The organism is Nitrospira sp., assembly GCA_015709715.1.
Lineage (GTDB): Bacteria > Nitrospirota > Nitrospiria > Nitrospirales > Nitrospiraceae > Nitrospira_A.
Map to the genome: position 1 here is coordinate 2233168 of CP054184.1, position 56907 is coordinate 2290074.

The window sequence follows — 56907 nt, forward strand, 5'->3', positions numbered from 1 at the left end:
TCCGCGCCCTGGGTGAGCAGAACCTCGTAGCGCTTCGGTCTGCTGACCATCAGGCCGTGGTCCGCTTTGCGCGCAGACGCGCCACCACGCCGGCCATAGGCTTGACCCGGCCTGCCTCCACGTCCTGGCTGCCAAGGGCCAAAATCTTGAGCAGCGCCAACGTCTCCTGGGTTTCCTCAAAAGACGTGACATCCTGCAGCACGGCCTTGGCTTCGCCGTTTTGGGTGATGACCAGGGGTTCGCGCTGCTCGGCCAGATGCGTCAGCACTTCTGCAGCGTTGGCCTTGAGGTAGCTGATCGGTTTGACCTGCGAAGAATAGCGCATGGCGTTGTTCCTGTGACCCAATATGGACTAAATATAGTCTTTATCCAGTCTGATCGCAACAGCGCTCGATCCATGCTCGATGCGGGCACGATCATCCTCGGTTTCGTAAAGCGGACATTCACCGGACTGCGGCTTTTGGAGTTCAGTCCTATCAAAGCCATCTCTTGATGGTTGGCAGGCAAGTTCGGGGTTCGTCTAATCTGCAGGGGATTGGGGCTTGAAACACGCACCCAGGCTGCCGCAGGACGGCAGCAACAGCCTCTTGTCGCGCAAACAAAACGGCAGTACCCACAGACGCAGTGCGGCAGATTTTGGGAACTCGAATACGGGCAACGCCTGGGCGAAGGCATCCGTTTTGGGATAGATCAGCACCACGTCACCTTGGCCATCGAGATAGTTCTGGCCGTAGGCATACAGCTGATAGAAGTCGCCCTGATCCAGCTCGTACTTGCCTGAACGGTTGGCATTGAGGCTGTCGATCAATTTCCACTTGGTGTCCAACACCAGACGGTTGTCGCCCGAATCCTGAACGAGTACATCGGGTTTGAGCAAGAACCAGTTCTGGCCTTGATGTCTGACCAGCGAGAACTGTCGTGCCTGCGCGCGCAGCGTGCAACCTGACCGTAGTTGCCGGGCCAGATGCTTGGCGACGAAGGCCTCGAACACGGTCTCCATTGGGAACAGCAGAGACGGTGCACGATGATCGCCGCTGCCGGTAAGCGGGGATTCACCCTGCAGAATCAAACGGGTCCAGGCCAGCGCCGCGTCGTAATGCGCCATGCCGCGATCGAGGCGCACCCGTCCGAAATCTGTGTCTGGCCCATCCGATGTAGGAATATCGGCGAACACGAAACACAGCTCCCGTGCCAATTGCTGGTTGGCCTGCGAGGCCGTCCACGCTAGTGCGCACCGCAGCGCCGCGTGCAGCAAGCGGTTTTCTGGTCGGTTGGGAGAAAATTCGTCGAATTCGGTAATGAAGCGGTCACGCCGACACAGGTTTTGCCGCAGGTGTGCGGCCATCTGCAGCTTGCCGCGCAGAGCAAACAGGTTGTCTTGCTGTTCACGGTAATCGCTGCGTAGGCCACGCTTGACGACGTGCTCAACGGCGCACAGAAACTCACTGATGAACACCTCCAGCAAGGGCATCCGTCGGGCCAGCAGCTTGGCGCTGTCAGTCTGGATGTGGCGGAAGCCACCCAGGCAGCTCAGCATCTCGACCAGCAGTTCTCTCGCCTCACTATAGCCACCCCCGATAGCCTTTCCGACCTTGGGCAAGACCTCGATCTGATAGCCATCCGGGGCGCGGATCACGCCGACGAAGCTGGTGACTTGCACGACGCGACAACCACGGCGCTGGGCAAGGCGCAGCCACACAGCGTCACCTTTCTCAGCTGCCCGCAAGCACCGGTCCTCAAGCCACTGATACACCCTGTTCGGGATGAGATGTGCACCGTCGGCGCCCTTGATGCCCACACTGTTCCCCGTTAGCGTGTCGAACTCGTAGACCATGATGTTGTTCATCATAGATCAACCGTTCAGGCCATCAGGGATTGATAGATACCAATGTAAGCAGCGGGACTGGAGAAGGCAGCAGGCTGCACCGAATAGCGTCGCTTGGCGGCGTAGCCGTTCAGGTCGTGGCTGCTGCCGAACAGACGAGTCAGGTCGTCCTCGTGATTGTCGCTCTCCCGTACGAACTGCGCCGCATCAGGCTTCTGGTTGTCGCCCAGCACCAGCCGAATCTTGCGCCAGTCCTCGAAGAAGTATTCCTCCAGCAGCGGCAGGATGCGCTTGCGGAAGATCTCCGCCAATTTCTCGAAACGCGCCGGGCCGTCTGCCACGTCGCCCAGTGGGGTGAAATAGGCGTGACCAATGCAATGGTCGCGGTCGTACAGCGTCTCGATGCGCTCGTTGATCCGTCCCAGCATCCGGCGAATGTCGATAAGGTCTACCTCCGTGGTCACCACCAGCCCGGCCAGCGGCGCACTGTGCGGCTCGCCGGGTAGCTTTTCGGCACAGGTGTCGGGCAGCAGCGGCACGAAGTCGAAGCGGCGGCGCAAGGCCATATCCAGCAAGGCCAGCGAGCGATCTGCCGTGTTCATCGTGCCAATGATGTCCACGTTGGCTGGCACCGAAAACTTCTCGCCCGAATACGCCAGCGTCAATTCCAACGGCGGCATGTTGCCATCGAGCGGGTCACGTTTGTCGGGCTCGATCAGGGTGATCAGCTCGCCAAAGATCTTGCTGATGTTGCCCCGGTTGATCTCGTCGATGACCATGGCAAAACGTTGTTCGGGCGACTAGCGTGCCTTGCGGCACAGCTCCTTGAAGGCGCCGGGACGGATTTGGTAGGCCACTTCGCCGGCCTCCTCATCACCCTGCAGCACTGGGCGCAGGCCCTCGACAAACTCTTCATAGCCATATGATTGATGGAAGGTGACAAAGCTGTAACGCTGCTGCTCGTAGTCCCGTTTGAGCAGCTGCATCAGTCTATAGGTTTTACCGGTTCCCGGCGGACCGTAGTAGATGCGGTTGACGCAGGTGGCAACGGGCTGATTAGCCCCAGTCTGGGCCGAAGCGGTTGCAGACAGTGGCTTGCTGGCACTATCTGCACGAGCCTCCTCGATGGGCTCGCCAGACAATGCAGCCAGCTCCGCCAGGTCGGCGTCGAAGAAGGGCTTGAGCAAGGTGGATTCAAATTCCGGCAGGTCGTGCGGGGGTACTTGTTTGAATGTGGAGCGGTAGTTGGGCGTCCATCCCTTCTGGCCGCCTTGATAACCTCCCTGCTTGATGGCCCGCTTCAGTACTCGATAGCGGCGCTGCAGCCAGCCGTCACCCTTGTCGCTGGGGTCGGATGCGGAGATGAACTGGCCAACCAGCAGTAGGCTTTCGTTACCATGGCACAGGTAAAACAGATCGCCTACAGAAGCTTCCTGAAAATCTTTTCCCTGGCCCTTTGCCGTTTCGCCGTGCATCACACCCAATTCGGCTTGCAGGTAATGCTGTCGTTCGTCCGCAGAAAAATCGTTCAGCCCGTGCGAGAGCTTCCAGATTGGCAGATTTTTCTTGCTCCACGCATCCCATACCTGCCGCCCAAATTCCAGGATGCCCAATTCGGTAGGCCGTTTTGCCAGCGTCGCCTCTTGCAGCACTGCCATGCTCTGGTTCGCGGTGCCGCCCACATAGACGGCGAGCGGCGCGCGCTTGAAGATGTCCACGATCACCGGAGCCTGCCGATTCTGGTAATGGAAGGCGATCTTCCATTTGAAGGCCTCACCCAGATGCTTGAAAGACTCGATGCCTTCCAGATCGCCTTTCTCGGCCAAGTCCGCCACCTGGGCCACGTAGTTGCGCACCTTCTCGAAGGCTTCCGTGGAGGTCGCGCCCAGGGACGAATACCAACCGTGGGTGTCGGAGTAGCTGAGCTTGGCATCCGATACCTTGCCTTCGGTGTCCTTGCGTGAGAAGACGCCGAATTTGAACGAGGACCCACCCCAAATGCTGCCCAATTTGTCGAGCCGTGATTCGATCCAGTGGGTAAAGCTGTCCTTTGAACCCACTTGGGTGTATTCGTCCAACGTCATCGTGGCCAACCGCGCGTGTGGCCAGACGGTCAGGAATTCATCCCACAGGGCGTACATTTGCTGGAAATCGCTCATGGTGTGATCTCCCTAGCAGCAGTGAACATTATCTCGGCAAACCGGAGCACTGCCTTTGACGCAAACGGGCGCCAGTCTATCAAAGGGAGACTTCAGCAGCCAGCCCGAAAGAGGCGAGGGGAGCCTCTCCACTGGACCTTGTGATCATCGGCACGTCGATACGTCTTGAACCAGCACGGATCGCATTCCCGATGCCCGGCTGCCAACCGCAATTGCCAGCGCGACAAGGATCAGCAGTCCCGCAATGGCGAACGTGGCTCGCATCCCCGTCGCGACGGCTTCGGGAGGGGCCGTGGTGATATCGGGCACCCCCGACGCGAAAGTGAACAGGGCACCCATGACGGATGCGCCGGTGATGAGCCCGAGGTTACGCGAGAGGTTGAGCAGGCCGGAGATCACGCCCCGCTGGTCGGGATGAATGTCCATCATCACCGCCGTGTTGTTGGCCGTCTGGAACAGCGCATAGCCGACCGTGATGACGACGATGGGGGCGATGTAGCCGACAATCCCCCATGCCGTCGGCAGCATGGAGAGCATGAAGCAACCGGCCGCGAGACTGATCAGCCCCACGACGGTCATGCGATGAGTGCCGAAATCGTCTGCCAGCCGCCCAGCCGGTACCCCAGCCAGCGCGGCGAAGAGGGGACCGATCGACAACACCAGCCCCAAACGAACCGCGCTCAGCCCGAGCGTTTGCGAGAGATAGAAGGGCCCGACCACGAGGGTCGCCATCATCACGGTCGAGACGAGCAGGCTCATGGAGAGACTTGCGCTCAATAACACATTGCGGAACAGCGTCAACCGGATCAACGGTGAACCGGCCCGTCCCTCGGCGACGATGAAGAGGCCGATGCCGAGCAGGGCCGTCACCAGCAGCCCCATGTTGCGTGTTCCAAAGTTGCCGCGCCCAACCGTCATCGCTAGGGCATAGGCCGCGAGCGTCACCGCCAGCAGGAGGGTACCCACATAGTCGAACCCAGGCTGTTCCGGCTTCTGCCGATGCTCATCGACCGGGAGGTAGCGATGGATGAGCACCAGAATGGTGAGGCCCAGCGGCACATTGATGAGAAAAATAGCCCGCCAGCCAAGTGCTGAAATCAGCAGGCCACCGAGGGAAGGGCCCAGTGCGGTACCGGCTGCGGACATCGTGCCAAGCAGCCCCATCGCACTGCCGACCCTGGCTTTGGGCACCGTGTCACCGACAAAGGCCATAGTCAGGGCCATCATAATGGCGGCCCCGAGCCCCTGCGCTGCTCGGGCGACGATGAGCAGCCACAACGTGGGTGCGCTTCCGCAGAGCGCGGAAGCCACGGTGAACAAGGCGACGCCCACCATCAGCAGTCGCCGACGCCCCATGATGTCGCCGAGCCGTCCGACGCTGACGATCATGGTCGTAATGGCGACGAGATAGGCGAGCACGACCCATTGCACCTGCTGAAAGGAGGCGCCGAACGCCTGCGCCAAGGTCGGCAAGCTCACGTTCGCAATGCTCGTCCCAATCGAGGACAGCAACACGGACAAGGACAGGCTGGCGAGAATCCATCGAACCGAAGCCGTTTGCGCTCTGTCCACCACTAGCGTCCTCCTTTTCTCAGCACATACATGCGTTCTGTGGCCGGGCAGCGTCCTTTGAGGCCACCGGGGACATCGAGGCTGGCCAGGACCGTGATGTCATATTGCCGACCATAGTGCTGTCGGATCTCCTCTTCGCCGACCGAGAAGGGCGGGCCCTCCATCATCCGCTGGTCATACTCAAAGGAGATGAGCAGTTGCGGCGCATGCGCGGTGAGCGTCGCGAGATGAGCCGCGTATCGACCGCGCATCGGTGGCGGGAGGGCGACTAACGCCGCTCGATCGTAGATCGCGTCCACCGGACCCAGCTGCCCAAGCGTCACCTCAAAGATGTCGCCCACGAAAATGTCGAGCTGCGGGGCACGGTAATGATCGAGTCTGCCGACTCTGGTGATCACCGGTATCAGGCCGAGTTCCGCGAACAATTGCTCGATGGCGATGGCACTCAATTCCGCCCCGGCCACCCGATAGCCGCGAGACAGCAACCACCCGATATCGAGCGTCTTGCCGCACAACGGCAGGAACATACGGCAGCCCTTCGCCAGCGACAGTGCATCGACATATTTCACGAGCAGCGGATTGGCTTCACTCTTGTGAAAACCGATTTCATTGCTTGCCCACCGATCATGCCAAAACTGTGGCTCCATGCTCCCTAACCTCCCGTAAGAGATGAACAACAACCGTGCGGCCATCTTACGCCGTTGTCTCACATGGCGGAACACGCAGCCCGTGCATTGTATGCGTGCATAGGACGCCACATCATGACGAGGCCGTGCTATCATCCCGCCATGCCTCGGCCGGATCTCAACCTCCTGGTGACGCTCGATGTGCTGCTGGCGGAAGGCAGCGTGGCTCGCGCCGCCCGACGGTTACGGCTGAGCCCGTCGGCTATGAGCCGCGCGCTCGCGCGACTGCGCACGACGACCGGCGATCCGCTATTGGTCCGGGCCGGACGCGGTCTCGTCCCGACGCCACGAGCGCTCGAACTCCGGGAGCGAGTCGGTCATCTCGTGCAGGAAGCGGAAGCGGTGTTACGCCCGGCGGAGCAGCTCCATCTCAACGTGCTCGTCAGAACGTTCACCCTGCGGACCAGCGAAGGCTTTGTGGAAAATTTCGGGCCGGCCCTCATTGCCCGTATCGGCTTGGAGGCGCCCGGCGTCCGGCTGCGTTTCCTACAGAAGCCGGATAAAGACAGTGCTCCCCTACGCACCGGAGCCGTCGATCTGGAAACCGGCGTTGTTGAGCAGACGACGGCTCAGGAGTTTCGTGTGCAGGCCCTGTTCAACGACCGGTTCATCGGCGTCGTCCGAATGGGGCACCCGCTGACCAAGGACAAGGTCACGCCTTCCCGATATGCGGCGGGCGGGCACGTTGCTGTCTCTCGGGAAGGCCTGAAACAGGGCCCCATTGATGATGCCTTGAAGCAGATAGGACTGGAGAGGGAGATTGTGGCGGTCGTCGCTGGGTTCGCCACGGCCGTGGCGCTGGCCCGCGCTTCCGACCTGATCGTCACCGTCCCCGAACGACATACCGGCATCTTACGAACCGGCATGCATAGCTTCGCCCTCCCGATCTCGACGCCGGAGTTCACGGTGTCGTTGCTTTGGCACCCACGGCTCGATGCCGATCCCGCCCATCGCTGGCTACGCGGCTGCGTTCGGGAGGTGTGTACGCAGCACCCGAACGCTTAGAGCGTTCGGGCAAGAAAAAAGGGCTCGGAGAGTCTCCGAGCCCTTGAATTTGGTGGAGGCGAGGGGAGTTGAACCCCTGTCCGAAGATCGTCGGCACATCGCGTCTACATGTGTAGCCGATTCTTTAAGCTTCGCAGCGACCCACGCCTATCGGCCGGCTTAGAATCACCGCTAGCCCAGTATTGTCTCGCCCCATGCCGCTGAGCACTGGCGTGGGACCAGCCCGCTGCATCGCGCCGTTCCACCCCCGCGGGCCTCAGATGGAACGACGTCTCAGCCTAAATTAGGCTGCGAGTGCCAGTTCTTGATTGGCAGTTGCGTTTTTCCCGGAATTTTACGAGTTCCCGAGATCTCGACATGCGACGATGGCGTCAATATCCCCGTCGAAACCGGTCGCCCCCCTTCGGTCGGATGTTGAAAAAGGCTTCTGGCTATTCGCATCTTTCTAGATGCTCATCATACAGCACGGGTCAAGGGGATGCCAGGGGAGGGATGGGGCGCCGCTCCACCGGATAGTTCCGCTCCCGCCAGGCGTCGAGGCCGCCTTCCAGCGGGCGGACGCGATGGATTCCCTTCTTCTTCAAGAGGAACGCCGTGCGGGCACTGGACACTTCGTTGGGGCAGGTGCAGTAGAGCACGATGTCGCGGTCGCGCGGGATTTCTTGATGGCGATGCTCGATTTCCTCCAAGGTAAAATTGATGGCGCCGGGAATGCTGTCCGGATCGAGTTGCACGGACAGGGGATGCCGCACATCCACCACGCTGATCGCCTCGCCCGCATCCAGCCGCTGCTTGAGTTCCTCCACGGAAATCTTCGACATGCGGAGGTGCCGCAAGAATTTCTGCCGGTGATAGACCTTGTAGCCGATGAACCCTGTGAGGCCGACGACCGAGAGCGTGAGCAGCAGACCACCGGCCTGGTCGAACAGGCCGACCAGTTGTTCGAATTGATTGCTGAAGAGGGCCCCGACTCCGGCACTCACACCGGCCCAGATGAGGGTGCCGGCCACGTCGTAGAGCGTAAACATGAGGGCGCTCATACCGACGATCCCGGCCAGCGGGGGCGCCACGGTGCTGAAGCCGGGGATGAACTTGGCGAGCAGCAGCGCGCGTGGCCCGTTCCGATGAAAGAGATTCTCCGTGTCCCGCACGCAAGAGTCCGGCTCCAGCGACAGCCGGCAGAGGAATCCCAGCACCCTCCCCCCCTTGTGACGCCCCAGATAGTACCAGGCCAAGTCCGGCGGCAACGAAGCGGCTACCGGCACGAAGAGCGCAGTCGCCACCGACATTTTGCCGGCCCCCACGAGGGCCCCGGCGGCGATCAGCAGCGGGATGGCCGGAATGGGAAAGCCGATCTGCTCGGCAAAGATCACCCAGAAGAGCACCGACACCCCATGGTCGGCGAGGAATTGAAAGGTATCCATCGCTCTCCTCTCCGGATTCAGGCACTGCGAAAGCGCGTGTAACGGGTAACCACGATGGCGGCGAAGGGCAGCAGCAAGCCGAGCACGGTCTGCACGATCAGCAACAGGCCGAGCTGACTGTAATCTTCGGAGATCTGCAGCGCGTTGGTGACGGGATCGCGCACTTCGCGGGTGACGACGAAGATCTCGTTCAGGTATTTGGTGCCCAGCTGGTTGAGCGAGAGCGCGAGGTTGGTGAAGGAGGCCATCACGGCGAAATAGGTGGCCTTCAGGTCGGCGGGCGCGGAATTGGCAATCCAGGCCAACATCGGAATCATGGAGATTTGGCCCAACGGGGATTCCAAGGCGGTATTCACCAAGGCAATGAACCGCGCATCGACCACGCCCCCGGTCACCACTGCCGTCCATTCATGCAGCCCGTAATACATGCTGACGATGGGCAGCCCGAGGAAGAACGCCGCCACGGTCAGAAATCCCACCACATAGGCGATGGATCGGTCGGCCATGAACCGGCGGAACAGAAACATGCCGACCAGGGTCAAGGCACTTCCGATGAGCGAGAGTACGGAGAGGAATTGCTGGTCGAATTTCAGCTTGTCGATCATCCACCAAGTGACCCCATCGCCTGGCCCCGGCACGGCACGGAAGGCAAAGATGACCAAGGCGGTGCCGAGCAGGATGTTTTTCCCCTCCGTCGTTAGGTTGCGGGTCAACTTCAGGATCAAAAAACAGACGATCCCCATCGAGCCGACGAAAACGATTTCCTCGCTAAAGGGAAAATCGCCCAGGCCGACGGTCAAGGTGAACAACACGAAGGCGAGGCTGCCGCCCAAAATCCACCAGTTGGGGCTGGTGGTCCCTTCAGACGGCGTCGTCAGGCGGGAGATCTCATCGGCGGTAAGGCCTTGACGAAGCAGTCGCCGCCGGTCGCGGGCCCGGACCACCGATGCGGTGATGACGCCAAGGACGGACACGGCGGGAATGGCCAAGGCCATCAGATAGACCTGTTGGTAGATCTCGGCAATCTTCTCTTTGGGCAGCTGCTCCACCCCGGTAAAGAGATACAGGTTGATCAGCGCCACCAGAATGCCGCCCCCGATGATGGCCACCCGTCCCAAGGTCTGCATGGTCGTGTGCATGAGTTTCCTGGTGCCTTCGTCGAGCGGACGCCCCTGGTCGTCCACCAACGGCACCGCTTCGACGGTCATGGCATCGGCCACGGTGTCTTGAATCACATAGCCGATCGGCGCCAACAGCACGCTGAGCACGTACCACACTTCAGCCGGCATGATCCCCGTCATCGCCTCGCGGTGGCCGATCAAGCCCACCATGATCAACAGGCTCGCGGCAATCACGCCCGCGCCCGCATAGACCAACAGACCCTTCCAGCGCCAAAGTAAGTCGACGAGATGGCCGAAGGGCATCTTCAACGCCCAAGGAATGCCGGCCCAGAACCCCAGCGCGGCGAGGAAGGCCGCCGACAGGCCCAAATAGTCTTTGACGAAAAAGGTGCCCACGATGCCGGTGAGGCCGGAGATCCCGGCCGCGAGATACACCATGAGCGGGGGCAGGTAGGACAGGCGGAACTCGCGCGCGAGTTCGAGAATGTTGCGGTCGACCCAGTCAACGAACGCACGCATGCAGAACCGGTTCCTTCCTTATAAAAAGGGGCCGGGGCACGAGCCCCGGCCCTCTCGCCGCTTACGGGGCGCATTGCACGTTGTTTACTTGGGAAACTCCGTGGGGGCCGTCACCTGCTGCCACCCCTCGCCGTTCAGGGATCGCAAGAAGGCTACCACATCCCGCTTCTCTTCTGCAGTGAGCTCCAAGGGAATCAGGGTATTGTCGAGATGCGGATTCTTGATGCCCCCCTGGTTGTAGAAGTCGACCACTTCTTCCAGTGTCGCGAATCGACCGTCGTGCATGTAGGGCGCAGTCCGCGAGACCTCCCGCAAGGTGGGCGTCTTGAATGCTCCGACGTCTTCCGGATTCTTAGCCACCAGGTACCGGCCCAGATCGACCGTGTTGGTGTCCCACCCGATGCCGAGGTTGTGGTACTTTTCGTCGGAGAAGTTGAACCCCGAATGGCAGCGAGTGCAGCGCGCCTTGCCGCGGAACAGTTCGAGCCCCCGCTGGGCGGAAGCCGACAGAGCCGTTTCATCGCCTCCTATATCGAACCGATCCGCCGGGCTATTGCCCGACAAGAGCGTCCGCTGGAAACTCGCAATGGCTCGACCCACATCGGCCGCCGTCACCTCGCGTCCGAACACTTCCTGGAACAGAGCCCGATAGCCGTCGATCTGCTTGATCCTCGCCACCAGCTCATCATGGTCCGTAAAACCATGCTCGACCGGGTTGACGAAGGGCCCGATCGACTGGTCTTCCAACGTGTCCGCCCGTCCATCCCAGAACTGCGCCTTGCTGTAGACCCGGTTGATTCCCGTGGGGGCGCTTCGCCCGCCTTGCAGGCGATTGATTCCGCTCGAGACGGCTTGACCGTCGGTGAAGGCTAGGCTTGGCATATGGCAATTGGCGCAGGCGATGGTCCCGTTCTTCGAGAGCCGTGTGTCGAAAAACAACCAGCGCCCCAGCTCGATTTTGCGAGCCGTCTGCGGATTGTCCGCAGGAATATATCCGCTGGGATCCTCCAATCCCAGCGGCACCACCTGAGCGGCGGGAACGGCCGCCCGTTGCGCGGTCGATGGTTCACCCGTGACCCTGGTGGCCACCAATCCGATCGCCCCGACCATGACCCTCGCCGCCACGCCCGTCACCCATCTCATCCTTCTCCTGCTCATGGCCTCCTCCCTTTCTCCTTCCCCCTTCGATGCCGTTTCCCGACGGATCATCGAAACCGCAGCGTCGTGCCGGGCCGATCCTGGCGTTCGATGTGTCGTTCCACGTTCTTGACGAATTCCTCATCCGACAGGGACGTCTGCCGCCCTTCCGCGAGGGCCACGGTCTCGTGACCGGCCTGCTTCGCAGGCGCAGCACAGCCCTGTACCAGCACCACGACCACTCCCATTCCCACTGCCATTGCAACCTGTCGCATAACCCACCTCCTTGTGACGTCGTTGTTCGGTTGCGACTTCATGAGCAGACGATACCCGGTTGCTGTCATATCAGTCCAATTGATACTCTATGAGCTAACGATTAGCTGGCCTTATCGATTGAGGAGTCCCATTCATGACCTTGACCGAGCTGCAGTACCTCGTGGCCTTGGCGCAGGAACGCCACTTCGGCCGCGCGGCCGAGCGGACCTTCGTGACGCAGCCGGCCTTGAGCCTGGCGATCAAGAAGCTGGAGGATGAGTTGGGGGTGGCGATCTTCGAGCGGCGGAAGAATCAGGTGGTGCTCACGCCGCTGGGGGAGCACATCGTGCATCAAGCCCAGCTGGTGTTGGAGGAGGTCGATCAGATCAAGCTACTGGCCGCGCGGGGCAAGAACCAACTTGTCGGCACCTTGCGGCTCGGCGCCATTGCGACCGTCGGCCCCTATCTGTTGCCGGACCTGATTCCGCTGTTGCACAAGCGCGCGCCCGAGATGCCGCTGGAGATCGAAGAAAATCTCACCGTCAACCTGACCGCCATGTTGAAGAGCGGGAAACTCGATGTGATCATGATCGCCTTGCCCTTCGAAGAGCCCGGCCTCTTGACCCAAGCGCTGTACGACGAGCCCTTCAAGGCCGTCGTGCCGGTCGACCACCGGTTGGCAAAGAAGTCCGCGATCGACTCGACCGCCTTGTCCACGGAACGAGTGCTGCTGCCCCACGCGGGACACTGTTTCCGGCAGCAGGTGCTGGACTCCTGCCCAGAACTCAGTCGCTCGGATACGGAAGGCCTGCAGGGCAATTCGTTGGAAACCATCCGGCAAATGGTGGCGTCGGGCCTGGGCATCACCGTCATGCCCTCCAGCGCCGTCACGGCCCGACATCTGAACAAGCGGCTGGTGGTGCTGGCATTCACCAAGCCGGTGCCGGAGCGGCGCATTGCCCTGGCCTGGCGGAAGGGATTTGCCAGACCAGCGGTCATCAAGGTGATTCAAGAGGCGGTGAGCCAGCTGAAGATTCCCGGCCTGATACCGATCCCCTCAGCAGGCTGACCAGGAAAGGAGGGGGCCCGGTCCTATTCGTGCGCCTTGGCCGCCACCAGGAGATCGGCAATGGCTTGATAGCCTTTCTGTCTGGCGTGGCGGAGGGGGGTCACGCCGTCGTGATCGGCCAGATTGGGATCCGCGCCCGCCACCAGCAGCAACTTGACGATCTCCTGGTGTGACGGCCCTCCGTCGCTCAGCAGGATGGCCTCCAGCAAGGCGGTCCATCCCAATCGGTTGACATGGTTCACGTCGATCGCCGTCTTCAAGAGTTCCCGCACAACCTCGACATGTCCGCGCTCGCAGGCTGGAATCAGGGCGGTGCCGCCGAATCGGTTGTACACCTTGAAATCAGGCTTGGCCGCCAACGTGAGCCGGAGGATTTCGAGATACCCGCTGGCACCGGCCAACAACAGCGGACTGTTCTGCATGGCATCCTGCGCGTTGACGTCGGCCCCGGCTTCTATCAGCAGCCTGGCACTCTCGACATGATTCCGATAGGTCGCCGCCATCAACGCCGTGCGACCGCGCCCGTCGCGCGCCTGGAGGTCGGCCCCTTCGCTCAGCAACTGCCGGAGCGAGACGACATCGTTTCGTCCCGCCGCGACGATCAACGCCTGGTCCCTTCCTTCTGCTCCGAAAGCCGATTCCGACCAGCCGACGCTGGCCACAAACAGGCCGAGGGCGCAAGATACCGTCAGGATGAGAGGGCTCACCGGTCACCTCCTCGCCGCCGCTGGACCAACTCCCGGAGCGCTGTGCGCATGTCCGCTGCGGGCAGGAACACTCGCCCGCCATGACCGGCCAGCACCCATTCGAAGGAATATCGCATCAGCCGTTCCAACGACCGGCAGAGGGCCTCGCGGTCCCAGACGAGCTGTCGCGGCGCTTCCAGCCGCCTGATCTCCGGTTCCCACCAGAGGTGGTCACCCGTAAAAAGAAACCGGTCGCGGTAGAGGAGACTCTGGCTCCCCGCCGTATGGCCCGGCGTGGGAATGAGCAAGAATTCCTCCCGAAGAAGCTGCGGCTCGTCCCCCGTCACGATCTCCTCCGCATCCGGCATCGCGTGGGCGTCTTCCCGATGGATGATGCGACGCGCGCCGAAATGCCGGGCATACTTCGCCGCATCGGCCACATCGTCCTCGTGGGTCAAAAAGATGTGTGCGATGCCCCCCAGGCGCTCGAACGCGTCGATCAGGCTGGGAACATAACGAGGCGAATCGACCAACCAATTGCCACCCGCTGCCTGCACGAAGAAACTGTTCGCGCCGAACGAAGCCTCCGCATTGAATCCGCAGTAGTACACCCCTTCGTCCAGCCGGAGTGGAAAGTCTGCCTTGGCGAGGCTCAACCGTTGCTTATCGCTCCGGAGCGTGCCGATCGAGCCGGTCGGGCAGGCCAGGAGCGCGCGGTAGGCGGCGCGGAGCTCCCGGTCGGTCGTCGGCTGACTGGTCACGGCTGAATAGTCCCCAACCTCGCTGAAGCTGAGCGGGGCCAGTTGGCGACAGGCGTCGCAGTTGATGCAGGTGGCATCGACGAAAAAGTCCCCCTCCACATTGCTGTCCAGACGCCGCGCCTTGTCCGCCATGTCCGCCTCGATCACCCCCATGAACCCATCACTTCAGCCGCTCCGACGCACGCCAGAGATACCAGGCCGCGGCGGTGCGGTAGGGTCGCCAGCGTTCTCCGTATTGCATCACGTCTTTCGGCGTCGGCATGTTCGACAGTCCGTAGGCGAGTCGAAATCCGTTGCGCACACCGAAGTCGTCCACGGGCAGGACGTCCGGACGGCCAAGTTGGAAGATGAGCAACATTTCGACGGTCCACCGTCCGACACCACGCACGGCAATCAGCCGTTCGATAATCGCCTCGTCATCCAGCCGTTGAATCGCAGCCGTGGTCGGCACAGTCCCATCAAGCGCCTTGGCCGCCAAATCTCGTAGCGCCGCCATCTTGGCGCGAGAAAACCCCGCTTCCCGCATCGCCTCTGTCGGCATCGCCAGCACATCGGCCGGTCGCGGAAACCTGCGACCGGGAAACAAGGCCGTGAACCGCTTGAGAATACTCTCCGCCGCCTTCTCATGCAGTTGCTGAAAGGCGATGGCGCGCACCAGCGACTCAAACGGGGAGCGCCGCGGGCGGCAGGTCAAACCATAGGGCCCGATCTGCGCGATGAGGCGCTTCATGACCGGATCGATCCGCGACAGGTGGCGGCTTTCCGCGGACGGGGTCGAGAGGGACAGCGTGACGGTTCTCACATCACGATGCCGCCGCCGGCCTGGATCGTTTGCCCCGTCAACCATCGGGCCTCTGCACTTACGAGAAAAGCGACCACTTCGGCAATGTCGGAAGGGAGCCCCAGCCGCTGCGTGGGGGAACCCTGAAGACCGATCTGCCGATACTGATCGGTCAGGACTCCGGTGTCGGTAATGCCGGGCGACACCGCGTTGACGGTAATCCCTCGCGGAGCCAGTTCCTGGGCGATGCCCTTGGTGAATTGCTCCAACGCCCGCTTGCTGCCCAAATACGCACTGGCACCATGAAAATGCAACTGCGTGCCGGCGGTGGTGATGTTCACGATGCGCCCATGCTCCGACAGCACCTTGGCCGCTTCCTGCATCGCAAAGTAGGGTCCCTTCGCATGGAGACCGATGAGGGCGTCGAAGTCGGCTTCGGTGGTTTCCAGAAAGGGCTTGGGCGTGAACTTGCCGGCATTGTTGACCAGGATGTCCAAGCGACCGAATCGGGTCACGGTCTCCGTGATCAATCGACGGGCATCCCCTGCGTGGCTCATGTCGGCCTGGATCGCGACTGCGGTTCCGCCCTTCGCTTGGATCGCGGCCACCACCTCCTCAGCCTGCTGCGCGCGAGTTCGGTAGTTCACCACCACGGCGGCAGCATCTTGCGCCAGCCTGAGGGCAATGGCGCGGCCGATGCCGCTGGACGCACCGGTCACGATCGCCACTTTTCCCGCCAACCCTCCGCTCATGTGCCCCCTCCGGGAACCGGAAAGGCGGGAAGAGGTCCGGCCCATTGTCCCTGAGAGACAAACTCCCTGATCGGCTTTCGTTCGCGCGGCGCCAGTTCCCGTTGACGGAGCCGCTCATCCAATATCGCCGGATCACCGGGATATCCGACCGCAATCATGGCCACCGGTTCGAACCCCGCGGGAATCCCGAGATCAGCGCGCGCCTTGTCCACATCAAACCCGGCCATCTGATGGGCAATCAAACCGAGCGCCGTGGCTTGCAACGACAGACTGATGGCAGCCATGCCCGTGTCGTGCCAGGCATGCCGGTTGGGTGTGCCTTCGTCCTCAAAATTCAGTCGTGCGACCGACAACATCAGAACCGGGGCGCGAAACGCCCACTTCTTGTTGCCTTCCTTGAGACAGGCAAAGAGCCGGTCGTACCCAGACGGGTCATCTCTTGTCCCGACAATGAAATGCCAGGGCTGTTCGTTATTCGAGGACGGAGCCCATCGCGCCGCCTCGAACAGGCTCCGCAACGTATCCGACTCCACCATGCGCTCCGAAAAGGCTCGCGGGCTCCATCGGCGCTGCAGCAAATCGTGAATGGGGAATTGTGTCTCGGCCGGCTTTTCCATGCATTATCCCTCTGTCCTGGTTGTCGATACCAATGTGCGCGCAAGACGGGCCGGATTGCCGACCACGACACAGTCGGGTGGCACGTCGCGAACGACCACGCTTCCTGCTCCGATGACGCTGCGGTCCCCGATCGTGACCCCCGGCAAGACCACCGTTACATCAGCGGGTCAGGCCGGACTCCGCATTCGTCCAAGTGACGCAGGAGGTCGGCCGGGTCATCGTAGGTACGGTACGCACCCGCCCGCTCTAGTTCTTCCCGACCGTAGCCGCCTGACAACAGTCCGACCCCGAGCGCGGAGGCACGACGGGCTGCCAGCAGGTCCCAGACGCTGTCGCCGACGACGATGCACCTGGCAATGGGCATCTGGAGCTGCTCTGCGGCAGCCAAAAATAAATCCGGATCGGGCTTCGCGCGCTTCACCTGATCCCGGGTCACCACGGGAGTTCCGGGAGGAAGCTTCAACAATTTCAACGTATGTTGCGCGCTGTGCAGTCGCCCGCTGGTGGCAATGGCGTAGGGCACACGACCCGCCGTCAGCGCATCCAGCAGGTCCTGCGCGCCCGGCAGTACCCGGAGCGATGGAGCCTGCTTGACAAACGCCTCTGCATGCACCCGCTGAATGCGTTCCGCTTCTTCCTTCGAAACCGGACGGCCGGTTTCGCGCAAGAGGGCGTGTAACATGAGGCCGCCGCTCATCCCGATTTGGCGATGAATCCTCCAGACCGGCAATTCGATACCGGCCGCTTGAGTGGCTTCACGCCAAGCCAGCACATGCTGGTAGACGCTATCCACCAACGTGCCGTCCAGGTCAAAAAGAAACGCGAGAGAGTCGAGATCCTGCGAGGCAGCCATCGGTTTAGCTCTCCAATTTCGCATCCATCGTAATCGTCGTGTTGAGCACACGCGAGATGGGGCAACCAGTTTTGGCAGCCATAGTGGCCTTCTCCCAGGCCGCCGCATCGGCCTTCGGCACCTTGCCCGCCACCGCGAGATGAATACCCGCCACGGTCCAGCCGGCCTCGAGTTTGTCGAATGTCACCGTCGCGGTCGTCTCCAACCGCTCGGCCACCAACCCCGCATTGCCCAATTGGGCGGAGAGAGCCATGGTAAAGCAGCCGGCATGGGCCGCCGCAATCAACTCTTCCGGATTGGTGCCGATGCCGTTCTCAAACCGCGTGGTAAAGGAATACTGGGTCTGCGAAAGGACACCGCTCTGCGTCGACACCATCCCCTTGCCGGTTTTCAGATCGCCGTTCCATTGTGCCGAGGCGTGACGTTTCATGTGATCCTCCTCTTGCGTATCGTTGATGACACAGGCCTGTCGATCGGCCTACCGCTTCGATTCCTGCCACTCGCCCCAACCGGCTCCTACCCGATGGGCGACATAACGATGAGGTGAGGTGATCTCTTCTATGGACCCGTGACTCAACTCCACGGTCATTGGTTCACCGCTGCGGAAATCGACGGTCACCTGTCCCGGTTCGCGGTCGATCGTCACGGAGATGCTCCGACCGCTCCATTGCAGGGGGAACGACAACCGATCCCAGTTCGACGGAAGGTGCGGGTCGATGACGAGCCCACCCTCTCGAAGCCTGATTCCCCCCATCCCAAACACGACGGCCTGCCAGAGCCCCCCAAGGGTGGCGATGTGAACGCCTCCCGCCGCCTTGCTCCCGTGATGGGACAAATCGATCGTCGAGGCATCCTGGAAGTACTGCGCGGCTAGGTCGGCCTCGCCGAGCCGAGCGCTCACCAGGGCATGGAGGGCGGGACTCAAGGAACTGCCATGTGCGGTACGCGGCTCATAATAACGAAAGTTCGCCTCATGGACTGCAACGGGGAATCGCTCCCAGAGAAGGGCGCTCAGCGCCACCACGTCGGCCTGTTTCACGACCTGAGCGCGCTGCGTCCTCTCGCGTCCGAGCGTCACATCGATGGGAACCGACATCGGGCGGTAGGGCTGGAGGTCGAGGTCCTCCAGATCAAAAAAGCCAGCAAATTGCTCGAACAGATTGGTCGCGGGATCGAACCCCGTGACCAGGAGCGCCGCGGTCCGGCGCCAGGATTCCGGTTCATCGGGCATGACCTGCAAGCGCTCGCTGATGACAGGCCAGACCTCCGGATGGCGAGAGCGGAGCCAGTCGACCGTGTCCGCGGCCCGCTCCAGGGTCCATTGCGCCATGACGTTGGTGTACGCATTGTCATCCACGGACTCATGGTACTCATCCGGACCGATGACCGTTCGAATGTGATACCGCCCGTCTGGCTCTACCCGGCCACGAGTGGCCCAGAATCGCGCGGTTTCGATGAGAATGTCCACGCCGGCTGCGAAGAAAAAATCCTCATCCGCCGTCGCCTGCCAATATTGCCAGACCGCATAGGCGATATCCGCGCTGATATGGTGCTCCTGGATCCCGGTGAGCACTTGAACTAGTCGGCCGTCCGGCGCGCGGACCGTCTCCGGCGTGACATCCGCTCCCGTATCGGCGGACTCCCAGGCGTACAAGGCTCCCCCATAGCCCCATCGCCGCGCCCGGTCGCGGGCAGCCGGAAGAGTATGGAAACGGTACTGCAACAGGGCCCGCGCCGCCCTCGGATCGGTAAAGGTATAAAAGGGCAGCAGATAGATTTCCGTGTCCCAGAAGACGTGCCCCTTGTAGGTGGGGCCGGTGAGCGCCCTGGCTCCGATCGACACATGTTCGTCCTGTGGATTCACGGCACTGTGAAGGTGATAGGCGGCAAAGCGGAGCACGCGCTGCGCCGTCTCATCGCCGACCACCTCGACTTCGCTGGCACGCCACCGGTCCTCCCAAGCTTGGGCATGTCGCAGCAGGTGCGCGTCCGGCTCCGTCTCGGACGCTCGGCGAGCATGGTCGCTTGCCGCCCCGGCAGGATCCCGTACCTCGCGGGATGAATAGACGACGACGGAGCGATCGAACCGAACCGCCGCACCCCGTTGGGCTCGCCACGTCCACTGCTCGGCACAGGCTTCGCCAGGCCCGTTCCCCGCGCCCTCCAGGCCCTTCTCATGCCGCAGCCGGCTGCGAGAGGCCATGGCGATCGTCGTTCCTCTGTCCGTCCGCCCTAGGATCACGGCTGGGTCGCCCTCCGCCGCGGAAGACCAGTGAATCTCCGGCTGGGGCCTTCTCGTGATGGATTCGATCGAGATGTTTCCCTCATAGTTTTCCGGCGTGATCGTGACGGACTGGAGCAGGAGGTGGCGATCGTGAAAACACAAGGCGCGCACATAGGTGAGCGTCGTCACTCGGCCCTGGTCATCCTGGTGCCGCCAGTTTCGAAACAGCAGACCATGCTGCAGGTCGAGGATGCGTCGGTGATCGAGCGTGGTTCCGGTGTCGAGCGACAGCGGGACCCCTTCCACCAATACGCGAAGATGCGTCCAATCGGGAAGCTCTGCGAGTTTCCGAATGCCTCCTCCACCCTCGGTTCCCGTAAACACCCCGGCCAAATACGTCACCGGGGAGGACGGACTCGCACGTTCGGCGAGCGAACCTCGCGTCCCTACGTAGCCATTAGCCACCGTGAAGATCGACTCGATCCCAGGCTCGTACTTCGGGTCAAACCCTGCTTCAACCAGGACCCAGCTTGGGTCAATGGCGAACGGCGGCCTGGCCGACAAGAACGGCGCCGCCGCTTGTGCCCCTTCTTCGCCCTGATCCGGGACGGACAGGATCGCTTTGTCGTGAGGTCTCCACATCATGACGTTCCTTCACCTCTTCGAAGGGCGGAATGGTAGCATGCAACATCACCACTTGTTCCGCGTGCCGACGCATAGACTGACACGCAAGGGAGACCGAGGATGACACAAGGCGCAACAAGAGAACAACCTTTCCATCCGCCACCCATCGATCCGACCAAGTTCGAGGCGGTGCTCTTCGATCTCGACGGAGTCCTCACCAAAACCGCCGTCGTGCATGCCACCGCCTGGAAACGCTTGTTCGATGAGTACCTGCAAGCAAAAGCCTTGCGCGACCAGGTCCCCTTTCAACCCTTCGACATCCTGCTCGACTATCAACGATACGTGGACGGCAAACTTCGGTACGACGGGGTCCGGGCCTTTCTCGAATCCCGCCACATCGTCCTGCCCAATGGCACCGCGCACGACGGCCCGGAGCAGGAAACCGTCCAGGGGCTCGGCAACAAGAAGGACGGGTACTTCCAAGCGCATCTCACACAGCATGGCATCGAGCTGTATGACGACGCAGTACGATTTCTCCGGAACGTACGGGCACAGGGGATGCGAACTGCTGTCGTCTCAGCCAGCAAGCACACGGCGGCCGTGCTGCAAAAGACCGGTCTCGCGGGCTCCTTCGAGACTCGGGTTGACGGTATCGAAAGCGAACGGCTCCATCTTGCAGGCAAGCCGGCCCCGGACGGTTTCCTCGAAGCGGCCCGGCGACTGCAGGTCGAGCCACTGCGAGCCATTGTCGTCGAAGACGCCGTCGCAGGCGTGCAGGCAGGGCAGAACGGTGGATTCGGACTGGTTATCGGCGTCGATCGGACCGGCCATGCGGAGGACCTCATACGAAACGGGGCGCACCTCGTGACGACTGACATGACTGAACTCTGCCCATAAACCTGTTCCAGGTGCCTCCTCCCGCCGCATCACAGATGCCCCGCAGCTTCCCCGGGGGCGGAGAGGCCGAGACCTCCCCGCTCGGAACTGCCGTCATTGCACCTCGACCGTGATCGTATCGGTCGCGGTCAAATGGTCATGGTCATGGGTCGCGGCTTGGACCTTGATCTCATGCTTGCCCTTACTCAGGCCCTTGAACGTACCAGGGAACTTTTTCTGCGGCTCGCCGTCCAAGTAGACATGACCGTGCGCAGCCTGAGATCCTTTCGTGAGCTCATATTTCAGCTCGAACGTGTCGCCGACCTTGGCTCCGTCCTGCGGCGACGTGATCTTGATCGTGGATCCGTCGTCCACATCGGCCAGGGCCGAACTCAGCGGCAACATTACAGTGACAGTCAGTAGCGCAATGGCGAAAAACAGGACTCGTCCCATGGTGACCTCCTTGATCAAATATGGGCCTCGATGGCCCGGGTTATGCGTCCGACACCTTCCTCCCGCACAGGGGCTCATCTACGTGGCCCTTTGGAACGGCGTTCCCCTGCAGTGATCAACCCTCGCGCAGAAGCCGGCGATGCGACAGCCAGGCCCTCTACAATGGCGCGCGTCAGACAACCTGAGGCCGTAAACGTCACTCCTCGCTGAAACAGCTCCGACAGGAGCGCCTTACCGGCCTCGTCCACGTGCGTCGTCTCGCGGAGATCGACCCGCCACCGGTCCCTGTACCCGGCGGCCGCTTCGTTCCAACAGCGCCGAAGCTCCTCGACCCAGGGACCGACCAACCGCCCCGCAAGGATGACTCTCGTTCCCTCTGGCTCCTGTACCAGCATGATCTTCAGCATGGTGATGGACCTCTTCGTGTCCTTGGTTCGCCGGGCCCTTGCCCGGCCACACGATGCCGATCAGAACATCCGCAGGGCGAAGCTCGCCTCACGCGCCTTGGAAGTCGGCGTCGTCGTCCGCTCACCGAGCCATTTGGCGATCAGCCCGTCCAGCGACCACTTGCCGCCACCGATCACCAGCAGGGCCAGACTCATCGCGATCACGAGCAGGTGAAATTCAAAGCCTTCACCTTGCTGCTGGCCGAACCAGTTCATGAAGAAACCCTGCGCCCAATGGACTTGAATTGCCCCAAGCATGATCACGATGAAGCTGGCCGCCGTGAAGCGCGTCAGGAACCCCGCGATCAAGCCTAAACTCCCGATGGATTCCCCGATGATGACGAGGAACGCCACGATCCAGGGCAAATGCATGACGTTCGTGAAGAAGCCCATCGTGCCGTCGAACCCATTGCCGCCGAACCAACCGAGCAACTTCTGCGCGCCGTGCGCGAAGATCACGCCGCCGACCGCAACCCGCAAGATCAACCCCGCCCAGGACTCGTCTGTTCGAAAGAACGCCTGCATGGTGCACCTCCATTGAGAATGATGACCGCCTCGTTGTGCCTAGGCTATGGCAAGGGCCGTTCCCGTTCGGCACCATGGAGGAGACAGGCGCTAACACATTGACGATATGGTGACTTTCTGAGATGAGCCCTGGTGAGTCCGGATGTGCGAGGCTGAAGTGACGAAGCAGAGACGACGGTCCATCGTCAGGTGACGAAGGCCATCGTCACGATATGAGGGGAAGTGGCTGGTGAGCGGCAGCGCGCACGGTGATGTGGTGATGGCTGCTCATTGAAATTGCCGCCGGAATCGCCACATGCCGAAGCCGAACAGTGTTCCGCCCAACAGGAGCAGGGCACCGACCGACTTCCACAGCAGGTCTAGACCAGCGCCCTTCAGCATCACGCCATAGGTCATGTCGATGTAGTAGCGCAGCGGGGAGAACGTCATGATCGCCTGCACCCACCTCGGCATGGACTCATACGGTGACGTAATGCCCGACAACAAGAGCATCGGACCTACGACGAAGAGCGTCATCATGCCCACTTGAGCCTGGTTCTTCGCGAGAGTCGCAGCCACCAACCCGAATCCGGCGGTGGTGAACACATGTAATGCAGTCAGGAGAAAAAAGAGTCCCGCCGACCCCTTCATCGGCACGTGAAACACGGGGTGCAACACGCCGTACAGGGCGAGGCCTGTCGCAAGGAGGATGACCCCGGACATCGCGAGCACCTTCGAAAACATGATCTGAAAGGGAGACAGCGGTGACACCAGCAACTGTTCGACCGTGCCTCGTTCCTTTTCACGGACCAGCGCAGCCGCCGGCAACAACACGGCAAAGATGGTGATCATGCGGAGCACATGGGCGATGGACTGGAACCATCGTTCATCTTGAGTGGGATTGAACCAGACGCGATGGGCACTGGTCACCAGCGGCAAGGCCGCCTTCGCTCCGATAAGACCAACAGAGGCCAGGCCCCTCTCGGCCCCGAACAGACCGGCGATTCGCACGGTATAGCCGGCTGCCGAAAGCCCCTGGGGTGCATTGGTTGTGTCCACAAGCAGCTGGACCGCCGTTCGTTCCCCGCTCATGAGGGCCTCGTGAAACCGCGGAGGAATCTCCAACAGTAGCATCGCGTTACCCTCATCCAGTTGCCGGAGCCCCTGACGAGGATCGCGGATTTCTCCGGCAAAGGCGAAATAGGGAGGCTGAAACCGGTGGATCAGCTCGCGGGACGAAGCACTATGATCCGCATCATGCACCAGCAACGCCGCATTGGTGAGCTGCATCGTGATCCCGGCCCCGCTGACCACCACCGAAAGGGAAAACGAATAGAGCAGAAACAACAACAACGGCACGTCGCGCGACAGTTGCAGAAGTTCCTTCCACGTCAGCGTCGCGAGACGCCGCCCCCACGTGGCTGCCCGCTGCCGAGCCGTCATGCTCCATCCCTCATGCCTTGGGCCTCTTGGTAAAGAGCCGATAGGTGATTCCGCTGATGGCGGCGGCAAAGATGGCCAGCGCCAGCAGATCGATCCACAGCACGTCCACGCTCACGCCCTTCAGAAAGCTGCCTCGCACGATGTTGGTGTAATACATGGCGGGGTAGAGATGCGCCTGCACCTTCGCGCCTTGCGTCAACGAGGCCACGGGGACCAAGAGGCCGGAAAACAGAATCGTCGGGATCATCGCCACGACCATCGTGATGATCAGCGCCGCCATTTGCGTCTGCACAAGCAGCGAAATCAGCAGACCGATCCCTGTGGTACAGAACACGAACAGCACCGACGCGGAAAAGAATAGGAGGAACTGTCCCTTGAACGGCACCTGAAAGAGGCCGACGGCCATCAGCCATAACATGCAGACGTTCACAAGGGAAATGACGATGTAGGGCAGCAGCTTCCCGGTAAGGAACTCGGCGCGGCTCACAGTGGAGCTGTAGATGTTGTAGATCGACCCGGTTTCTTTCTCCCGCACGACCCCGAGCGCCGTCAGCAGGGGCGAGGCGAGCATCAGCGTGAACATGACCAGCGCCGGCACCATGGACCAGGTGCTCCGGACCTCCTCGTTGTACAAATAACGCACCTCGACACTCAGCGGGCGAACCAGTGCGCCGGCCTGCTCCCGGGTGAGACCTCGGGATCGGCGCAAATGCTCGATCAGCCGATCTTCCGTGAACGACTGGTTGATGGCGATGACGTAGCCCTTGGCGATATCCGTATGGAGCGGAAAGGTCCCGTCGAGTAACGTCTGGACGGCGACCGAGTCGCCTGCGACCAATTGCTCTTGGAACCGCTCGGGGACGATGATGGCCGCCCGGATCTTGGATCCAGTCAACAGGCGATCAAGGGCACGCTCCTCGTCGGCATACCCCTGAAAGGAAAAATAGCGCGACTGTATGAACCGCTGGAGATAATCCCGGCTCAACTCACTGTGATCCCGATCCACGACCGCGAACGGAATGTCCTCGACATCCAGATTCAACCCATACCCGAACACCACGAGCCAGAGCGCCGGCAAGAGAAAGGCCAACAGCAGGAACAGCCGATCTCTAGTGGTCTCCTTCCATTCCTTGAGCGCCACGGCGCCGATTCGTTGCAGGTTCAGGCTTACCCCTCCTTCTGCGCCGCCCGTTCCAACGCCATGACCCGTGACACAAACACATCCTCCAGACTGAGCATGCGGGGCCGCACCGCCTCGACGGAGAGGCCGGCGCGGGCCAGGATCTCCCGAAGCCGCGCCTCGTCGCGGGACGGATCACGCGAGAGCACATGGATCTTCGTACCGAAGAGCGCGGCACCGGCGAACCCCGCCGCCGCCATGTGCGCCAGTGCAACCCCCGGCTTGTCGGCGACCACCTCCAGGAGTTGCCCGACTTCCCGCTCCACCTGTTTTTTGAGGTCCGCCGGTGTCCCCTCGGCCACGATGCGCCCGGCATACATGAGGGCGAGCCGATCACAATGCTCCGCTTCGCTGAGGTAGTGCGTGGTAATGAGGATCGCGACGCCCTCCTCGCGGGCCAGCCGCGCCAGCGACTCCCAGAACCGCCGGCGGCCGATGGGGTCCACGCCGGACGTCGGTTCATCGAGAAACAAGACGCGTGGGCTGTGGACGAGCGCGCAACCCAACGCCAGACGTTGCCGCACCCCCATGGGAAGGCGCCCCGCCCGATCATCCTCGTATCCGCTCAAGCCCGCCATCTCCACGATCCACTCCATCCGTTGTTGCGCCTGTCGGCGAGCCAAGCCGTAGATCCCGGCAAACAGCCGGATGTTCTCGAGCACGGTCAGGTCCAGATAGAGAGAGAAGGCTTGAGACATGTAGCCGATGCGTTCTTTGATCGCACCGCCCGCCGTCCGCATGTCCGCGCCGGCCACGCGTCCTTCTCCGCCTGTCGGCGGTAAAATGCCGGTCAGCATCTTGATGACGGTCGTCTTGCCGGCGCCGTTCGCGCCCAACAACCCGAAAATTTCGCCCTGCTGGATCTCGAAGCTGACCCGATCCACCGCTCGGAACGAATCAAAGTCACGACTGAGTTCCTTGGCCTGGACGGCAAGTCCGTCAAACTGTGGCGTGCCCATGGAGCGAGCCGGTCGGTTCACTCCTCGCGACGCTCTCGCCTGCCCATCCTGCTCTTTCAGGAGCAGCGCCACGACGACATCTTCCAGTTCCGGTTCGTCCGTGCGGACCTGCGCAACCGGTAAGTTCCCCAGCACGTCGCGGATCCCCGCCACGGCGGCGGCCGGCTGCCGCTCCGGTGTGAACAGGTGCAGCCGGGGTCCCAAGGACTCCACCTGGGCATACCGGCGTTTCAGGCGGGCGACCGCTTCCAGTTGCGGGGACGATTCGAAGGTGACGACAAGGCCAGGGACCAGCGCTTGCACTTCTCCCGGAGTTCCCGAAGCCAGCACCCGTCCATGGGAGAGAAAGGAGAGCCGGTGAAAACGGGCCGCTTCGTCCATGTAGGCGGTCGACACGAGCGCGGTCATGCCCTTGCCCGCCTGCCATTCCGCAAGAATGGCCCAGAAGTCGCGCCGCGAGACCGGATCGACGCCGGTCGTCGGCTCGTCCAGAATGGCCAGCTCCGGCTCATGAATCAACGTACAGATCAGGCCGAGCTTTTGCTTCATCCCGCCCGAGAGCTGTTTCATCAGCCGGCCACGAAACCGATCTAAGCGCGTGATCGCCAGCAACCGGGCCTTGCGTTCACACAGCTCCGCCTCGGGAACCAGACGGAGTGCGGCAAAAAAGTCGATGTTCTCCTCGACGGAGAGTTCAGGGTAGAGATTGAGCCCCAGTCCTTGGGGAAGAAATCCGATTCGCCGCTTCACCTGTTCGGCGGCTCGCTCGGAATCCACGAAGGTCCCGAACACTTCGGCGGACCCGCCCTCGTACTGCAACACTCCGGCGATCGCCTTCATCACACTGCTCTTGCCCGCGCCATCCGGTCCGATGAGGCCGTAGATCTCACCCCTCTTGACGGTGAGGTCCAGGCCGTCGACCGCAAGGTGCTGCTTGTAACGCTTGACGAAGCCGGACAATCGGACGGCCACCTCCGGTGACGATGCAGCGGGCCTGGTCATCGGGGCTTCGACCAGGCCACGTCGTCCTTCCAGCGGATCACCGCGTCCGCCGGCAGGCCCGGCGTCAGCCGATGGTCAGGATTCCCGGTGAGATAGAGCCGAACGGCATAGATCAGTTTGACCCGTTCGTCCGGGGTCTGAACTTCTTTCGGCGTGAATTCCGCTTTCGAGGCGATGTACCGGACCGTCGCCTCGAAGGGCTCGTCGGGAAAGGCATCCGTATGGATGTGGGCCGGCAAATCCAGACGGACCTTGCCGATTTGGAGTTCCGGGACATAGACCTGCAGGTAGAGGCGGTCGAGGTCCACCAATTCGAGCAGGGGCGCGCCGGTCGCCACGACTTCTCCGACGTCGACCATGCGGGTCGTCACCGTGCCGTTCGTCGGGGCTACGATCGCCAGATCGTCGAGGATGCTACGGGCTTCCGCGAGCGCCGCATCCGCTTGGTCGCGTTGCCGTTCGAGCGCCGCCACCTCCGCTTCCTTCGATCGGATTCGCTCCCGCCCCAATTCGGCCTGGGCGAGTTCCTTGCCGGCTTGGTCGAGGGCAGCTTGCGCCACCGCAATCTCCGTGACCGCGACTTTCCAGCGCGCATCGGCCTGATCCACATGCTGCTGTGACACCGCCTGCTCCGGAAGCAAGGAATGCACCCGCTCGGCGTCCCGACGGGCTTCATATTCGACGGCTTTCGCCTTCCGAATGAGGGCGCGCGCGCTGTCGACTTTGGCGTCCGCCGCTTCGATGCTCAGAGGCACTTCGAGGTTCAGGACCGCCAGCGCGGTATGGGCCGCTTCCACCTGCGCCATCAAGCTGTCCACCAACCGCGCCGCTTGATCGACCTTCGCCGTCGCTTGGGCATCGTCCAGGCGAATCAGCAGGCTGCCTTTGACGACCTGGCTCCCTTCGCGCGCCGCCAGCTCGACGACGCGCCCGGGAAACTTGCTGGACACGGTGACATGGTCGCCTTCAATCCGTCCATTGGCTTGAACCAGCCCCTCCGGGAGGCCGTCCTGCCACACCAGCCGATCAAGGATCACATATCCGGCGATCAGCACCGATGCGAGGACGGCGGCCGCCATCGTGAAGGTACGGATGGTCATTCGTCGTGGATGGCGGACGTGAGCCCACCATCCTCCTCACGACTCAATGATCCCCGTACCGGTCCATCCATTTGCGGAGGTGCTCCACTGCTTCAGCCTTCTGTTCCGGCCGGAGAGTCGCATGCCAGTCCGCCAGCTTAGGCAACACGCGCTGCATCAGGCGGGTCTGTCCCGCTTGGTGCTGCTCGAACAGCCGGGTCAGTTTGGCCTGATCCAGCCGCTCACTTTGCACCTGAGCGATGACCTCTTCCATGGTCGCCTTGCGTTCTTGCTCCGACTCGGCGCGGGCGGCCAACACTTCATTCTTCACGGCGGCCAGCTTGGCCTTCTGCTGTTCATCCAGGTCCAGATGTTTAGCAATCTTGCCCGTCATCGAGTCGGCCCGCTCCGCCGGCGTATAGTGACGATGGCACCCGGCGCCGACCAACGCCCCGGCCAGAATCAATGCCCCGATCGCAACTCGAACCGTGTGCTGCATCTTCATGCTGCCCTCCTTGGTGATGGGTGTGAGAGCCGAGCGGCTCGTTCTCTTCACATTCAATCAGTAATCGACACGACATGGTAGGGGAGCGTCCACCCGTTATTCCCTGGGGCGGGAGAGACCGAGCTTCTTGATTTTCGAGGTGAGGGTCGTGCGTTTCAGGCCCAAGCGAGCCGCCGCGCCGTCCGGCCCGCCGATCACCCACTGTGCCTCGCGCAAGACACGCAGGATCTGCTCCCGTTCCGCATCCTGCAAGGTGGTGCTCGGTGCCGCAACCAGCCGCGCTTCCAGCTTCAGCTCCTGGAGCGGCACCTGGAGTTGAGTCCCCTGGGTAAGGATGACCGCGCGCTCGATCAGATTTTCCAATTCACGGATGTTGCCCGGCCACGCATAACGCGACAACGCCTCCAGGGTCGGGGCGGGAATCGATTCGATCGGCTTCTTCATGCGCGCGGCATAGTGCTGCGTGAAATACCGCACGAGCATCGGAATATCCTCTCGCCGGTCGCGCAGCGGCGGCATCGTGACCGGGAACACGTTCAGCCGATAGTACAGATCGCTTCGAAACCGGCCCTCTTCGACCAGCTTCGCCAGGTCCCGGTTCGTGGCAGCCACCAGCCGGATGTCCACGCGGATCGTGCGGGTGCTCCCGAGCCGCTCGAACTCCTGCTCCTGGAGCACGCGGAGCAGCTTCGACTGCAGCTCCAGCGGGATCTCGCCCACTTCGTCGAGAAAGATCGTGCCCTCGTGGGCCAACTCGAAGCGGCCGATCTTTTGGGAAATGGCCCCCGTGAAGGCGCCCCGCTCGTGGCCGAACAGCTCACTCTCCAACAGGCCGGTCGGAATGGCTGCGCAGTTGAGCTTCACAAAGGTGCGCTGCCGGCGGCCGCTGAGCCGATGGATGGCCCGGGCGATGAGTTCCTTTCCGGTCCCGGTTTCGCCCTGGATCAACACGGTGGCGTCGGTCGGCGCCACGATCTCTACCTGCCCCAACACCTGCTTGAGTACACGGCTTTCGCCGATGATGTCGTCGAAGCCATATTCCAGACGAATCTCTTCTTCGAGGTAGAGCTTCTCTTCGGTCAAGCGGTCCTTGAGCGCCCTGATCTCCTGATAGGCTAACGCGTTCTCAACGGCAAGGGCGACCTGCCCGGCCACCTGGCTCAAGAACTCGACATCTTGCGCGCTGAAGGCATGCTCTTGGCGGCTGGCCAGATTCAAACAGCCGATCACCCGGTCGCGCGACAAGAGGGGCAGCGAGCAGATGGAACCGAACCCCTTCTCGACCAGCAGACGGAGCACGGCGTGCGCAAAGGTTTCCAGCTCCTGACGCTCGTTGACCACCACGGGGCGTTTCCGCTGCAGGGCCAGACCGGCCGGAGAATCGCTCACGTCCGTGACCACGCCCTCGGCCAGCGCCCCTTGATTGTCGGGAAAATCCAAGGCGTGAAGGCGCACACGTTGCGTGTCGCCGTCGCAGAGAACCAGGCTGGCATATTCTTGCGACACCATCTCGCGCAGGCACAGGCTCACCGCCTTGAATACCTCGCGCAGATCCAACGTAGACGCCATCGTGTTGGTCATACGCAGCAACAGTCCGAAGCGATCCCGCTGCCGCTCCACGTCCCGTTGCGACGCGGCCGCCGCCTCGCGGTTGAGGACATTCTCGACGGCCACCGCCACCTGCCGTCCGACCTGCTGCATCAATTCCAAATCCGACGTCCGGTACACATCCTTCTCCAGGCTCGAGAATTCCAACGCACCCAAGCGGCGGACCGCCGAGGTCAAGGGCACCAGGCAACAGGACTGAACCCCGTCTTCCCGCATCAGGCCGATGACCTCCGGCCAACGCTGCTCCTTCGTCAGATCGTTAAGCAACAGCGGCTCCTGCGTGGCCCAGACCAAGCCGGCCGGAGTTTCGTCGGGCGGACGTTCCTGGCCGCCGATGATGTCCGCCGGCACATTGGCCTGCAGCACATGGAGCCGCATGACCCCACGCTGGAGATCGTGCAGCGAGAGCCCGACGAAATTGACCGGCACGACCGACGGCAGCAACCGCGCGAGATCCTGCGTCAGCGCGGCCAAGTCGGAGTGGCTGGCGATCGCCTCCGCTACGCGCAACAGGGCGCGATACCGTTCGAGGTTGAGCTGATCCGTCTGCGTCGGCGGTGGGTGAGTCATGCGCGGCCTAGTATGCCCGGAGCCCGAGCCGGGCGCAACGCCGCCCGTTTGCCCCGCTTCGACATTTCCTACCCTGTCACGTATACTGCTTCGCCGGAGTGGAGATGCTTCCATGAACAGTGCGACGATCGTGCGATTTCTGCGGGAGCACATTCCCGACCTCGTGGCCATCTACCAGTTCGGCTCACAGGTCCGAGGCGATGCGACCCCGGACAGCGACATTGACCTCGCCATCCTTGCCAAGCGGACGCTTCCCAGTGAGCGGCTCTTCGAATTGGGTCAAGAACTCGCCGCTCGACTTGGTCGAGATGTGGACCTGCTCGATCTCAAGCGAGCCTCCACGGTCATGCGTGCACAGGTCCTTGCCACCGGCCGCATCCTCGACAGCAGAGAGGGCTCCGCTCGGGCTGAATTTGAAATGTACGCCTACTCCGACTATGCAAGGCTGAACGAAGAACGGAGGCAACCTGTTCGACAATCAAACCAAGCAGGATGCGATCGTGCTCAATCTGCAGCGTGCCTGCGAGACCGCCATTGATCTCGCCATGTATGTGATCAGGCGTAACGGGTTGGGACTTCCGCAGGAAAGCAGAAAGGCGTTTGGCTTGCTAGAGAAAGCGGGACTGCTCCCGGCCGAGTTGGCGAACCGATTCCAGCGAATGGTCGGCTTCCGCAACGTCGCTGTTCATGACTACACCAGCCTAAACCTGGAGATCCTCAATACGATCATCACCACTCACCTCGACAACTTTCGCCGATTCTCATCCACCATCGTCAAGGCCTGCGCGTAGCGGGGAAGGCGCGTTTGGCCTCCGTCCGCTGAAAATCGGTGATGAGGGGACTGCTGCCCTTGCGCGTGACATAGGCCCAGATCCACTGCAGCATCACGGTGATGCGATTCCGGAAGCCAATCAGCAAGAACACGTGCACCACCGACCAAAGCAACCAGGCCGGTATGCCGGAGAGGTGCCATCGACCGAACTCCGCCACCGCGCGGTGGTGGCCGATCGTCGCCATGCTACCCCGATCCACGTACCGAAAGGGTTCGCGTGGCCGCCCTTGGAGATCGTTCAGGATGTTGCGCGCCGCCTGTTGCCCCTGCTGCAAAGCCGCGGCAGCTAGGCCCGGCACCGACCTGCCGTTCGCGTCGACGAGCGCCGCCATGTCGCCGATGACGAACACTTCGCGATGGCCCGGCAGGCTGAGGTCCTGCTCGATGGGCACCCGCCCCGAACGATCCGTGGCTACTCCCACTGTCTTCGCGAGCGGGGAGGGCGCAACCCCGGTCGCCCAAATCGTCACGTCCGTGGCAATCCACTCGTCCCGTACCTTGATCCGACCCGGTTCCACGGCTCGCACGAGGCTGTCGGTGCAGACTTCGACGCCCAGCTGCTCCAGTTGTTCGGCAGCCTTGCGTGACGAATCGTCCGAATAGGCCCCGAGAATGCGTGAGGCGCCCTCGTACAGGCGGACACGTGCCTGCATCGTGTCGATGGCCTTGAAATCCTTGGCCAGCGCCAACCGCGCGAGGTCGGCGATGGCTCCGGCCAATTCCACACCGGTCGGCCCCCCGCCGATGACGGCAAAACTCAACGGCTCGTGCCGTCCCGTGAGCTGCGCCTTCCGTTCCGCCCGCTCGAACGCCAGGAGCAAACGGCTTCGGATTTCGACCGCATCTTCGATCGTCTTGAGGCCCGGCGCATCGGCCTCCCATTCGTCATGGCCGAAGTAGGCATGGCGGGCTCCGGCGGCGAGAATGAGATAGTCATAGGCCACCGCCGCGCCGTCGTTGAGTTGCACGTTGCGGGCAGCGAGGTCGATCCCGACCACCTCGCCCAGGATGGTGTGCAGGTTGCGCGCCGGCTGCAGGATGCGGCGCAACGAGGAGGCGATTTCGCCGGGAGACAGCACGCCTAGCGCCACCTGGTAGAGCAGGGGTTGAAAGGTGTGATGGTTCTTGCGGTCGATCAGGGTGACGGCCACCGCCTTATTCGACAGGCCTTTGGCCGCATAGAGCCCTCCGAACCCCCCGCCGACGATGACGACCCTCGGAATCTGCGCACCACGTATAGGCATGTTCCCAATGCGCCGAGCCTCAATACCCCACCGTGAAGCGCTGCCGGACATGTGTTGGTCTCTCCACCTCATCGATCATCGCCATCGCATAATCCTGGGTCGAGATGCGGCTCGTTCCGTTCGTATCCACCAGCATCTGATCCTTCCCGAGCCGGAACCTCCCGGTACGGGGTCCTGGCGACAGGTCGGCAGACGGGGAGAGAAACGACCAGTCAAGGCCAGATTCCTGGCGTAGCATGTTCAGGGCCTCTCGGGTGGCGAGCGCGCCCTGTTTATACTCGGCGGGAAAACCCGGCAGATCCAAGGCCTGAATGCCCGGCTTCACTTCCAGGCTGCCGGCGCCCCCTACGAATAACAATCGCTTCACGCCGGCCCTTTTCACACCATCGATGATGGCTTGCGTGCCCTTTACCTGAAGATTGTAGATGTCCGCATTGCCCCAGCCCGGATTGAAGGCGCTGATCACGGCATCATGGCCCGCAACCAAACGGGCCACGCCGTCAACATTGTAGACATCTCCTTTCCGGGAGTGCAGCTTCGCATGCGGTTGCAACTTCTCGGGGTCACGAACGATGGCCGTGACCTCATGGCCGCGATCCAAGGCTTCTTTCAATATGGCCGAGCCTACAAACCCACTGGCGCCGATCAATACGATTTTCATAGGAACCTCTTGCTCTCCATCGAATCTCCTGCCTGGTCTTTAATGCCCGCCACCGCCGATGTCGGCCCCGTGCATATCGATGACCATTCCCGCTTCATTCAGTTCAACAGTGATCAATTCGCCCTCTGCCATTCCCTTTGTCTTCTGTCTTTCTTCCGCCAGCGGAAACACTTGCTCGCCATCCGGCGTTTGCAGCTTAATCTGCCTTTTCATCCGACCGACGTGGATGAGTTTACCGGTTATGTATCGATGTGTTCCTTCCTTCCCCTTGAGGTGCATGTCGATAATGTAATTGTTCTCATCCAACACCACGATGAGTTCATCCCCCGCTTTGAACGGCTCCTGCCCGTGGCGTCGAGCCATGTTTTCATTGAGTTGGTGTGTCGCTCCCTTCGGTGTCGTCACCACGAACACCCCGGCCTTTTTCGTGACCACGCTGGTGAACTGCGTGTGGCCTCGTGCAAGATCCTCTGCCCCAGTCGCCGCGTCGCCGCCGACTGGGGCGACGAGACATGTGTCGAGAACCGTCGACCACGCGAGTTGCGGGAATCTACCACGAAGCATGAACCCTCCTCTGTTGGTTACCGGTGATTACCGATTTCGCTCCCATAGCCTGGCGGAACAAAGGCAACATCGGCATTTCCGGAATCCGCCTTTCAGGATGTGAGTTCGGCCTTCAGGCAGTGCTTCGGCGGCTTTCCCATACCCCGTCGAAACGCTCACAACATCGCGAATAGCGAACGACGAATGCCTGATGACAATTCTTTCCGGAACCTCCCGCTTCAGCATTGGGCGTGTCCATGTGCGAATAACGGCAGGCCCGCGCCGCTCGTGTAACGTCGCGGTTCCTTCCATCTGCTATACCCATCCTACTCCTCCGAATTTTTGACTGCTACACGGGCGATTCAGCATATGTGACGAACCGCTCTCGATTTCTCGTATGTGCTCCGGATTGACGCGCACGTAGACGGACACCTCCTGAACCGTCCTGGCGAGCAATCCATCCGGCATTTTTTGAGCTCCGCGCCGGTAACAGCTGGCCTCTCCGTGCTGATACCGCGGTCCTGCGCAATCACGGCGGCCGTCTTGGGATGATCGCCGATGATCATCATCGACTCGATGTCGGCGCCCGTTCTCGGCTAAGACCGGGGGAATCTCCCGGCAAGGGCACGCGAGATGTGACCCGACGGCGCAAGCCTGCCTGTCCCAGCAGGTAGGCGCTGACGGGTGCGGTTATGAATAGAAACAGTGTGATGAGGAGTTCGCGCAGGCTGAAGTCCCGCCCAACGCCGTGAACGATGGCGGCCAGCAACATGCCGCCGACGCCCAGGGTCGTGGCCTTCGTCGGGCCATGCAGCCGCATGAAGAAATCCGGCAGGCGAATGAGCCCGATCGCACCGACGAGAATGAAGAAGCTGCCGACCAGCAGCAACAGGGACACGATGATGTCGAGCATGTGATTACTCTCCAATATTGCCACGGGCGAGGTAGCGCGCCAATGCCACCGTCGCGACGAACCCGATCATCGCGATGAGAAGCGCCGCTTCGAAAAATACGGACGTGGACTGGTGAATGTCCAGCACGATCAGCAGCGCAATGGTGTTGATATACAGCGTATCGAATGCCAAGACCCGATCGGCCGGATCAGGGCCACGCAACAGACGCAGAGTACAGAGTATGATCGCGAGCGCGATGGAACCGAAGGCGATAGAGAGCGCGACCGTCAGCATTCCAACATGTCCATGATCGGACGCTCGTAGCGCTCCTTGATCCTGGCGACGAAATACTGCTCATCTTCCAAGTGGAGCACGTGTAGAAGCAGGGTACGGGAATCCGGCGACAACGCGATTGACAGCGAGCCTGGCACGATGGATACGACGCTGGCAAACAGCGCGATCGCATGCGGGTGAGTCACGGCGAGCGGGACGTGCACGAAGCCCGGTCGCAGGCTTGGGACCGGCCCGAGCACTAGGCGCGCGACCGCAATGTTCGCCAGCACGATATCCCACGCCACCAATCCGGCGAAGCGCAAGGCGGTTCCGATCGAGCGGATTCCAGGCAGTTCGCCTAGGAGCGGCGCCGTGAGATGCGGGATGGCGACCGCGAGGAGGAGGGCCAGAATGAGTTGAGGCGGCGAGATCCCGACCAGCGCCAACCAGCAGGCCGCGAGCGACAGCGACAGCACCGGAAATGGAAACACCTTGTTCACCGGGGGCCTCCCGTCGTATGGGACCGGACAAGAGCATCTCGTTGAGGTCCGAGGACCGCATCGACGTAGGAGGCCGGCGAGAGCAGTTGCGCCGCCGTTTCATCGGTGTACTGTTTGATCGGCGCCGCGAACAGGACCAGAAGCAGGCTACAGGCCGCGAGCGCCCCCAGCGCCATCCATTCGCCGACGCGCGGGGCATGGACCGGGCCGACCGGGAGCGGTTCCGTCACATTCCACAGCACGATGCTGCCTGCTCGCGCACAGCCGACCAGCATGAGCACGCTCGTCACCATGATGACCATCCATATCGGCACGATCGCGATCGCATCCTTCGCGCTTTGCAGCACCATGACCTTCCCGAGAAATCCGGACAAGGGCGGGACGCCCGCCACCGTGGCTCCGGCGAAGAGAAACGCAAGACCGAGCGCCGCCGCGCGACGGATCTGCGGACCCGGATGGATCTGGTCAGTCATGTCGCCGCGGCCGCGTCCGATCAGATCGCCGACGAGGAAGAGAAGGGCAATGACGATGGTCGAGTGCGCGAGATAATAAAGCCCGGCAGAGAAGGCTGCCACGCCGCCGATCGCCACGGCAGTGAGGATTGTGCCGACCGACGCGATGGTCAAATACGCGGTCAGAGTGGCGAGGCGCCCGGCGCCGAATGCGCCCAGTGCGCCCAGCGCAAGGGTGATGAGGGCACAGGGCAGGAGCCAGGGAGAGGTCAACTCCATCACGACGCCAGCCCAGGCGCCATAGACCAGTGTGGTGATCCTAATGATCGCGTAGACACCGACCTTCGTCATGATCGAAAAGAGCGCCGCGACAGGGGCGGGCGCATTCGAATAGACCGCAGGTAGCCAGAAGTACAGGGGGAAGAGCGCGGCTTTAATGGAAAACACCCCGAGCAGCAGCAGGCCCGCAGTTCGCGCCAGCGCCACGTCCTCCGTCCGCATCTGGGCCATGCGCTCGGCCAGATGCGCCAAGTTGAGCGTCCCCGTGACGCCGTAGAGCAGGCCGACCGCGATGAGAAAGACACTGGAGGCGGCGATGTTGATCGCGGCATAGTGCAACGTTGCGCGCAGGCGCTCTGCAATCAGGCCCTGCAATGAGAGACAATAGGAGGCGATCAACAGAATTTCGAAGAAGACGAAGAGATTGAACAGATCTCCCGCAAGGAACGCCCCGTTCAGCCCCATCAGCTGAAACAGAAAGAGCGGGTGAAAGTATTGTCCGCGCGCATCCCAGGCTTGCGCCGAATAGAGCAGCACCGAGAGGGCGAGCAGCGCCGTCAGCAGAAGCATGAACGCGGAGAGACGGTCTGCGACCAACACGATTCCAAAAGGCGCCGGCCAATTGCCGACCTGGCAGACGAGCGGCGTACCGGCTTCCGCTTGCGCCAGGACGGCAATCGCTGCCGCGAAAAGACCCAGCGTGGCCGCCGCACTGAGCGCGCGCACCAGAACCACCGGTGCGCGCTGCAGGACGAGGAGCAGTGCGGCGGTGAACGCGGGGAGGACGATCTGCAGCGCGAGCAGGTGATTCATGGCTTACCCGCCGGCCTGGAAACGGCCTCCGGCTCAACCCCGTCCACATGATCACTCCCCGTCTGATGCCAGGTGCGCACTGCGAGCGCCATGAGAAAACCCGTCATGCCGAAACTGATGACGATGGCCGTCAACACTAGCGCCTGCGGTATGGGGTCGGCGTATCCGGCCGCTTCTGGTGAGAGGATGGGTGGTGCGCCGGAGGTCAGCCTTCCCATGGACAGGATGAACAGGTTGACGGCATAGGAGAGCAACGACAAGCCAAGTACCACCGGGAACGTGCGCCCACGCAGAACAAGATACAGGCCGCAGGCGGTGACGATCCCAAGCGCGCTGGCGATCATCAGCTCCATCACAGGACCTCGCCGGTTGAGGACAGCTTGCGCCTGGCCTTCCCAAGGGCGGTCACTGTCAGGAGCGTCGTCCCAAGCACCGTCATAAACACGCCGAGGTCGAACGCCGTGGCGCTGGCGAGCGGAATCTCTCCCAACAACGGCACATGCGGATGGACGGCTACGCTGGTGAGAAAGGGCGCGCCCGTAAACATGCCGATGAAACCGGTCAAGGCGGCGAGCAACAGGCCGAAACCGAGCAGGATTCTGAAGTCGATGCGTATGCGGGTCAGCGTGTGCTGGAGGCCCTCGCCCATGTACTGCATGATGAGCGCGATCGCGACGACGAGCCCGGCAAGAAATCCGCCGCCCGGCCGATTGTGGCCCCGCAGAAACAGATAGATGGCCACAAGGATGGTAAACGGCATCAGCAGTCGCGCCGCCACCGCGAACATGGTGCCGGTCGCTTCGGATGGTCTTGTGAAGACAGGCCGCTCGACGCGCAGTCCCGCCGTCACTATCCAGGCTCCCATCGCAGCCAGGCTCAGGACGGTGATCTCGCCGAACGTATCGAAGCCGCGGAAGTCAACGAGCAGCACGTTCACGACATTAGCCCCGCCCCCCCGCGGCAGGCTGTTCGCCAGGAAGTACCAGGCGATGGATTCCTGACCGCGCGTCAGAACAGCCCAGGATAACGCCGCGACACCGGTTCCGGCTGCGACCGCAAGGACGGCATCGCGAAGTTTGCGCCGCCGCTTCGACTCCGCGGGTGTCGACTGCGGCAGAAGCGCCAGGGCCATGAGCATCACCAGGGTCGTGACGACCTCGACAGCGAGTTGTGTCAACGCGAGGTCTGGAGCGGAAAAATACGCAAAGGCGACCGACACGGCCAGGCCGACGACGCCAGCCAGTATGACGGCCACGACCCGCTCGCTATGAAACCAGACGGTGCCGAGCGCGGCCGCGATCGCGGCGCCCCACAGGACGAGAGCCAGCGGCATCACCGGGGTCGCCTCCACCACTACAGCCTCGAACCCAAACTGGAGGAACGGCCACAAGCCGAGTCCGATCACCGCCGCGATGGTGAGCGCGAGATAACGCTGGAGCGAACCGTTCTCCATCCGGCTGGTAAGGCGGCCCGCGACGGCAATCAGACCATCGTAAGCGTGCTGGAAGAGCAGCCGTCCCGCATAGCGCACCGGCACGTGAAGATGCAGATCGTATCGGCGCCGTAACAGCCAATAGACCACCGCGCCGCCGGCGAGCGCGACCACACTCATGAGCAACGGCAGGGTGAAGCCATGCCACAACGCGATCTCATAGACAGGCAACGCGTCGCCGATCACGTCCCGCGCCGCCACATTCACCAGGGGTGCAACGGTGTAAGCGGGCAACACACCGACCGCGATGCATACCATCGCCAGCACTTCAGCCGGCACCTTCATGTAGCGTGGCGGCTTACCGGGGGTGTGCGGGAGGTCGTGCGGTTCATCGAAAAACACGTCGTGAATGAAGCGCACGGAATAGGCCACGCTGAACATCGAACCCAGTATGACCAGGGCCGGGCCCATCCCCCCGAGCAGAGGAAGATGCTCCAGATCGAGCGCTTCGGCAAAGAACATTTCCTTGGATAGGAACCCGTTGAAGAGCGGCACGCCGGCCATGGCCGACGCCGCCACAATCGCCAGGACTGAAGTTTGCGGCATGTACCGCCAGAGGCCGCCCAGCCGCCGCATGTCACGAGTCCCGCACTCGTGATCGATGATCCCCGCCGCCATGAAGAGCGACGCCTTGAAGGTCGCATGGTTGCCGATATGAAAAATGGCGGCCACCGAGGACATCGGCGTATCCAGCCCCATGAGAAACGTAATGAGGCCGAGGTGGCTGATCGTTGAGTAGGCGAGCAGGCCCTTCAAGTCGTGCCTGAATACCGCCACATAGGCACCGAACAAGAAGGTTGTGAGACCGACGGTGGTCGTCACGTATTCGAACACGAGGTTCCCACCCACCAAAGGATAGAGCCGCGCGAGCAGAAACACTCCGGCTTTCACCATCGTGGCAGAGTGCAGATAGGCCGACACAGGCGTGGGCGCGGCCATTGCCGCCGGCAGCCAGAAATGAAACGGAAACTGCGCCGATTTAGTGAACACACCCACTAGAATCAGCACCAGCGCGACATTGAACGAAGAATGGCTTCGGATACCCTCGCCCGCCGAGAACCACCTTGTGAGCTCGAAGCTTCCTGCGATATTGCCGATCAGCAGCACCCCTGCGAGCAGAGCGAGTCCGCCGGCGCTGGTGACGGCAAGCGCCATGCGCGCACCCTGGCGAGCCAGCGGGCTGTGAGTCCAAAAACCGATGAGCAGGAAGGAGACCAGGCTCGTTAGTTCCCAGAACATGACGAGCAGCAGGACGTTTTCGGACAGCACGACGCCCAGCATAGCGGTCATGAACAACATGAGCAGCGCATACAACCTGCCGATGCGATCCTCCGGAGCCAGATAATAGCGCGCATAGAGGATGACGAGCAGCCCGATGCCGAGGATAAGCAGTGCGAAAAGAAGGCCGAGCCCATCCAGCCTGAACGACAGGTTGAGGCCGAGCTCCGGCAACCACGGCTGGCTTATGAGGAATTCCTCGCCGACGAGCACCTCCGGGACCGTCCCAGCCAGCAGGGCCAGACTTGCGGCGACCGGCAAGGCGGCGGCCCAGGCGGCGGCGGTGAACCCGCGGCGTTGGGCAAGCAGCGTGGCGGCGGCGAGCAATGGAAGCAGCATGATGCTCGGTAGCGTCATGGCGTCAGCGCAAGGCCCGCTCATGGACTACAAGCACGTCACATTTCGAATCGGCGAGGACATGGCGCATGACGCTCCCGAGGAGCCATTCTTCGACCATAGACCGGCCGTGCTTCCCGATGATGATCAAGTCCGCTGAGAGTTCCTCCTCTTTGGCGAGAATCACGCGAGACGCGCCGCCGTACTGGACGGCATACGCTATCCGGAATGCGCCCTCGTCGGAATTGCGGATCAATTCCTTGATGTGTTTCACGGCTCCTTGTCGTTCCTCTTCCCCCGCGACGATGCCGGCGCGCTCGGCGCCATACCGGGCCTCCTCTGAGAAGTCGGTTGCCGCGATAATGGATTGAATCGACGCCACGCGCGATTGTCCTCCTTCGCTAGCGAGAGACGCAAGATGTGCCTGATCCCAAGAGTGAGCGCACGAGGCCGACTCTATTGGAGACGCGGATCGCGCCTTTCTCGATCTCGGTGAACGTCAAGACCTTCGCTCCGGCCAGCAACACCTTGAGCCATTCAAGCCAGGTCAAATCCGTCGAACCGCATACCTTCTGTAACGGGTCTGCATGGACATAGGCGAGCTACAACTGGGCGCAAGCGGCGATGACGATCGGACCGAAGCGATTGCCGAACAGCCCTTCTCGGTGCGGGCTGTTAACCATATTCTTGCCTGTGGTGGGAGCTCTATGAGTCTGCTCACCTTGCACTATGCACTGGCTGGCGGCCGCTCGTCATACCCTCAAAACGGGAACTGTCGTGGTGTATGTTGCACGCTGACCCAATGGTCCGTCGTGAACTCCTCAATAATCCAATCTCCGCCGAAGCGACCGAGTCCGCTGTTCTTCTCACCGCCGAAGGGACAATTCGGCAGATCGACGACCGGCTGGTCGTTCACATGCGTCATACCGGCCTTTACCTGCAGCGCGACCCGCACGCCGCGTCCGACATTCCTGGTGAACACCGCGCTCGACAGGCCGTATTCCGTATCGTTCGCCACCCGAATAGCCTCCGTTTCGCCGGTGACCTTCATGATGGACACCACCGGGCCGAACATCTCGTCCTGGGCGAGGCGCATCTGAGGCGTCACGTCGGCGAACACATGAGGGGGGAGCAGAAGGCCCTGAGGCTCACCGCCTGCCGTCAGCCGGGCCCCTTCCGAACGGGCGGTTGCAATGTGCCTGATCAATCCCTCGAACTGCGACTGATTGATGATCGGTCCGATCGCCGTGTCTGCGCTGTTAGGGTCTCCCACTTTGAGGCTACGTACACGAGCCGTGAAGCGCTCAACGAACTGGTCATAGATCGTGGCATCCACAATGATGCGGTTGGTGATCATGCAGATCTGCCCCTGGTGGATGAATTTGCCGAAGACGGCCGCGTCGACGGCCAGGTCGAGGTCTGCGTCGTCGAGAATGATGAAGGGACTGTTGCCACCAAGTTCGAGAGCCACTTTCTTGAGCATCGGACTCTTGGCGGCCAGCTCCGCGATGCGACGCCCGACCGGCGTGGAGCCGGTAAAGGATATGACGCGAGGGACTGCATGAAGCACAAACGCGTCGCCGATCACGCTTCCGGGTCCGATGACCACGCTGAGAACACCGGGCGGAAGTCCCGCCTCCTCAAAAATCTTCGCGAGTAACAGGCCGCCGGTCACTGGCGTATCGGATGCCGGTTTCACCACCACCGCATTGCCCACGGCCAGCGCCGGGGCCACCGAACGATTGCTGAGGTGGAAAGGAAAGTTCCAGGGACTGATCACTCCGACAACGCCGACCGGCTGTCGATACACCCGGTTTTCCTTGCCGGGAATATCCGAGGGCAGAATACGACCTTGGACACGGTAAGGCGCGGAAGCGGCTTCTAGCATGATCGCATGGGCGGACCCCCATTCGACATTCGCCTTAAGGCGCGTGCTGCCCGATTCTTTGATGAGCCAGGTGACGATTTCCTCGCGCCTGGCCTCCATAATCGCAGCGGCCCGGCGGAGGATGGCTGCCCGTTCGCCGGGCAACATCGCCGCCCATTTCGGCTGCGCGTCCGCCGCGACCCTGTAGGCTTCATTCAAATCTTGCTCGTCGGCGAGGGGAATGCGGACGAGAATCTCGTCGGTGTAGGGATCGCGATCTTCGGAGATTTTTCCGCTCCGCCCGCCCCGCCATTGCCCGCCCAACGGCATGCGGTCAAATCCCTCGTACGGTGTCGCTGTCATGACGATGCTCCTTATTTCATTTCTTTCAGAAGACCTTGCCGCCACTCACGATCCGAAGCGGACGATCGGCCTGATCGTGATGCCCTTCTCGCTGTCTTCAGCCGTCTGGTTGATCTGGTCGAGGCTGTAGAATTTCACCAGCCTGGCGAACGGGAAGCGGCCCTGCGCATACAATCCCACGAGACCGGGGATAAACAGATCCGGCACGCTGTCGCCTCGACAATCTCGGTAAGCCACTTGACGGTTGTCACGCAATTCACATCGAAGCTGGCTTCCGTGCTCAGCGCCGCGCCTCCACGATGCCCGCAAGTCCACCGCCTTAGGGCTCACCGAGGAGCTGTTGTCGCGTGTGGCCTACGTTGCCGTCTATATCGACGTTCGCATCATGTATTGATCCTGTAGACCCTCGGCGCGACGTTTGAGGGCGGCATTCATCTCTTCGAAACCGCGGCGTGTCACCGGTTCGATGCTCCTCCACAGTAGCGGCACCAGCAACCCACGAAAACGCTCACGTTGGATGAACCTGCTTTGATGATCGCCCAGACGCTCGATCTGGAATGCATGCTCGCCATCGAACAGACCCGGAATGATGAGATGCCCCAGCCAGCGTAATTCCTCGCCCGCTTTGGAGACGAGAACCCTGGGTCGAAACGTCATGCCTCGACCTCCAGTTGGCTGGATTTTCGCTTTGAGTGTCTCGCCGGGCTTCGGGTTACCAGAGATTGAACGGATAAACGGATTCCACTCCGGATAGGAGCTAAAATCCGCCAGCACGTTCCAGATGGTTCCACGCGACGCATTGATGTGAATCTCTGTGAGCAATTCTTTCATGGCAAGGCGCAGCGCGTCATCTGTTGACCGTCGTGAGTACAGTGGTCAGCGGTCTTCTCACGCACCGAGACGCACGATCGGCTTGATCGTGACGCCCTTCTCACTGTCCTCCGCCGCCTGATTGATCTGGTCCAGGCTATAAAATTTCACCAGCCTATCGAACGGGAAACGGCCCTGCGCATACAGCTCAACGAGACTCGGAATGAACAGATCCGGCACGCTGTCGCCTTCGATGATGCCGATAATCCGTTTGCCGGTGGTCATGACCCCGTTCACATCGAAGCTGGCTTCGGTGCCCAGCGCTGGGGCCCCGACGATGCCGCACACGCCTCTAATTGCCAAGGCATCGATCGCCTGGCGCAGCACGGCGGGACGTCCGCTCGATTCAAGCGTGAAATCTGCGCCGCCGCCGGTGATCCTGCGGACCGCTTCAACGGGATCAGTCTCGCGGCTGTTCACGGTGTGGGTCGCTCCGAGCTCCTTGGCCAGCGCAAGCCGCGACGGGACAACATCGGCGACGATGATGGTCGTCGCACCGGCCACCCGCGCGGCCATCACCGAGCTCAGGCCGACGGCTCCGCCACCGAACGCGGCGAAGCTGCTGCCGGGCCTGACTTTCAACCCGTTCATCACGGCTCCCGCACCGGTTTGAATACCGCAGCCGAGGGGACCGAGCAATTCCAGCGGTGCATTGGCCGAGACCTTGACGACGTTTCGCTCGTGAGCGAGGGCATAGGTGCCGAACGACGACTGGCCGAAGAAATGATCCTGGACGGCACCCTGCTTATCATGAGTCGCAGTACTGCCGTCTTCGCGCGCACCCCCGAAATTCAACGGGTAGAAATTCGCGCAGTAGGTCAGGTCGCCGTTCAGGCAGGGTTTGCAGTGGCCGCACCACATGTAGGTCAGCACCACGTGGTCGCCCGGTGCAATTTTTTTGACGTTGCTGCCGACCTGCTCTACGATACCGGCCCCTTCATGGCCAAGGACAACCGGTAACGGCACGGTATAGAGCTGGTCGCGCGCGACCATGTCGGTGTGACACATGCCAGTCGCGACGATCCGAATCAAGGCCTCGTCGGGACGTGGCCCTTCCAAGGTGAGCGTCTCGACCTGGAACGGTCCACCTTTTTTGCGAACCACCGCCGCCGTGATCTCGCGGGCTATACTCTTCTCCTTGTTTGTCATTTCCGTGCTCCTCTCAATCGACATGGCCAATCGGTGGCCCTTTCCTCCTGGGGCGCTGATCCCCCCACCTGACCGGCACCTCTGGGATGAATGACGTCCTCTTCACTATGGACTCACGCGGATTCACCGATTACAGCCTGATGCCGGACTTGCCCGGCGCGAGGATTCCGTTGGGGTCGAGCGCCTGTTTCAACGTCCGATTGACCGATCGCTGCACCGGACTGTATGTGTCGGCCACCTTGTCCATGAATGCCGTGTTTGTGCGATAGCTTCCGTACCCCAGCGCCGAAAACTCCGTTACCAGCTCATCGAAACATTGGTACGCGGCCTTCGTCATGGCTGGATCGGACCGGTCGTACAACATGTCGAGAATATGATGCATGTCACGCATGCCGACGATAAACTCACCGGTGTAATCCAACCCGTGCTTGGTCAGGATGCGCTTGGCCAGCGCCATCTGATTCAGGGTCTCACTGCCCCGCGCCGGACACACGGGGGCGAACCAGAGAGAACCGCCTCCGCCGCGCCAGTTGTAGAGATTAAATTCCCTCAGGTCCATCCCGCCGCGCATGAGGGCCGCCCGGTATCCGAACTGGGGATCATCGCCGACATCCTCTTGCGTCAAGAACTTCGCCTTGCCCGACTTGCCGAAGGCGTCGGTCACGATCTTCCAATTCACGTCCACCTGTTCCTTTGTGCCATAGAGTGCGGCCGTAACATTCCAGAGGCCCATGTTGTGATCCTTAACCAATTGTCGCACCGCTTCATCCGAGATCGAACCGGGCCCTGACACGTAGTCGCTCCGCTTGGCCTTCACCGCCGCTTCGTAGAGCGCATGGGCGATGACTCCTGAATTGGGAATGACGCCGTTCAGGCGAAGAGGGCGCATGGTCTCCACGATCTCCACGACATCTTCTTCATTTTGATATTGAATCAGGAACGGCTTATACACCGGCGGCGCCGGCTGCAGCCAAAACCCGAATTTCGTGACGATGCCGTAGTTGGACTGGGTAAAGATGCCATCGAGATAAGGACCGTAGCCCCACTTGAACACCTGCCAGGTATTGGATTTCGGCAACCCACCCATTGCCGTGCGGAGAACTTCGCCGTTCGCGAGAACCACTTCCATGCCGCAGGCGTTCATAAAATGCTCCCCGTAGGGGGTGTAGCCGACCCCCCGGTCCAGCGTATTGCCCGTCGGCCCGGCAATGGCGGAGGGCGCCGGCACGGAGAGCCATAAAGGAAGCTTATGCTCTTGAAAGTAGTCGTAGAGCTGTCGATAGGTGACGCCCGGTTCAACGAGGGCGTAGCAGAGGTCGCCATCGACTTCGAGGATGCGGTTCATGCGATGGAGATCGAGCACGACCTGGCCACGCTCCGCCGGAGCCGCAGAGCCATATCCCAAGTTCTTGCCGGTCGAGACCGTCCATATCGGCACCTTGTGTTTGTTGCAGATACCAACGATCTTCTGGATTTGTTCCACAGTCGTCGCCAGAATCGCGGCGGACGGCTGGTGATTCGCCTCCGCCACCGGCATCATGACCTTGGTATAGGGTGCGAGCTGATCAGCACTCGTCAGCACATTACTCTCCCCCAAGACGCCACGGAACTCCTTCACCGCGGCATCAAACGTTTCTTCGGAAACACCCTTCGGCAAGGCGATATATTTGCTGGCCATTCTTCTTCCTCCTGGCTCGGGCTAGAGATCCACCACAAATGACACGAATCGTTCCTGCGGATGCGTCCCATCACCGATTGGCGATTGCCGCACGAACGCGCGGCTGGCACAGGATTCTCGAACGGAATCGACACCCAGCGCCGAGACGGTCACGGCATAACCCACGGACTCGACCCAGTCGCCGGCCTGCAACCTGACGGTCTCGCGCCTGCATGCTCGCAGGGGAATGGGCTCCCATCCCTCGATTGCAGTCAGGCCGATCAGCCTGCGCCCGTCCGCCAGCGAGAGCCCTGAACTGTGGAGATGGACGGATTCCGATTCGGTCGACAGATACGACGAAAATCCCGGCGCAGACCAACCTGACACGGGGCCCGCTTCGTTCGGGGCGTGAAGAAAATCTTCAGTTATCGAGAATCCGTCCTGGTCGGCGGCGAGCTGCGACGCCAAAATACCTCCCACGCCATGAGCCGGGGAGGTGGTTGCCCAGGCATGGCGGAGCTGACAGGCACTGTCTGCCGAGCACACATGCGTGCCCATCGAGAGGAGCCGAACGCCGGCTGTCCGAGCCAGCTCAAGAACAATCACCGCGCTGGCATCGTCCATCACGGCGATCATCCGCGTTCCCCGGGACTGATCCAGCAGAGTGACCATCCGGTCCACGGCGGTTAACAACCCGCCTTTCAGTTTCACGATTCGGAGCGCTTCGTATGTCAAACCTACACAGGCGGCGCCTGCGCCGCTTGCGAAGGCCTCGTCCGCACCGGTACCGCCCAAGACCAACATGCACCGGCTGGGTCTTCGCACAGGTGACTCCGCAAAGGTCCATGGAGGAACACCCATCGCCAGGAGAGCCCCGCCCGCTAGCAGGCCCTTCATCAGACTGCGTCGATCAACCTTCATGGAGTGAGCCCTCCTTACTTGTTGGCCTCTGCTTTGGACAGATATTCGGCCAGTTTTTCCAACGACTGGTCATCGATCTCGGAAGCGCGAAACGCCGGCATTGCCCGGTTGCCGTGTCGCACGATGAATTGGATGTAGGTAGGATCCAGGCCGCGACCTCGAAGGGTCGGACCTACTGCGGTTTCGTGGCACAAGGCGCAGATCTTCGCATAGACCTCGGCTCCATTCTTCCACGCGAAGCCTGGCTTGGGCGCCTCTTCGGGCGCCGCCCCGGCGACTCTCGCTGCCATCCCAGCCGCAACGAGCACCACCAGGCCAAGCCTGGACAATTGCTTATTGGTTGTTATCCCACCCATATCGCCTCCTCTTGCTGGCCTCGCTCACTCTCCTCCGCGCTTCACATAGGCGGGGACATCTTGCATCTGGCAGTCGAAGACATGCCCTCCCTACTGCCCCTGCTCATCGATCGCCGCTTTGAACTGTCGCACCACGTTGAGCAATTCTCTCTGAGGTCCTGTCCTCTGTTACTTCCTCAGCGTCAGCACATAGGCGAGCAGGTCCTGGATCTCTGCCTCGGAAAGTTGGCTCTTCCACGCCACCATCGCCGTTTTGGGTTTGCCGTTCTGAATCACGTCGAGCAATTCCGCGTCAGACTTCTTTTTGCTCTCGGCGCTCGTGAAGTCTCCCGCCGGCGGCTTCAGTTGTTTCCCGATGGGTCCGTCGCCCTTCCCCGCCGGGCCATGACAGGTCACACACTTGGCCTGGTAGATGGATTTCCCCTTGGCGGCGTCGCTACCAGCCGCAGACACGAACTGCGTCATTGAAGACCATCCCCACGCCGCAACCAAGGCAGCCAGCACCACCGTCGATCGATACATCGTTGCCATCGTCGCCTCCTCTGTATGTGAGATGAGCGGTTTCATGCGATTTATGACTTCCATCTCCTCAATACGAACTCCAGAATCGGATCGTGTAGTAAATCCCCCAAGCAATAAGTCCGAGCGAGACGAGTTTGAGCCAGGTCGGGATAGATCCGCTTCGTTCGCGTATTCCCGCCGGCTCATACACATAGGTGCCTGGCTCGTCACCGGTCTTGGGCATCGGCTCGGAGGACATCACTTGATCCTTTGGCGCGGATGGGTCGTTCATTCGTACCTCACGGACCTGCATTCCCAGGTCGGACGCCGCCTACTGCGCCGGACCACTGGCCATCATGGGTGTCCGAACTTCCGCGCGACCGGATATTGCCGACCAGATTCTCTCGCGCGCTCTCTGCCGGTCCTGCTCTTGAAGACCTGCCGTCACGAGTTCAGCTTCATGGGCCATGGCTCGCAACGATTGGACGTAATGCACCAGGTCCCATACTTCTTCTGCTTTCAGACCGTCGAACGGCGGCATCGGCGTCCCGCCGATCCCGCCCACAATCGTCTGGAACAGGTGCGGCCCGTCATGCCCGAGCTTAACTCCTCCCGGCATGCCGGCCGGAAGCGAGAGATGGGCGGGCCTGATGGGCTCACCCCAGTCGTCCATGAGCATGCCGGGCCCTGCCAGCGGGCCATCCGCCTGGCCTTGCTCGCCGTGACACAAGACGCAGTTCATCTGAAACAAAACCTTTCCCCTTTCAATCGATGCTACCGTCAGCGGGACTTCAGATGGAATGGAGATTGGGATACCAACCGACTCCTTTCTCCAGCGATCGGAGAATGTCTTCAGATACTGGACGACGGCCCCCCGCTGTCGGTCCGGGATCTCTTGCATGGACGGCATCGACGTGCCCCACAGGCCATGCGTCAGCGTCAGGTACAGGTCGGCATCGGTCGGCAAAGAGTCCTTGCCGGCGGTGGACCGGAACTTAAACACCCCCGTCGTGAAGTCGCGGGGTTTCGGATGAAGAAACACCGCCGATGGACCTTTCCCGTCACCCTTCGCACCGTGACAACCGGCGCATCGTCGGGCGTACACCTCTTTGCCGAGCGACAGGACTTCCTCGCGGGCCTGCGGACTCCCGGGGAGGCTTGCTGCGCCTGACATCCGGGTCGAGGGTGATCCCGCACGCCAATCGCCGATCGCAGTCCCGAGACGTTGGAGATAGGCCACGAGGGCCAAGCCTTCCTCATTCAATTGCGGCGGGCCTTCCTTCCCACCCGTATCGAACAGCCATGGAAAACGCGGCATGATCGAATCGTAGACGACATCGGCCGGATTCCAGAGGTGGGCCACATGCCAGTCATCCCCGTATTTCCGTCCGACGCGCGTGAGGTCAGGCCCGATGCGCCGGGTACTGAACAGGTGCGGCACATCATAGGCCGATTCACCGATCTGAGACACCGGCCCCCACCGGAGCGACTCGCCGGTTACGGGGCGGATGTACTGGGAATGGCAATGCCAACAACCGTCGCGGATATACACCTGCCGGCCCCGCTGTTCGAGGGGGGTGTAATCCTCCACCCGGACAGTGAGATCAGTCACAACATCGACGACGGTGGTCACGCGGGAAGCAGGCTGAAGCCAGGGAATGATGCCCAGGATGAACACCGCCACTGAGAAAAACCCGATGCCTGCCAGGATACCGACCGTGGAAGGATTCTCAAGCCAACTTCTGCCCGGCACCATCGCAATCGGCTGGCTGTGCCTCTGCATCGGCACAGCCAGCTCTGTCTCAATCGGCTCACCCTGACCGATGGTTTTATAAAAGTTATACGCCATCAAGCCGAGAGCCAGATCCATCATGGTGCCCACGACGGTTCTCGCTACCCACCAGGGCTGCATGACTTTGACCGAATCGACGAAGTCCGCGCCGTGTTCCAGCATCGATCCTTGAATGAACCCCTGCGCCGTGAGGCCGAGAATCATGGCCGAAAATCCGGTCACCGTGAGCCAGAGGTGCCAGCTGGCCAGACGATCGCTCCAGAGTTGCCGGCCCACCAGGCGCGGCCAGACATAATAGAGCCCTCCGACCACCCACAGAATCATGGCGCCGAATACGGTCAGATGGGCATGGCCGATGACGAAATCGTTGAAATGGGTCAACTGTTGAAACCGGTAGAGAGATTCGATCGAACCCTGCACGCTGCCGACGAGGTAATAGAACACCCCGATCATGAGAAACTTCGCCGCATAGTTGTCGCCGCCTCCGCCGCCCAGGACGGTTCCCCAACGCCCCAGCATGGTGCCGAAGAAATTCACGATCACGGTCACGACCGGAATGATCATCCACATGCTGTGGACGATGGAGACCGTTTGCGTCCAGTGCGGGATGGGACTGTAGAGGTAATGATGCGTCCCGACGAGCGGATAGAACAGCGCGAGGGTCCAGAATCCTAACAGCGAAAGCTTGTGGCTATAGAGCGCATTCTTCGCCGCAAGCGGTAAAAAATAATAAATCGTTGCCAGCCCGGCCGGCGTCATCCACAAGCCAACAACATAGTGAATGTACAATCCGTGCATCGCGGCATTGTTCGCTCCCGCCAGCGGTCCATAGGGGAGCAGCACGTTGCCGATGAGCAGGTTGAGCAGAGTCCAGATCGCGGCGGCGAGCGCGTACCACAGAGACACATAGAACCGGGCCGCCCGCCGACGGAAGATCGTGCCAAGGACTTGGATCGTGAGACCCACGAATACCACGTAGCGCAGGATATTCAAGGGCCATTCGAACTCCGCGTTCTCCACGCCGATAACATAGCCCATCAGCAGCGACAGCGAACCGAGGACCAGAAAGGCATTCCAGAGCCAGAGCAGTCCCCATCCCCATTCGGCCTTGTACAGCGGGGTCCCGCACAGTCGTGGAAGGAAATAGTAGAGGAGCGCGATGAAGGCCGTGGTGAACGACCCGAAGATCACGCCGTTCGTGTGCACGGGACGGAGCCGCCCGAACGTGAACCAGGAGATTCCCCCCAAAAATTCAGGATTGTGAAATTGGATCGAAACAAGAACGCCGACGAGCGGAAAGAACGTGAGCCAAACCAACGCCCACCGAGCCCAGGCTTGCACAAGCGATTTTGCGGACGGGTCTGTCGTATCCATCTACAGATCCCTTGTTCGCCGAGGCATTTTTCCCACGTGTAATACGTGGACAATGTCTAATACCTATTTATTCGTCTAAGACTCTGTCGTGAATAACTCCCTTGGGCTGCACCGTGAGACCGCCACAGAACGCCGCCTTCAGTAGCCCGCGAATTTTTCGGTTCGAATATCGCTGTCGTCGATGCGAGCCTCTTTGAGCATGGTCCGCAATGCGCCAACCATGCCGGGCGGGCCGACCACATAATAGATAGGCTTGTTCACGTTCGCAAGATGCTTAGCGAGCAAGGCCGCGTTGATGTATCCCGTTTCCCCCTGCCAGACTAGAGAAGACTTCTCCGGCTCGGTCATCGTGCCCACGAACGTGTAGCGAGGATTCGTTGCCTGTAAGGCCTGCAATTCGTCCAGGAATGGGGCATCCTCCGGCCTTCGGTTCGAGTAGAACAAGATCATGCGGTGTGACGATTGCTGCATCGCCGCCTGCACCAGCATGCTGCGGAACGGTGTAATGCCGATCCCGCCCGACAGAAATACGGCCGGGCGAGTCTGATCGGTATGCAGCACCAATTTTCCGAACGGCCCTTCCATGCGGACGGTTGAGCCGATCGGCATACGTTGCAGTTCACGTTGAAGGCCGTATCACGCAGTCTGGTGGCCACCATCAGGGTGGATTCCTGCGGCGCACTCGCGATGGAAAACGCTCTGGTGTTGCCCTCCGCATCGGTCTCGGACGGTTGAAGCAGCGTCAAATCAACGAACTGCCCCGGTGCAAAGACGAACTGCGGCGGCTTGTCGAAGTAGAACGCCATCGTCCCTTCCGCCACCAGCCGTCGTTCGGTCAGCGTGACCGTATAGCCGTTCTCGTTCACTGCCTCACTCATGGCGCACTCTTATGGTCGTACAATATACGCACTTCAACCACGCCGCTCAGAGTGTCTTGTGCGTGCCGTCGCAGAATGGGGGATTCTTGGTCTGCTTACATTGACAGAGCGCAACCGTTTTTTTCTCGGTCGTTGTGAACTCCATAGGTGTGAAGCTCGTTCCCTTGTGAGACCCGTCGCAAAACGGCTGGGCTTTCGAGCGCCCACACCGACACCAATAATACGTGCCCGCTTCCAACTCCAACACGGCCGGCTGCTTCGCTGCAATGACTGGCTTTTCCATTCTCGGTCCTCCTCGGAGCCATATGTTGAACAAGGCACTCCCGCAGGGGACACCTTGTTCCCATAGACCATCTGTCTCTCTGACGGTCTCCGTCGGCCGCATGGATAATAGCCGCACGGACGCCCTGTGGCTCTAATTCATAGGGCCATCCGTCGTGAGACGGATGGCCTTCTGACATTCAATGAACAGACGCGGTCATTGCGCCTTGAGATCAATCACTGTCCCGCTCTCATCCAATTCCACGGTCACCATCGACCCCTCTGCGATCGGCTTGGTCTTCACTTCCATCCGATCCAACGGAAACACTTTCTCGCCTTCCGGTGTCCACAATTTGATTTCTTTTTTGGTCAACCCGGCATAGACAAGCTTGCCGGAAATCAGACGGTGCGCCCCTGGTTTATTTTTATGTTTTCCATGGTGGTCGATCACCAGATTCTCTTCATTGAGCCACAGTGTGACCTCGTCACCGACGGCGGCATCGGCCGGGGCCGTCTTGGCATTGATAGTGTATTGGCCCACGGGGGTCTTCACAAACACTACACCGGACTGGATTTTCGTCACCTCCCCATGCAAGGTCAGGTGATAGCCTGACTTGGTGTGGGGATGTTCATCCAATTCCATCTCCACGGTCATCCGATGGATATCGATGACCTTCCCGGCTTCGTTCAGCTCGATGGCGATCGGTGTCCCTTCCTCCACGCCCGACAGCTGAGACCGGCCCGTTTGCACGTCAAATGTCTTCTCACCCTCGGGCGTCCAGAGCTTGATTTCTTTCCTGTCCTTCGACGCATAGGCCAGCTTGCCCGAGACGAACCGATGAGAATGGGATGGATCTCCCTTCCGATGGACGTCAACTACCACATTGTTTTCGTTGACCTGCATCTCAACTTCTTCACCGACTTCCAGGTTTTTCGGCGCCGTGGCGGAGGAGATCTTCAACTGGCCCCATGGCGTCTTCACCGTGATCAGGTCGGGCTGGATCTTGGAAACGACGCCGCTGACCTTTATGTGCGTCCCCGTGACATGCGACCCACCCGGGCCGTGCGCCCCTCCTTGGTCAGCCAAGCCATTGGGCGCCTCCATCAACAAGCTCAGAACGATCGAACCGAGAAGCATTATCTTGCGCATCTGCATACTCCTTTTCTGGCAGCTCACTAATTCCGGTTGCCGTTGATTGTGACCATTCACATGACCCTCCCTGGTGATAGGTTATATACGAATTCTCTGATCTACAGAGTTACAACTCCGGCCTCCGGAAGATCATTACCAGATCAGCATTCCCGGTCGTGGTAACCTCCTGGACCTGATCGCACTCAGACTTTCTTTCTTCTTACAATCTGGTTGCGACGGTCCTATCCCACGTTCCGAGTTCTGATCGTGCGAAATCCCTGCCACATCAAGACATGATATTTCGTTCCTGATGCAGGGAGTATCTAGAAACTCTGGGTAAAAATGCAACACTTTCACAGGTACAGAAGGGCAGGAAGGGACAGGAGTAGCATACCGGATACGCTCCCACCTACGAAGGTGATCTTAGAGTCGCAACGGCTTGATGGGCGAGACTACCGCCGACGGATCGTTCTTCCAGATCGCTTCGGCGGCATCGACATAGACTTCGACTTCGTTGCCGTCCGGATCCTTCAGGTAGAGGCTTTGGCTCACCGTATGGTCGCTCATGCCGTCGATGGGCACGCCCGCCGCTTCCAGTTCCTGCTTGGCCGCGCGCAGTTCGTCGAGACTGTCGCCCACCTTGATCCCGATATGGTAGAGCCCGCGTCGTCGGCCGGACGGAGGCCCCGGGGCATCGCCCACCTGAATGAGCAGCAACTCGTGGTGCGTACGGCCGGAGGTGAGCGCCGCCGCCGCGCCATTGAAAATCCGCCCGACCTCCTGAAACCCCAACAGGTCACGATAAAAGGCGAGGGAGCGTTGCAGATCCTTCACGTAAAACACCACGTGGCCCAAGTACTGTGCTTTCATGGTCCTCCTTTCCTGTGATCCCCACGCCATCGCCGCGGGGATGAAGGCCTTTCGTTCCGTCAGATCTGCCGGGTCGCCGTGAGACGATCCGGTCGCTCAGCGACACCGCGACCTGCCTCCGCGATGGGCACATACTGCCCGGCATGGTCGTCGAAGGCCATGACGTGCCCGCTCTCGATCTCATAGACCCACGCATGGAGCCGCAATCGGCTGCTCGCCAACGCCGCCAAGACCGATGGATGCGTCCGGAGATGTTCAATCTGGACGAGCACGTTCTCTTCGATGCAGACTTCGAGCTGGTCGTCATTCGATAGATCCCGATAGTGCGTCGTCATGACCCGCCGCGTGGCCTCGGCATAGGTCAGCCACCCCTTGGTCGCCGGCAGCTTGTCCAGCGAGGACGGATCGAGCACGGCTTTCATGGCACCGCAATGGGTATGCCCGCAGATGATGAGGTCTCGCACCGCCAGGACATCGATCGCATATTCGATCGCGGCGGCTTCCGCTCCATGAATCGGGCCGTAGGGCGGGACAAGGTTGCCGGCATTGCGGAGAATGAACAGGTCGCCCGGCACCGTCTGGGTCAGGAGCGTGGGACTCACCCTGCTGTCCGAGCAGGTAATAAAGAGCGCGTCCGGCTCTTGCCCTTTGGACAGCCGCTCGAACAGTTCCTTCTTCGCACCGAAAACGCCCGATTGAAAGCGATGAATACCGTCGATGAGTTTTTTCATGCTTCCGGCCTCCGCTCCCGGAGCAGCGCCCGCACCGCCGCATGCGCCAAGCCCACATCCGGGTCCCGTTGCAACGCATCGTAATAGTGCCGGCCGAAGCCGTCACCCTCTTCGGAGGGCGTGAGTAACGTGCGCACCGAGGCGACCACTACGGAGATTTCCGCCCGGTCGGCGACTTCTTTGCTTTCCGACAGTTCGTCCAGCTTTGCCATGAGTTGCGAGAGAGGCCGCAGCCAGGCAAACCAGGCATCGCCCAGGACCAGCTGAAAGAACGCCCCGTTGGTGGGGATCCGCCCGTGCACCCGCTCATAGGTCACCCGCTCGCCGTCCAGCAACGCCTTGTGCAGACGAAGCAGCGCCCGGGAGAGATTATCGAGGTGAACGCCCGCATGGTCCTGACCAGACATGATCCGTCTCCTTGAGCGTCATGGTTTCTCTTCTTCTTGCTGAACCGTCTGACGCGCCCCTGCCATGACGCGGCCCGCTTGCGACCCACCCGGCAAGGCAGCCGCTGCCAGATTTGTTTTTCCTGCTCGGCCACTCGCCCGGTGGCTGATGGTGCGAACGAGTACGAAGAACAGCGGCACAAAGAAGACCGCCAGAAACGTGGCGGCAAGCATGCCGCCAAACACGCCGGTGCCGATGGAATGTCGACTGGCCGCGCCGGCTCCAGTGGCGATGACCAGCGGCACCACGCCGAGAATAAAAGCCATTGAGGTCATGATGATCGGCCGGAACCGCAGTTTGGCCGCTTCCATCGCCGCATCCACCAATGACAAGCCATGTTCGTACCGCTGATTGGCGAATTCCACGATCAGGATGGCGTTCTTCGCTGCGAGGCCGATGAGCGTCACCAGTCCAATCTGGAAGTAAATGTCGTTCGTCATGCCAGAGAGCGACACCGCAACCAGGGCCCCGAACACGCCGAAGGGCACGGCAAGGATCACGGCAAACGGCACGGTCCAGCTCTCATACTGTGCGGCCAGCACAAGAAACACCATGAGCAAGCCGAATCCGAACGCCGACACCGATTGGGAGCCAGCCTGGCGTTCCTGGTATGAAATGCCGCTCCAGTCGATGTCGAATCCCCGAGGAATCAAGACCTCCTGGGCGGTCCGCTGCAACGCATCCAGCGCTTCACCAGAACTGTACCCGGGCGCGGCCGCGCCCAACACCAGAGCTGTATTGAATCCGTTGAAGTGGGTTACGGGATCCGGGCCGCTGCCATAGGTCGTCGAAACGACCGTATCGAGTGGGATCATCGTCGGGCCTTGCCCGTTGTTCAACGCGCGCACGTAGATCTTGTTGATATCTGCCGGGGTAGACCGATACTGCGGCTCCGCCTCGGTTTGGACGCGATAGACCCGGCCGAACTTCACGAAGTCATTGATATAGAAGTTGCCGAAGTAGGCTTGCAGGGTGTCGAAGACTTCAGAAATCGGCACGCCCAGCGCCTTGGCGCGCTCGCGGTTGATTTTGGCGCGCACACGCGGGGCAGTGACGCGGAAGCTCGTGTTGACGGCTCCGATCGCCGGATCCTGCCTCGCCTTGGCGACGAACTCCTGCGCCACCGCCGCAAACTTTTGGAAATCTCCACCGCTCGGATCCTGCAGCTGCACGGAAAAGCCGCCGGTGGCCCCGAGGCCGCGGATGGAGGGGGCATTGAAGGCCAGGACCAACCCTTCGGGAATCTTGGCGAACTCCCGGAAGGCTCCCGCGATGATGGACTTCACATGGTTCTGCTCGCCGGACCGTTCATCCCAATGTTTCAAGGGAGTGAACATGGTCGCCGTGTTGGTGCCGCGGGTGTTGAAGACAAAATTCTGTCCGGAGAGGGTTTGCGTCCCGTACACGCCCGGAATCGAATGGTAATAGGCCTCGACCTTGTCGAGC

At 61.3% G+C, this 56907-nt stretch carries 56 protein-coding genes, 1 other RNA gene and 4 pseudogenes (2 of these 61 cut by a window edge); 5 read left to right on the forward strand and 56 right to left on the reverse strand.

Translation table 11 applies throughout. The annotated features are described in order from the left end of the window. From HRU82_10675 to tmpT, 6 genes and pseudogenes are all read right to left on the reverse strand, one after another. Positions 1 to 50 carry the beginning of a type II toxin-antitoxin system RelE/ParE family toxin gene (locus HRU82_10675; GenBank protein ID QOJ35381.1) on the reverse strand. The gene continues 292 nt to the left of window position 1, outside the view, so 50 of the gene's 342 nt are visible here — the first part of the coding sequence; the start codon lies at positions 48 to 50; the stop codon falls past the left edge of the window. Further along, positions 50 to 325, reverse strand: a complete 276-nt coding sequence (locus tag HRU82_10680; protein ID QOJ35382.1) for a type II toxin-antitoxin system Phd/YefM family antitoxin — start codon at positions 323 to 325, stop codon at positions 50 to 52. Before HRU82_10680 ends, HRU82_10675 begins: the two co-directional genes overlap by 1 nt. A gap of 195 nt (positions 326 to 520) precedes the next feature. Next, positions 521 to 1846: an McrC family protein gene (locus HRU82_10685; protein QOJ37175.1), complete on the reverse strand. Its 1326-nt coding sequence runs from the start codon at positions 1844 to 1846 to the stop codon at positions 521 to 523. Positions 1847 to 1860: 14 nt separating this feature from the next. Beyond that, positions 1861 to 3984: pseudogene (locus tag HRU82_10690) on the reverse strand (AAA family ATPase). 144 nt (positions 3985 to 4128) lie between these two features. Then, a complete protein-coding gene (locus tag HRU82_10695) occupies positions 4129 to 5607 on the reverse strand; it encodes an MFS transporter (GenBank protein ID QOJ37176.1) in 1479 nt (492 codons plus the stop codon). Further along, entirely contained in the window at positions 5559 to 6203 is a 645-nt protein-coding gene (gene tmpT, locus HRU82_10700; protein ID QOJ35383.1) for a thiopurine S-methyltransferase, read from the reverse strand. The genes HRU82_10695 and tmpT overlap by 49 nt, the downstream gene beginning before the upstream one ends. A 141-nt stretch (positions 6204 to 6344) precedes the next feature. Between tmpT and HRU82_10705 the strand changes: the two genes are divergently transcribed. After that, on the forward strand, positions 6345 to 7247 hold the full coding sequence (locus HRU82_10705; protein QOJ35384.1) for a LysR family transcriptional regulator: 903 nt from the start codon (positions 6345 to 6347) through the stop codon (positions 7245 to 7247). 50 nt (positions 7248 to 7297) lie between these two features. Here HRU82_10705 and ssrA read toward each other — a convergent pair. The 5 genes from ssrA to HRU82_10730 form a co-directional block, all read right to left on the reverse strand. Continuing rightward, positions 7298 to 7648: a transfer-messenger RNA gene (gene ssrA / locus HRU82_10710) on the reverse strand. 69 nt (positions 7649 to 7717) lie between these two features. Next, positions 7718 to 8671, reverse strand: a complete 954-nt coding sequence (locus HRU82_10715; GenBank protein ID QOJ35385.1) for a VTT domain-containing protein — start codon at positions 8669 to 8671, stop codon at positions 7718 to 7720. Positions 8672 to 8688: 17 nt separating this feature from the next. Then, the gene (locus tag HRU82_10720) at positions 8689 to 10311 is read right to left on the reverse strand and encodes a hypothetical protein (GenBank protein QOJ35386.1); all 1623 of its coding nucleotides are present in this window, start codon (positions 10309 to 10311) and stop codon (positions 8689 to 8691) included. Between the two features lie 84 nt (positions 10312 to 10395). Next, positions 10396 to 11469: a c-type cytochrome gene (locus HRU82_10725; protein QOJ35387.1), complete on the reverse strand. Its 1074-nt coding sequence runs from the start codon at positions 11467 to 11469 to the stop codon at positions 10396 to 10398. 47 nt (positions 11470 to 11516) lie between these two features. Then, a complete protein-coding gene (locus tag HRU82_10730; GenBank protein QOJ35388.1) occupies positions 11517 to 11723 on the reverse strand; it encodes a hypothetical protein in 207 nt (68 codons plus the stop codon). Positions 11724 to 11857: 134 nt separating this feature from the next. Between HRU82_10730 and HRU82_10735 the strand changes: the two genes are divergently transcribed. Continuing rightward, entirely contained in the window at positions 11858 to 12772 is a 915-nt protein-coding gene (locus HRU82_10735; protein QOJ35389.1) for a hydrogen peroxide-inducible genes activator, read from the forward strand. Positions 12773 to 12795: 23 nt separating this feature from the next. Here the strand turns inward: HRU82_10735 and HRU82_10740 are convergent, their stop codons facing one another. From HRU82_10740 to HRU82_10780, 9 genes and pseudogenes are all read right to left on the reverse strand, one after another. After that, positions 12796 to 13467, reverse strand: coding sequence for an ankyrin repeat domain-containing protein (locus HRU82_10740; protein QOJ37177.1), 672 nt, complete (start codon positions 13465 to 13467; stop codon positions 12796 to 12798). Between the two features lie 8 nt (positions 13468 to 13475). Next, entirely contained in the window at positions 13476 to 14351 is an 876-nt protein-coding gene (locus tag HRU82_10745) for an MBL fold metallo-hydrolase (protein QOJ37178.1), read from the reverse strand. A gap of 28 nt (positions 14352 to 14379) precedes the next feature. Further along, positions 14380 to 15066: a DNA-3-methyladenine glycosylase 2 family protein gene (locus HRU82_10750; protein QOJ35390.1), complete on the reverse strand. Its 687-nt coding sequence runs from the start codon at positions 15064 to 15066 to the stop codon at positions 14380 to 14382. Next, entirely contained in the window at positions 15018 to 15752 is a 735-nt protein-coding gene (locus tag HRU82_10755) for an SDR family oxidoreductase (protein ID QOJ35391.1), read from the reverse strand. The genes HRU82_10750 and HRU82_10755 overlap by 49 nt, the downstream gene beginning before the upstream one ends. Beyond that, complete coding sequence (locus HRU82_10760; GenBank protein ID QOJ35392.1) at positions 15749 to 16369, reverse strand: nitroreductase family protein; 621 nt, start codon at positions 16367 to 16369, stop codon at positions 15749 to 15751. Before HRU82_10760 ends, HRU82_10755 begins: the two co-directional genes overlap by 4 nt. A gap of 3 nt (positions 16370 to 16372) precedes the next feature. Further along, positions 16373 to 16522 (reverse strand): annotated as a pseudogene (locus HRU82_10765) (sugar O-acetyltransferase). A 2-nt stretch (positions 16523 to 16524) separates the two neighbouring features. Then, positions 16525 to 17223 (reverse strand): HAD family hydrolase, encoded by a 699-nt coding sequence (locus tag HRU82_10770; GenBank protein ID QOJ35393.1) that lies wholly within the window; start codon positions 17221 to 17223, stop codon positions 16525 to 16527. A 4-nt stretch (positions 17224 to 17227) separates the two neighbouring features. Next, entirely contained in the window at positions 17228 to 17653 is a 426-nt protein-coding gene (locus HRU82_10775) for an OsmC family protein (protein ID QOJ35394.1), read from the reverse strand. A 48-nt stretch (positions 17654 to 17701) separates the two neighbouring features. Further along, positions 17702 to 20089: a glycoside hydrolase family 65 protein gene (locus tag HRU82_10780; protein ID QOJ37179.1), complete on the reverse strand. Its 2388-nt coding sequence runs from the start codon at positions 20087 to 20089 to the stop codon at positions 17702 to 17704. Between the two features lie 102 nt (positions 20090 to 20191). Between HRU82_10780 and HRU82_10785 the strand changes: the two genes are divergently transcribed. Then, a complete protein-coding gene (locus tag HRU82_10785; protein ID QOJ35395.1) occupies positions 20192 to 20968 on the forward strand; it encodes a beta-phosphoglucomutase family hydrolase in 777 nt (258 codons plus the stop codon). A 93-nt stretch (positions 20969 to 21061) separates the two neighbouring features. Here the strand turns inward: HRU82_10785 and HRU82_10790 are convergent, their stop codons facing one another. The 9 genes from HRU82_10790 to HRU82_10830 form a co-directional block, all read right to left on the reverse strand. Beyond that, entirely contained in the window at positions 21062 to 21400 is a 339-nt protein-coding gene (locus HRU82_10790) for a hypothetical protein (protein ID QOJ35396.1), read from the reverse strand. Positions 21401 to 21474: 74 nt separating this feature from the next. Continuing rightward, a complete protein-coding gene (locus HRU82_10795; protein QOJ35397.1) occupies positions 21475 to 21807 on the reverse strand; it encodes a hypothetical protein in 333 nt (110 codons plus the stop codon). Positions 21808 to 21867: 60 nt separating this feature from the next. Further along, on the reverse strand, positions 21868 to 22371 hold the full coding sequence (locus tag HRU82_10800) for a DoxX family protein (protein QOJ35398.1): 504 nt from the start codon (positions 22369 to 22371) through the stop codon (positions 21868 to 21870). A 267-nt stretch (positions 22372 to 22638) separates the two neighbouring features. Beyond that, positions 22639 to 23793, reverse strand: coding sequence for an ABC transporter permease (locus tag HRU82_10805; protein ID QOJ35399.1), 1155 nt, complete (start codon positions 23791 to 23793; stop codon positions 22639 to 22641). Between the two features lie 10 nt (positions 23794 to 23803). Then, entirely contained in the window at positions 23804 to 24934 is a 1131-nt protein-coding gene (locus tag HRU82_10810) for an ABC transporter permease (GenBank protein ID QOJ35400.1), read from the reverse strand. A gap of 26 nt (positions 24935 to 24960) precedes the next feature. Continuing rightward, positions 24961 to 26934 (reverse strand): ABC transporter ATP-binding protein, encoded by a 1974-nt coding sequence (locus tag HRU82_10815; GenBank protein QOJ35401.1) that lies wholly within the window; start codon positions 26932 to 26934, stop codon positions 24961 to 24963. Then, positions 26931 to 28034 carry an efflux RND transporter periplasmic adaptor subunit gene (locus HRU82_10820; protein QOJ35402.1) on the reverse strand — a complete coding sequence of 368 codons (1104 nt, stop codon included), beginning with the start codon at positions 28032 to 28034 and terminating at the stop codon, positions 26931 to 26933. The genes HRU82_10815 and HRU82_10820 overlap by 4 nt, the downstream gene beginning before the upstream one ends. Positions 28035 to 28077: 43 nt before the next feature. After that, positions 28078 to 28518, reverse strand: coding sequence for a Spy/CpxP family protein refolding chaperone (locus HRU82_10825; GenBank protein ID QOJ35403.1), 441 nt, complete (start codon positions 28516 to 28518; stop codon positions 28078 to 28080). A 96-nt stretch (positions 28519 to 28614) separates the two neighbouring features. After that, complete coding sequence (locus HRU82_10830) at positions 28615 to 30696, reverse strand: sigma 54-interacting transcriptional regulator (protein QOJ35404.1); 2082 nt, start codon at positions 30694 to 30696, stop codon at positions 28615 to 28617. Positions 30697 to 30808: 112 nt separating this feature from the next. Here HRU82_10830 and HRU82_10835 point away from each other — a divergent pair, with 112 nt between their 5' ends. Together HRU82_10835 and HRU82_10840 are read left to right on the forward strand one after the other, a co-directional pair. Next, complete coding sequence (locus tag HRU82_10835) at positions 30809 to 31234, forward strand: nucleotidyltransferase domain-containing protein (GenBank protein QOJ35405.1); 426 nt, start codon at positions 30809 to 30811, stop codon at positions 31232 to 31234. Beyond that, the gene (locus tag HRU82_10840; protein QOJ37180.1) at positions 31164 to 31487 is read left to right on the forward strand and encodes a DUF86 domain-containing protein; all 324 of its coding nucleotides are present in this window, start codon (positions 31164 to 31166) and stop codon (positions 31485 to 31487) included. Before HRU82_10835 ends, HRU82_10840 begins: the two co-directional genes overlap by 71 nt. Here the strand turns inward: HRU82_10840 and HRU82_10845 are convergent. From HRU82_10845 to HRU82_10975, 27 genes and pseudogenes are all read right to left on the reverse strand, one after another. Then, positions 31471 to 32823, reverse strand: coding sequence for an NAD(P)/FAD-dependent oxidoreductase (locus HRU82_10845; GenBank protein QOJ35406.1), 1353 nt, complete (start codon positions 32821 to 32823; stop codon positions 31471 to 31473). The genes HRU82_10840 and HRU82_10845 overlap by 17 nt on opposite strands. Further along, complete coding sequence (locus HRU82_10850; protein ID QOJ35407.1) at positions 32792 to 33433, reverse strand: NAD(P)-dependent oxidoreductase; 642 nt, start codon at positions 33431 to 33433, stop codon at positions 32792 to 32794. Before HRU82_10850 ends, HRU82_10845 begins: the two co-directional genes overlap by 32 nt. Positions 33434 to 33472: 39 nt before the next feature. Then, on the reverse strand, positions 33473 to 33868 hold the full coding sequence (locus HRU82_10855) for a hypothetical protein (protein QOJ35408.1): 396 nt from the start codon (positions 33866 to 33868) through the stop codon (positions 33473 to 33475). Positions 33869 to 34541: 673 nt separating this feature from the next. Beyond that, positions 34542 to 34889: a Na+/H+ antiporter subunit G gene (locus HRU82_10860; protein QOJ35409.1), complete on the reverse strand. Its 348-nt coding sequence runs from the start codon at positions 34887 to 34889 to the stop codon at positions 34542 to 34544. Between the two features lie 4 nt (positions 34890 to 34893). After that, a complete protein-coding gene (locus tag HRU82_10865; GenBank protein ID QOJ35410.1) occupies positions 34894 to 35163 on the reverse strand; it encodes a K+/H+ antiporter subunit F in 270 nt (89 codons plus the stop codon). Further along, complete coding sequence (locus HRU82_10870) at positions 35157 to 35642, reverse strand: Na+/H+ antiporter subunit E (GenBank protein QOJ35411.1); 486 nt, start codon at positions 35640 to 35642, stop codon at positions 35157 to 35159. Before HRU82_10870 ends, HRU82_10865 begins: the two co-directional genes overlap by 7 nt. Continuing rightward, positions 35639 to 37186, reverse strand: coding sequence for a monovalent cation/H+ antiporter subunit D (locus HRU82_10875; protein ID QOJ35412.1), 1548 nt, complete (start codon positions 37184 to 37186; stop codon positions 35639 to 35641). Before HRU82_10875 ends, HRU82_10870 begins: the two co-directional genes overlap by 4 nt. Further along, positions 37183 to 37539: a Na+/H+ antiporter subunit C gene (locus tag HRU82_10880; GenBank protein ID QOJ35413.1), complete on the reverse strand. Its 357-nt coding sequence runs from the start codon at positions 37537 to 37539 to the stop codon at positions 37183 to 37185. Before HRU82_10880 ends, HRU82_10875 begins: the two co-directional genes overlap by 4 nt. Next, the gene (locus tag HRU82_10885) at positions 37539 to 40313 is read right to left on the reverse strand and encodes a monovalent cation/H+ antiporter subunit A (protein QOJ35414.1); all 2775 of its coding nucleotides are present in this window, start codon (positions 40311 to 40313) and stop codon (positions 37539 to 37541) included. Before HRU82_10885 ends, HRU82_10880 begins: the two co-directional genes overlap by 1 nt. Positions 40314 to 40317: 4 nt before the next feature. Further along, a complete protein-coding gene (locus tag HRU82_10890; protein QOJ37181.1) occupies positions 40318 to 40752 on the reverse strand; it encodes a universal stress protein in 435 nt (144 codons plus the stop codon). A 300-nt stretch (positions 40753 to 41052) separates the two neighbouring features. Then, positions 41053 to 42522 (reverse strand): aldehyde dehydrogenase family protein, encoded by a 1470-nt coding sequence (locus HRU82_10895; protein QOJ35415.1) that lies wholly within the window; start codon positions 42520 to 42522, stop codon positions 41053 to 41055. Between the two features lie 45 nt (positions 42523 to 42567). Further along, a pseudogene (locus HRU82_10900) lies at positions 42568 to 42809 on the reverse strand (NAD(P)-dependent alcohol dehydrogenase). 79 nt (positions 42810 to 42888) lie between these two features. Then, positions 42889 to 43353 carry an SRPBCC domain-containing protein gene (locus tag HRU82_10905; protein QOJ35416.1) on the reverse strand — a complete coding sequence of 155 codons (465 nt, stop codon included), beginning with the start codon at positions 43351 to 43353 and terminating at the stop codon, positions 42889 to 42891. A gap of 57 nt (positions 43354 to 43410) precedes the next feature. Beyond that, positions 43411 to 44541 carry an NAD(P)-dependent alcohol dehydrogenase gene (locus HRU82_10910; protein QOJ35417.1) on the reverse strand — a complete coding sequence of 377 codons (1131 nt, stop codon included), beginning with the start codon at positions 44539 to 44541 and terminating at the stop codon, positions 43411 to 43413. Between the two features lie 130 nt (positions 44542 to 44671). Further along, a complete protein-coding gene (locus HRU82_10915; protein ID QOJ35418.1) occupies positions 44672 to 46219 on the reverse strand; it encodes an FAD-binding oxidoreductase in 1548 nt (515 codons plus the stop codon). 21 nt (positions 46220 to 46240) lie between these two features. After that, positions 46241 to 47119 carry a hypothetical protein gene (locus HRU82_10920; GenBank protein ID QOJ35419.1) on the reverse strand — a complete coding sequence of 293 codons (879 nt, stop codon included), beginning with the start codon at positions 47117 to 47119 and terminating at the stop codon, positions 46241 to 46243. A gap of 14 nt (positions 47120 to 47133) precedes the next feature. Continuing rightward, positions 47134 to 47475 carry a cytochrome c gene (locus HRU82_10925; protein ID QOJ35420.1) on the reverse strand — a complete coding sequence of 114 codons (342 nt, stop codon included), beginning with the start codon at positions 47473 to 47475 and terminating at the stop codon, positions 47134 to 47136. A 168-nt stretch (positions 47476 to 47643) separates the two neighbouring features. Beyond that, entirely contained in the window at positions 47644 to 48006 is a 363-nt protein-coding gene (locus HRU82_10930; protein ID QOJ35421.1) for a cytochrome c, read from the reverse strand. Between the two features lie 58 nt (positions 48007 to 48064). Further along, positions 48065 to 48235 (reverse strand): hypothetical protein, encoded by a 171-nt coding sequence (locus tag HRU82_10935; GenBank protein QOJ35422.1) that lies wholly within the window; start codon positions 48233 to 48235, stop codon positions 48065 to 48067. A 72-nt stretch (positions 48236 to 48307) separates the two neighbouring features. Then, the gene (locus HRU82_10940) at positions 48308 to 51142 is read right to left on the reverse strand and encodes a cbb3-type cytochrome c oxidase subunit I (GenBank protein ID QOJ35423.1); all 2835 of its coding nucleotides are present in this window, start codon (positions 51140 to 51142) and stop codon (positions 48308 to 48310) included. 138 nt (positions 51143 to 51280) lie between these two features. Further along, positions 51281 to 52020 (reverse strand): annotated as a pseudogene (locus HRU82_10945) (FAD-dependent oxidoreductase). Between the two features lie 46 nt (positions 52021 to 52066). Next, positions 52067 to 52303, reverse strand: a complete 237-nt coding sequence (locus tag HRU82_10950; protein QOJ35424.1) for a CDGSH iron-sulfur domain-containing protein — start codon at positions 52301 to 52303, stop codon at positions 52067 to 52069. Between the two features lie 195 nt (positions 52304 to 52498). Then, positions 52499 to 53431, reverse strand: coding sequence for a hypothetical protein (locus tag HRU82_10955; protein ID QOJ35425.1), 933 nt, complete (start codon positions 53429 to 53431; stop codon positions 52499 to 52501). 405 nt (positions 53432 to 53836) lie between these two features. Beyond that, positions 53837 to 54283 carry a VOC family protein gene (locus HRU82_10960; protein QOJ35426.1) on the reverse strand — a complete coding sequence of 149 codons (447 nt, stop codon included), beginning with the start codon at positions 54281 to 54283 and terminating at the stop codon, positions 53837 to 53839. Positions 54284 to 54342: 59 nt separating this feature from the next. Then, positions 54343 to 55014, reverse strand: a complete 672-nt coding sequence (locus tag HRU82_10965; GenBank protein ID QOJ35427.1) for a carbonic anhydrase — start codon at positions 55012 to 55014, stop codon at positions 54343 to 54345. Further along, positions 55011 to 55421, reverse strand: a complete 411-nt coding sequence (locus HRU82_10970; protein QOJ35428.1) for a hypothetical protein — start codon at positions 55419 to 55421, stop codon at positions 55011 to 55013. The genes HRU82_10965 and HRU82_10970 overlap by 4 nt, the downstream gene beginning before the upstream one ends. Positions 55422 to 55439: 18 nt before the next feature. Next, on the reverse strand, positions 55440 to 56907 hold the final stretch of the coding sequence (locus HRU82_10975; protein ID QOJ35429.1) for a multidrug efflux RND transporter permease subunit. It continues 1757 nt past the right edge of the window; only the last 1468 of its 3225 coding nucleotides appear in the window; its start codon lies off the right edge, out of view; the stop codon is at positions 55440 to 55442.

What these genes read in the sequence shown, in the direction of transcription:
- HRU82_10680 (QOJ35382.1), bottom strand. Translation starts at nt 325, where the DNA reads ATGCGCTATTCTTCGCAGGTCAAACCGATCAGCTACCTCAAGGCCAAC.
- HRU82_10685 (QOJ37175.1), bottom strand. Translation starts at nt 1,846, where the DNA reads ATGAACAACATCATGGTCTACGAGTTCGACACGCTAACGGGGAACAGT.
- tmpT (QOJ35383.1), bottom strand. Translation starts at nt 6,203, where the DNA reads ATGGAGCCACAGTTTTGGCATGATCGGTGGGCAAGCAATGAAATCGGT.
- HRU82_10705 (QOJ35384.1), top strand. Translation starts at nt 6,345, where the DNA reads ATGCCTCGGCCGGATCTCAACCTCCTGGTGACGCTCGATGTGCTGCTG.
- HRU82_10715 (QOJ35385.1), bottom strand. Translation starts at nt 8,671, where the DNA reads ATGGATACCTTTCAATTCCTCGCCGACCATGGGGTGTCGGTGCTCTTC.
- HRU82_10720 (QOJ35386.1), bottom strand. Translation starts at nt 10,311, where the DNA reads ATGCGTGCGTTCGTTGACTGGGTCGACCGCAACATTCTCGAACTCGCG.
- HRU82_10725 (QOJ35387.1), bottom strand. Translation starts at nt 11,469, where the DNA reads ATGAGCAGGAGAAGGATGAGATGGGTGACGGGCGTGGCGGCGAGGGTC.
- HRU82_10730 (QOJ35388.1), bottom strand. Translation starts at nt 11,723, where the DNA reads ATGCGACAGGTTGCAATGGCAGTGGGAATGGGAGTGGTCGTGGTGCTG.
- HRU82_10735 (QOJ35389.1), top strand. Translation starts at nt 11,858, where the DNA reads ATGACCTTGACCGAGCTGCAGTACCTCGTGGCCTTGGCGCAGGAACGC.
- HRU82_10745 (QOJ37178.1), bottom strand. Translation starts at nt 14,351, where the DNA reads ATGGCGGACAAGGCGCGGCGTCTGGACAGCAATGTGGAGGGGGACTTT.
- HRU82_10750 (QOJ35390.1), bottom strand. Translation starts at nt 15,066, where the DNA reads ATGGTTGACGGGGCAAACGATCCAGGCCGGCGGCGGCATCGTGATGTG.
- HRU82_10755 (QOJ35391.1), bottom strand. Translation starts at nt 15,752, where the DNA reads ATGAGCGGAGGGTTGGCGGGAAAAGTGGCGATCGTGACCGGTGCGTCC.
- HRU82_10760 (QOJ35392.1), bottom strand. Translation starts at nt 16,369, where the DNA reads ATGGAAAAGCCGGCCGAGACACAATTCCCCATTCACGATTTGCTGCAG.
- HRU82_10770 (QOJ35393.1), bottom strand. Translation starts at nt 17,223, where the DNA reads ATGGCTGCCTCGCAGGATCTCGACTCTCTCGCGTTTCTTTTTGACCTG.
- HRU82_10775 (QOJ35394.1), bottom strand. Translation starts at nt 17,653, where the DNA reads ATGAAACGTCACGCCTCGGCACAATGGAACGGCGATCTGAAAACCGGC.
- HRU82_10780 (QOJ37179.1), bottom strand. Translation starts at nt 20,089, where the DNA reads ATGTGGAGACCTCACGACAAAGCGATCCTGTCCGTCCCGGATCAGGGC.
- HRU82_10785 (QOJ35395.1), top strand. Translation starts at nt 20,192, where the DNA reads ATGACACAAGGCGCAACAAGAGAACAACCTTTCCATCCGCCACCCATC.
- HRU82_10790 (QOJ35396.1), bottom strand. Translation starts at nt 21,400, where the DNA reads ATGGGACGAGTCCTGTTTTTCGCCATTGCGCTACTGACTGTCACTGTA.
- HRU82_10795 (QOJ35397.1), bottom strand. Translation starts at nt 21,807, where the DNA reads ATGCTGAAGATCATGCTGGTACAGGAGCCAGAGGGAACGAGAGTCATC.
- HRU82_10800 (QOJ35398.1), bottom strand. Translation starts at nt 22,371, where the DNA reads ATGCAGGCGTTCTTTCGAACAGACGAGTCCTGGGCGGGGTTGATCTTG.
- HRU82_10805 (QOJ35399.1), bottom strand. Translation starts at nt 23,793, where the DNA reads ATGACGGCTCGGCAGCGGGCAGCCACGTGGGGGCGGCGTCTCGCGACG.
- HRU82_10815 (QOJ35401.1), bottom strand. Translation starts at nt 26,934, where the DNA reads ATGACCAGGCCCGCTGCATCGTCACCGGAGGTGGCCGTCCGATTGTCC.
- HRU82_10820 (QOJ35402.1), bottom strand. Translation starts at nt 28,034, where the DNA reads ATGACCATCCGTACCTTCACGATGGCGGCCGCCGTCCTCGCATCGGTG.
- HRU82_10825 (QOJ35403.1), bottom strand. Translation starts at nt 28,518, where the DNA reads ATGAAGATGCAGCACACGGTTCGAGTTGCGATCGGGGCATTGATTCTG.
- HRU82_10830 (QOJ35404.1), bottom strand. Translation starts at nt 30,696, where the DNA reads ATGACTCACCCACCGCCGACGCAGACGGATCAGCTCAACCTCGAACGG.
- HRU82_10835 (QOJ35405.1), top strand. Translation starts at nt 30,809, where the DNA reads ATGAACAGTGCGACGATCGTGCGATTTCTGCGGGAGCACATTCCCGAC.
- HRU82_10845 (QOJ35406.1), bottom strand. Translation starts at nt 32,823, where the DNA reads ATGTCCGGCAGCGCTTCACGGTGGGGTATTGAGGCTCGGCGCATTGGG.
- HRU82_10850 (QOJ35407.1), bottom strand. Translation starts at nt 33,433, where the DNA reads ATGAAAATCGTATTGATCGGCGCCAGTGGGTTTGTAGGCTCGGCCATA.
- HRU82_10860 (QOJ35409.1), bottom strand. Translation starts at nt 34,889, where the DNA reads ATGCTCGACATCATCGTGTCCCTGTTGCTGCTGGTCGGCAGCTTCTTC.
- HRU82_10865 (QOJ35410.1), bottom strand. Translation starts at nt 35,163, where the DNA reads ATGCTGACGGTCGCGCTCTCTATCGCCTTCGGTTCCATCGCGCTCGCG.
- HRU82_10875 (QOJ35412.1), bottom strand. Translation starts at nt 37,186, where the DNA reads ATGAATCACCTGCTCGCGCTGCAGATCGTCCTCCCCGCGTTCACCGCC.
- HRU82_10880 (QOJ35413.1), bottom strand. Translation starts at nt 37,539, where the DNA reads ATGGAGCTGATGATCGCCAGCGCGCTTGGGATCGTCACCGCCTGCGGC.
- HRU82_10885 (QOJ35414.1), bottom strand. Translation starts at nt 40,313, where the DNA reads ATGACGCTACCGAGCATCATGCTGCTTCCATTGCTCGCCGCCGCCACG.
- HRU82_10895 (QOJ35415.1), bottom strand. Translation starts at nt 42,522, where the DNA reads ATGACAGCGACACCGTACGAGGGATTTGACCGCATGCCGTTGGGCGGG.
- HRU82_10905 (QOJ35416.1), bottom strand. Translation starts at nt 43,353, where the DNA reads ATGAAAGAATTGCTCACAGAGATTCACATCAATGCGTCGCGTGGAACC.
- HRU82_10910 (QOJ35417.1), bottom strand. Translation starts at nt 44,541, where the DNA reads ATGACAAACAAGGAGAAGAGTATAGCCCGCGAGATCACGGCGGCGGTG.
- HRU82_10915 (QOJ35418.1), bottom strand. Translation starts at nt 46,219, where the DNA reads ATGGCCAGCAAATATATCGCCTTGCCGAAGGGTGTTTCCGAAGAAACG.
- HRU82_10920 (QOJ35419.1), bottom strand. Translation starts at nt 47,119, where the DNA reads ATGAAGGTTGATCGACGCAGTCTGATGAAGGGCCTGCTAGCGGGCGGG.
- HRU82_10925 (QOJ35420.1), bottom strand. Translation starts at nt 47,475, where the DNA reads ATGGGTGGGATAACAACCAATAAGCAATTGTCCAGGCTTGGCCTGGTG.
- HRU82_10930 (QOJ35421.1), bottom strand. Translation starts at nt 48,006, where the DNA reads ATGGCAACGATGTATCGATCGACGGTGGTGCTGGCTGCCTTGGTTGCG.
- HRU82_10935 (QOJ35422.1), bottom strand. Translation starts at nt 48,235, where the DNA reads ATGTCCTCCGAGCCGATGCCCAAGACCGGTGACGAGCCAGGCACCTAT.
- HRU82_10940 (QOJ35423.1), bottom strand. Translation starts at nt 51,142, where the DNA reads ATGGATACGACAGACCCGTCCGCAAAATCGCTTGTGCAAGCCTGGGCT.
- HRU82_10950 (QOJ35424.1), bottom strand. Translation starts at nt 52,303, where the DNA reads ATGGAAAAGCCAGTCATTGCAGCGAAGCAGCCGGCCGTGTTGGAGTTG.
- HRU82_10955 (QOJ35425.1), bottom strand. Translation starts at nt 53,431, where the DNA reads ATGCGCAAGATAATGCTTCTCGGTTCGATCGTTCTGAGCTTGTTGATG.
- HRU82_10960 (QOJ35426.1), bottom strand. Translation starts at nt 54,283, where the DNA reads ATGAAAGCACAGTACTTGGGCCACGTGGTGTTTTACGTGAAGGATCTG.
- HRU82_10965 (QOJ35427.1), bottom strand. Translation starts at nt 55,014, where the DNA reads ATGAAAAAACTCATCGACGGTATTCATCGCTTTCAATCGGGCGTTTTC.
- HRU82_10970 (QOJ35428.1), bottom strand. Translation starts at nt 55,421, where the DNA reads ATGTCTGGTCAGGACCATGCGGGCGTTCACCTCGATAATCTCTCCCGG.